The organism is Bradyrhizobium sp. (genome assembly GCF_004799445.1).
In the GTDB taxonomy this organism is placed as follows: Bacteria; Pseudomonadota; Alphaproteobacteria; order Rhizobiales; family Xanthobacteraceae; genus Bradyrhizobium.
Genome location: NZ_SSNA01000024.1, coordinates 1 through 42,170 on the forward strand (window position 1 = coordinate 1; position 42,170 = coordinate 42,170).

Below are 42,170 nucleotides of genomic sequence, written 5' to 3' on the forward strand. Positions count from 1 at the left end.
GGCAGGAGGCAGGAGGCAGGAGGCAGGAGGCAGGAGGCAGGAGGCAGGAGGCAGGAGGCAGGAGGGGGATCAACGCGATGGCCCGGCCAGGTCGGCAATTACCTGTGAAATAATTCAGCCGGACATGTCGGTGTGGCAAACCCCCGATCGTCTTTTCTGGGAGCGGCGGCTCGTCCGGGGCCTGTCGACGGAACAAGGACGGAGAGTTTTCATGCGATTCATGATGTTGATGATTCCCAGGGGTTACGAGACCGCGGCACCTGGCGCGATGCCGCCCCCGGAGGCGGTCGCCGCGATGATGAAATACAACGAGGCCCTGAAGGTCGCCGGTGTGCTGATCACGCTGGATGGGCTGCACCCGCCCTCCACGGGCGCCCGGGTTTCGTTCGACGGCGGCAAGCCGGTCGTGACCGACGGTCCCTTCGCCGAGTCGAAGGAAGTGCTGGGCGGCTACTGGATGATCGATGTGAAGTCGCGGGACGAGGCGATCGCCTGGGCCAAGCGTTGCCCGGCCTCCAGCAACGAGATCATCGAAATCCGTCAGGTGCAGGAGATGTCGGAGTTCCCCGCCGACGTCCAGGAGGCCGCGGCCGGGTTTGCTGAGCTGCAGCGCGGCTCCGCGGCGCGCTGACTTAAAGCCTTTTTCCCAACCCAAGAACTGCAAACGATAGGAAATTCGATGAGCACGAATGACACCTTCCTCGCTGTCTTCCTTGGCGGCAAGAACAACCCCAAAATGGTTGAATGGAACGCACTTCCTGAAGCAGAGCGGAACGCCAGGCAGCAACAGGGCATCGCGGCCTGGAAGGCATGGGCCGAAAAGCACCACGCCGCAATTGTCGAAATGGGCGGGCCGCTCGGAAAGACCAAGAAAGTCGATCCGAAGGGCGTTGCCGATATCAGCAACCTGCTGTCCGCTTTTACGGTCGTTCGCGCCTCTTCGCATGAGGCCGCCGCGAAGATGTTCGAGGGCCATCCGCATTTTTCGATCTTTCCGGGCGAGGCCATCGAGATCATGCCGGTTCTTCCGATACCGGGCGGCTAGGGACCTGTTCGAGTTCTCGGTTCCCGCTTCGGACCATGAAAACCCACTAGTGACGCCGAAGCGGCGGCACTAGTTTTTTGTTTTGACGCGTTTTCTTTACGCGAACCGGGGTCCACTTCGCTGGAAAACGCTCTAGTGACCTTTGCGGCCGGCTCATGTAAAAGCCTTTCACATGAGCTGGCGCAAGGAACAGGGCCGCGCCGAGCGCGGCTACCACCACGGCAATCTGAAAGAGGCGCTGCTGCAGGCGGCCCTCGGATTGATTGCGGAAAAAGGCGCGGCCGGCTTCACCTTTGCCGATGCCGCGCGCATGGCCGGCGTCAGCCCGGCGGCACCCTATCGGCATTTTCGCGACCGCGACGAACTGCTCTCAAGCATTGCCCAGCGCGGCTTCGAGCAGTTCGAGGCGTTGCTGACGCAAGCCTGGGATGACGGCCGTCCAGACACCGTTACGGCGTTCGAGCGGGTCGGCAAGGCCTATCTGGCGTTCGCCCGTGCGGAGCCGGCGTACTATTCGGCGATGTTCGAATCGGGGCTTCCCGTCGATCTTAATCCCAATTTGCTGGCGGCGAGCGAACGCGCCTTCGCCGTGATCAGGGCGGCGGCGGAGCGGCTCGCCGCACTGGCGCCGCCGGGCACGCCGCGGCCGCCGGCCCTGATGATGGCGTTGCATATCTGGTCGATGTCGCATGGCGTGGCGTCGCTGTTCGCGCGCGGCGACGCGGCGCGCCGCAAGCTGCCGATGTCGGCGGAGGATCTGCTGGAAGCGGAAGTGCTGATTTATCTGCGCGGGCTCGGCTTCCCGACCGAGCGCAGGGCTTCCGGCCAGGACGCGGCGGATAAAAAGCCGGCGGGCGCGCCATCCGGCCAGCCGTCAGGGCCCTGGGGCACCCCAAAATAAATTCACGGGCGCGGCTTGCGCCCGGCTTGACAAAATTCCGGGATGGTTTACGTATGTAAATGTTATTTACATTCACAACGGCGCGACGCCGTCATGGAGAGGGAAATGGCCTACACCGCAGATGTCAATCGATGGCGCGGCCCCGCTGAAGAGCCCTACCGCCCGCATATGCTGCATTCACCATGGCACCCCGGCTGGATCGCCGTCACCGTGCTTGGTTTCATCATCTGGTGGCCGATCGGCCTTGCCCTTCTCTTTTTCACACTCGGGAGCAGAAAAATGGGTTGCTGGAGTCATCAAGACCGCTGGTCGAACAAGATGGAGCGGATGCAGTACAAGATGGAGCGGATGCGCAGCCGCATGGAGAGCCGCGGGTTTCCTTTCGGTTCGCCGTCGAGCGGCAACCGCGCGTTCGACGAGTACCGCATGGAGACCTTGCGGCGTCTTGAAGAGGAGCAGACCGAATTTCGGGATTTCCTGGATCGCCTGCGCCACGCCAAGGACAAGGAAGAGTTCGACCAGTTCATGGCGCAGCATCGCACCCGTCCGACCCCGCCGCCCTCGGATGGCCAGCCCCAGGCCTGATGCGTCTGGCTTAGCCTCAGGGCGCAGCGCCCCTACGACCTGACGGCGATAGAACCGCCCGTTTGCGAAAGCAGACGGGCGGTTTTCTCGTTTCCGGCCCTGCCTTGGCCTATTCCGGGCGGCTTTCCCCTTCCTCGGCCGGCATTTCCGACAGCCAGAATCCCCTTTGGTAACCAGACGTTAACCATGATTAGCGTCTGGTTAGTGGGGTAAGGACGCGCGGATAGCCCTCGTTTTGACACGTTGGCAGGGGATGCAAGCCTCGGCTTTGGACGGGCCTCCCATGCGACATGATACGGCTCTCGCGCAGGCGCTTACCGCCGCGCTTTTCGTGCGGCCATGGAACCGGCAGCCATAGCTCCTTAGGCATTTGGCTCCCGGAGGATTTGGGATAATTGCGTTGAGAGGACACCGCTTATGAATCCGGCCGACGTGGCGCAGTCCGCCTTGCCGCTCCCATCCGCTGACGTTTCGCTGATCGCCTTGTTTCTGCAGGCTCACTGGATCGTGAAGTCGGTCATGCTGGGGTTGCTCTCCTGCTCGGTCTGGGTCTGGGCGATCGCGATCGACAAGATTTTCCTCTATTCGCGCACCAAGCGCGCCATGGATCGCTTCGAGCAGGCATTCTGGTCCGGTCAATCGATCGAGGAACTTTATCGCGCACTCTCGGCCAAGCCGACACAATCGATGGCGGCCTGTTTCGTCGCCGCGATGCGCGAGTGGAAGCGCTCGTTCGAAAGCCAGGCGCGATCCTTCGCAGGCCTTCAGATGCGGATCGAAAAGGTCATGAACGTCTCCATCGCCCGCGAGATCGAGCGGCTGGAGCGCCGGCTCCTGGTGCTGGCGACCGTCGGCTCGGCGGGCCCGTTTGTCGGCCTGTTCGGCACGGTCTGGGGCATCATGTCGAGCTTTCAGTCGATCGCCGCTTCCAAGAATACCTCGCTGGCGGTGGTGGCCCCCGGCATCGCGGAGGCGCTATTTGCCACAGCAATCGGCCTTATCGCCGCCATTCCGGCGACTATCTTCTATAATAAGTTTACTTCCGAGGTGAACCGGCAGGCCCAGCGGCTGGAGGGGTTCGCGGACGAGTTTTCAGCGATCCTGTCACGCCAGATCGACGAGCGTGCGTGAGGGCCGTTATCGAGATAGTGTGAGCGCATTGTGAGCACCAGAACATGGCGATGAACATGGCAGGCTCGCCGGGCGGCGGACGCCGCGGCCGGCGACGCGCCGTGATGGCGGAGATCAACGTCACGCCGATGGTGGACGTGATGCTGGTGCTGCTGATCATTTTCATGGTGGCGGCGCCCTTGATGACCTCGACGATCGATATCGACCTGCCTGTCGCCAATGGCGGCAAGTCGCTGTCTTCGAACGCGCCTCCGCTGACGCTCTCGGTCAAGCGGACCGGGGGAGGCTGCAATTCCAACGTCGAACTCTATCTTGGGGACACCCTGATTTCCGCCGCCGACTTGCTGCCCAAAATCAAGGCTATTCGGGAAACACGGTCGGAAGCCGAAAGCGTGGTGTATCTGCGCGGCGACAAGGACGTCTGCTACACCGATATGATGAAACTATTGGGGAATATTCGGACCGCAGGCTTCAAGGCGAATATCGTCATCCTTCCCGAGCAAGGCTCGTGAGCGAAGGAGCGGCGAGCGATGTCTGACGGCGGAGCGGGAAAGCTGAAGTGAAGGTCAAGTTCGACAAGACACTGGCCGCCTCGATTACCCTGCACGTCCTCGTGCTGGGATGGGGGATCGTGTCGTTCTCGACCAAGGCGTTGGAAATGCCGCCGGAGGAATCCGTCCCCGTCGATGTCATTTCCGCCGACCAACTCGCCCATGTCATGGCCGGCATGAAGTCCGGCAAGAAGGAAAATCCGAAGCCGCTGGTGGAGAAGGTTGCCGACGCCAAGCCCGTCGAGGACGCCGTCGGCAAGATCACCGAGAAGGCACCGGTGGTGACCGATACGGCACCGCCACCTCCGCCGAAGGTCGAGGAAAAGCCGATCGAGAAAAAACCCGATCCGCCCAAACCGGTCGCCGAAGCCAAGCCGAAGGAAGAGCCGAAACCGATCGAGAAAAAGCCGGATCCGCCCAAGGTCGATCCGATCGCGGAAGCCCTGAAAAAGGAAGAGAAGAAGCCGCCGCCGAAGCCACAAGTCCAGGCCGCGACGCCCCCGCCGCAAAAGCCGAAGGAGCGCACCTTCGATCAATCGAAGATCGCGGCCCTGCTCGACAAGCGCGATCCGTCCCGGCAGGCGGTGGCGGGCGAAACACTGAATTCCAATGCCGCGCTCGGCCTGTCCAAGGGCAAGGCCGCGGACAATTCGGCGACCTGGGGCTCCATGTTCCAGTCTCAGGTCGAGCGCTGCTGGAAGAAACCTTATGGCGGCATCGAGAGTCAGAATCCCGAAGCCGCGTTCACGATCAGGCTAAAACGCGACGGTACGCTTGAAGGGATGCCGGCTCCTGAAGGTACGCCGGCCACGCCTTATCTTCGCGTCTACCAGGAGAGCGCGCTACGCGCCATCATCGAATGCCAGCCGTATAATCTGCCCGCCGCCTTTTTCGACGAGTGGAAATATTTTGCGCCGGTGTTTACCGAACGAAAGACCTGAGGGCGGTCGCCCCAGACGATCGCGCACATGAAATGAAGCCGCTGCAAATGACCGAAAAAGATCGAACGCCCGTGATGCCATTCCGCCTGAGCCGCCGGCAGCTACTCTCCGGCATGGCCTCGCTCGGCGTAATAACGGGCGGTCCTGCCTTCGGACAGAAACGTTTGATCATCCCCGAAGGCGATTTCGCACCGTTGCCGATCGCCATACCCAATTTCGTCGCCGGCACGCCATCGGACGGTGAAGTTGCCGTTGGCGTCACCCAGGTCATCACCAACAATCTCAAGCGCAGCGGATTGTTCGCCCCGATCGATCAGGCCGCCTATATCGAAAAGGTTGTCAACATCGACGCGGCGCCGCAATTTGCCAACTGGAAGACCATCAGCGCGCAGGCGCTGGTGACCGGCCGCATGACCCGTCAGCCTGATGGACGCCTGAAGGCCGAATTCCGTCTCTGGGACGTAGCCACCGGCCAGCAACTGACCGGCCAGCAATATTTCACCTCGCCGGAATACTGGCGGCGGATCGCGCATATCATTTCCGACCAGATCTACGAGCGTCTGACCGGCGAGAAAGGTTATTTCGACAGCCGCGTGGTCTTCGTCGACGAAACCGGAGCCAAGGAGCGGCGCGTCAAGAAGCTGGCGCTGATGGATCAGGACGGCGCCAATGTCCGCTACCTGACGCGCGGCACCGATCTGGTGCTGACGCCGCGGTTTTCGCCCTCGACCCAGGAAATTACCTATATGGAATTCGGCCAGGGCGACCCGCGTGTCTATTTGTACAATATCGAAACCGGGCAGCGCGAGATCGTCGGCAATTTTCCCGGCATGTCGTTCTCGCCACGCTTTTCGCCCGACGGCCAGCGCATCATCATGAGCCTGCAGCAGGGCGGCAATTCCAACCTGTTCGTGATGGATCTGCGCTCGAAATCGACCACCCGCCTCACCGATACCCCGGCGATCGATACCTCGCCGTCCTATGCGCCCGATGGCACGCGCCTGTGCTTCGAATCCGATCGCGGCGGAAAGCCCCAGATTTACGTGATGCCGGCGACGGGCGGATCCGCGCAGCGAATCTCTTTCGGTGACGGCACCTATTCGACGCCGGTGTGGTCGCCGCGCGGCGATTACATCGCGTTTACCAAACAGGGTGGCGGACAATTCTCGATTGGCATCATCAAGCCCGACGGCTCGGGCGAACGGATTCTCACGTCCGGGTTCCACAACGAAGGACCGACGTTTGCGCCCAACGGGCGGGTCCTGATGTTCTTCCGCGATCCCGGCGGCAGCGGCGGGCCCTCGTTGTTTACCGTGGATATTTCCGGCCGCAACGAACAGCGGGTTCCTACCCCCGGCTTCGCCTCCGATCCGGCCTGGTCACCGCTGCTGTCGTAAATTCGGCATCGCCGAATGGCCGTGTTGCCATGACGGCCGGCAAACCTTGCCTAGCTTGCTGATTTAGCAGGCAGATTTCGATTCCCCCTGGCAAGAAGCAACCTCGCGGTAACGATGTTCCCTCAGAAAGACTTCATCTGCGACAGGTAAAACTTGCGCCGTAACAGGACGTGCGCGCGCCCGATGCAGTTGACGAACCATCCAACAGAAACCGATCCGGAGATATCGCCGTCGTCGACTCGGGCAGCCTCGATCGATTCGCTGTTCGAAGCCCCCGGTCCGCTGTTTGCGGGGATCGTCTTCGTAGCCATCGCGGCAGCCATCACCGCGCTGAAGACGGAACAATATCTAACCTGGGCATGTGTCGCGCTTGTCATCATGGCCGGAGCTCTCCGGGTATTCGACTTGCAGCGTTTCCTGCCCCGCAAATCGATGCTGACTGCCGAAGAAGCTGCGCAGTGGCAGAAGCGCTATCAGATCGGGGCGCTGATCCAGGCCGCTGCGATCGGGATATGGTGCTCCGTCACTCTGTTGAGCAGTGACGACGCCGTAGTCCACATGATCTGTCTATCCGTCACCACCGGGATCGTGGCGGGAGGTGCGGCGAGGGCCTACGGACGGCCATCGCTATATCATCTGCAGACGGTGCTGATGTTCGGTCCGGCCGTGATCGCGTTGGGGTTGCGTGGCACACCCTATTACATAGCGATGTCAGTCGTGAGCGCCGCATTTATTCTGGCAATCATGCAACTCTCGGCTAACTTGCACAGAATATTCATGCGGGCGGTTGTGGCACGCGAACGCGAAGCGGCGCTTGCGGGCCAGTTCGATACGGCGTTGAACAACATGCCACATGGCCTGTGCATGTTCCGCGCCGATGGGCAGCTCGCGGTGATGAATCATCGGTTCAGCGAAATGATGGAGTTGCCCGACGATTTCGTCGAGCGCGGGCTCTCCGCCTCCGATATCGTCGATGCCTGCGTGCAGGCCGGGTCGATCTCGGCGGCGAGCGGCAAGATCATTCTCTCCGAGATCGAGGATTCACGGGCGCGCGACGTCATTACCACCGACCCGGATCAGACCCGCGGCCGCCAGCTGTCGTGGACATTCCAGCCGATGGCCAGCGGCGGCGCCGTCGTGCTGCTCGAGGACATCACCGAGCGGCGCAACGCGGAAGCCAGAATTACGCATCTGGCGCGTTTTGACGAACTGACCGGGCTTCCCAACCGGGTCAATTTCCGCGACGAAATAGAGCGTCTGCTGGCGGTCCCGCATGCCGCCGAGCAACTGTCGGCCTTGCTGTTTGTCGACCTCGATCAGTTCAAGCAGGTCAACGACACTCTGGGCCATCCCTGCGGCGACCAACTGTTGTGCGCCGTCGCCGACCGGTTGCGCGCCATGCTGCGCCCGGAGGATTTCGTCGCGCGGTTCGGCGGCGACGAATTCGTGGTGTTTCAGCAGAACATCAAATCGACCGATGATGCGGCCGGTCTCGCCCGCCGTGTCGTCGATCACCTGAGCGAGCGTTACAAGATCGACAATCACCTGGTCGAGATAGGCGCCAGCATCGGGATCGCGGTCACGTCGCCCGAGGGCGTCAGCGCCGACACGCTTTTGAAGAACGCGGACATGGCGCTCTATCGCGCCAAGGCGGATGGCCGCGGCACCTTCTGCTTCTTCCGCGAAGAGATGGCGCAAACCGTTGAGGCGCGCCGCATCCTGGAACTCGACCTGCGCAAGGCGCTGGCCAATGAGGAATTCGAGCTGTTCTATCAGCCGCTCGTCAATCTCAAGTCTGGACGAATATCGACTTGCGAAGCGTTGCTGCGCTGGAATCACCCGATACGGGGCACGGTTTCGCCGATCGACATCATTCCGGTCGCCGAGGACATGGGGCTGATCGTCGACCTCGGCCGCTGGATCCTGCGCAAGGCGTGCATGGAGTGCATGCAATGGCCGGAAGCCGTCAGTGTCGCGGTCAATTTTTCGCCGCAGCAATTCCACCAGCGCGACGTGATGAACGAGATTCGCTACGCCCTCGAGGTTTCCGGATTGCCTGCCAATCGCCTCGAAATCGAGATCACCGAATCCTCGCTGTTGCGCAATACACAGCTGACCCATGATGTGCTGTCGCAATTGCACGCGCTCGGCGTGCGAATATCGCTGGACGATTTTGGCACCGGCTATTCGAGCCTCAGCTATCTGCACAATTTCCCGATGCAGAAAGTGAAGATCGATCGCTCGTTCCTGGAAGGAATCGATACCGATCGTCCGCTGACGCTGTTGCGCGGCGTGGCGCGGCTCAGTGCGGATCTCGGAATGTCGGTCGTGGTCGAGGGCATCGAGACCAATGAGCAACTGGAGCTGATCAATGCCGATGGCACCATCAGCGAGGCGCAGGGTTACCTGTTCAGCCGGCCGGTGCCGGCGGTGCGGATACGCCAGTTGCTGAACGCGTCTCACGGCACCCGGTCTGACGACATGTATCTCGCGGGTCCCTCGCGATCGATCGCCTGATTTCACTCGATTAGTTCCGTCGCAGCTGTCGACTCCCCGGGTTTTTGCGGGGCCGAAGGGTTAACCCTAACGTTTCGAATGCTTTGCAATTTTGTTAAGGAGCTATTAATCTTTTCCCACGCGCGGAAGTTGTTGGGAAGTGTAAGGGGTATCAGATGCAGTCGGGAGCCGAACCGCGCACGTTGCCCGTTCTGCGGGGATCCGGGCTATATGACCGCGTCGACTACCGGCTCATCGAAACTCCCGAGCAAAAAGATTCAATCTACTTGATGCGTTACAAGGCCTATCTGCATGGCGGATTGATCTTGCCGTCAGAGTCTCGGCGCATCATCGATTCTTATGATGATGCGCCCAACGCCTGGATCTTCGGGATATATCTTGACGGAGAACTCTGTAGTTCTATCCGCCTTCACGTCCTGACGTCAGAATGTCGGATGTCCTATACAACCGAATTGTTCGGCGATGTTCTCCATGGTCGCCTCGATCGAGGCGAAGTTTTCATCGATCCGGCTCGTTTTGCTGCAGACCCCGAAAAAGCCAAGCGGTTTCCCGAACTTCCCTATGTGACGCTGCGGCTGGCCTATTTGGCTTGCGATCATTTCAATGCCGACACCGGGCTCGCGATGGTGCGGACCGACCACCAGGCGTTTTATCGCCGCGTCTTTCTGCACGAGACCATCACCGAACCGCGTGCGTTTCCGGGCTGGCATTCGAAGAAGGTGACCTTGATGGCGTCCGATTTCCGGACGCTCCGGGAAAAGGTCCTGACGCGTTTTCCCATTTTGCGTTCAAGCGCGTTCGAGCGGCGGATGCTGTTCGAGCGCAGTAGCGCGCAATTGCCGGTTATCGACTTGCCGGAGTTCGCCTTCGAGCGCGCGACGATGGTCCCGCGCTCCTGACGACACGGCGCCGGCTGCCACCAGGTGGCGTGCGGTCTGCGGGGAACCATCGTACGGGTCCCGGGCGTTGCGAAATGCGTGTCTAGTTGCGTCGGAAACGTGCAAATTCCGCCCCTTTCGCGCTTGCCTTCACCCTCGTGCCACATTTACAACCCATTAACTATCACGGTTGCTTTTCAGCGCTTGCTGGCATTTGATCGGGTTTGGCAACATCCCATCAAGGTTGACGGAACGTTCGCTTAACCATCGCCCTGTAGACCGGATAACAGTCGAAAACGTGAGCGCGGAGGCTCCGGAATGAAATACCAGATGCGTATCCTCCAGGGATTGAAGCTGGCCGCGGTGCTCGCAGTGGCGCTGTCGATGGGCGCCTGCGCCAAGAACCCGCTCGCCGACGGCGCGATGGCCAGTGCCGCCACGCCGGGCAGCCAGCAGGATTTCGTGGTCAACGTCGGCGACCGCGTGTTCTTCGAAAGCGACCAGACCGAATTGTCGCCGCAGGCGATCGCGACCCTGGAAAAGCAGGCGCAGTGGCTGCAGAGCTACAATCGCTATTCCTTCACCATTGAAGGCCATGCCGATGAGCGCGGCACCCGTGAATACAATATCGCGCTTGGTGCGCGGCGCGCGCAGTCGGTGCGAACCTTCCTTGCCTCGCGCGGCATCGATCCCTCGAGGATGCGGACGATCTCCTATGGCAAGGAACGCCCGGTCGCGGTCTGTAACGATATCTCCTGCTGGTCGCAGAACCGCCGCGCGGTCACGGTGTTGAACGCCAGCTCCTGAGGCGTTCACTTTCGACAGTTTTTGGCCGGCGCCCCTCGGGCGCCGGCTTTGTTTTGGGGCTTCGCACGAGGTCTTGGGCTTGAAGTCCCGGGCCCGCTCGATGTGTTTGTCTCAGTCACATTTTTGGCGTACTCCCTCTCTCAAGGTGATCCGTTTTCGATCTCACGCCGATTTCGTCCGTCAGGCCACAATGTCATCCAGGTTTCATAAAGTTACGCGCGCCGCGGCGTTGTCCGCGATGCTGGCGCTGTGCTCGCAGGCCTTCGCGCAATCCGATGATGTCGATCCGGAGGTCCGGATTCAGCAGCTTGAAAGCCAGCTGCGGCAACTCACCGGGCAGAACGAGGAGCTGCAATACCGTAACCGGCAGCTCGAGGAGCGCCTGAGGCTGCTTCAGGGAGGCGCGCAAGCGGCTCCCGGCGGCCAGCCTCCTGCGCCGAATACTGCCGCGATCCCCCCGGTGCAGCCGAATCGGCCGGCCCAGGCGCCAGCCGGCTATGAGCCGCAGATCGCCGCTCCGGCGCCGATCGTCCAGGAACCTGCGGGAGTGCCCCAGGGGGCGCCGCAGCCCCAAGGCCGCCGCCGTGGCGACGCCTTCGATCCCAGCCAGAACCCGAGTGCCCCCGGTGCGCCGCGCGCGCTCGGCGGCGGTCAGCTGCCGATACCGGCCGAAGCGCCGATCGGCGCTCCCGGCGGGCGAGGCGCGGGGGAGCCGCTCGATCTTGCCAACACCGGCGGGGCCGGCAACCCGGCGGGAGCCCTGCCGGCGCCGCCGCCGCGCAACACCAACGGCACCGGGGCGCTGACCACGCTGCCGCCGTCGGCAACGCCGAAGGACGAGTTTGATCTCGGCGTCGGCTACATCCAGCGCAAGGACTATGCGCTGGCCGAAGAAACCATGCGCAACTTCGCAAAGAAATACCCAAGCGATCCGCTGCTTGCGGATGCGCAATATTGGCTGGGCGAGAGCTTTTTCCAGCGCCAGCTCTACCGTGACGCGGCCGAATCCTTCCTCAGCGTGACGACCAAATTCGATAGATCGGCGAAAGCCCCGGACGCCTTGCTGCGGCTCGGTCAATCGCTGGCGGCCCTGAAGGAAAGGGAGGCCGCCTGCGCGGCGTTCGGCGAGGTGACGCGGAAATATCCGCATGCCTCGGCTGGCATCAAAGCGGCTGTCGACCGTGAGCAAAAGCGGGTTAAGTGCTAGGGCAGGCTCTCGGGCAGCGGAGCGTCTTCGCGCTGCATGATTCGGGGGTATCCCGGGCGTCCTTTTAAGGCTTCAGAGCGCGATTTCGGGGCAAACCAGGACGTTTGTCCGCAGGATCCGCATCCAGCCTTACTGGCAGCGTTGTTGTGTTGCGCGAGTTCATGAGCAAGCCTCGACATCAGCCGGCGGCATCATGCCTGACGATGACAACTCCCCGATCTCGGCGCAGCATGCGAAACGTCTGTTCGCGGACTGGAAAGGCGCGCCTGCGATCATTCTCGCCGTTTCCGGTGGTCCGGATTCAATTGCGTTGATGTGGCTCGCGGCCCGCTGGCGCCGCGCCCTGGTCCGCGGACCGCGTCTGATCGCCGTCACGGTCGATCACGGCTTGCGCGCGGAGGCGGCGGCCGAGGCGCGCGACGTCAAGCGCCTGGCGCGCACGCTGGATCTGCCGCATCGTTCGATGCGCTGGACCGGCGCCAAGCCGAAATCCGGTGTGCCCGCCGCCGCACGGGCCGCGCGCTACGGCCTGCTGGCAAAGGCTGCGCGGGACCACGGCGCCACGCATATCTTCACCGCCCATACCCGTGACGACCAGGCCGAGACGGTGTTGATGCGCTTGCTTCGCGGCAGCGGCGTCGCTGGTCTGGCGGCGATGGCGCCGGTTACCGAGCGAGAGGGCCTGCTTCTGGTCCGTCCGTTTCTGAATGTTTCGAAATCGCAGCTCATCGCGACACTCAAGAAGGCGAAGGTCGCCTTCGCCGACGATCCGACCAACCGCGATGTGAAGTTTACCCGGCCGCGCATCCGCGCGGTGATGCCTGTTCTCGCCGCCGAGGGCGGCGATGCGCGCAATCTGGCGCGGCTGGCATCGCGGCTGGCCCGGGCCAACGCGGCGATAGAAATCATGGTCGACGGCGCGGAGCGCTATCTGGCGCTGGGGGATCGCCGCGGAGCGCCGCCGTCAGGGAGCGACGCCAAGACCTTTGGCGCCAAGACCTTCGATGCCAGTACCTTCGATGCCAGTACCTTCGATGCCAGTACCTTCGACGCCAAGGCTTTTGCAGCGATGCCGGGGGAAATCCGGCTTCGGCTGCTGTTGCGTGCGATCGATCGGTTCGGTCGTGAGGGACCGGCGGAACTTGGCAAGGTTGAAGCTTTGCTTTCGGTTTTGGACCGCGCGCTGGCGAAAGCAGAGCGCCGGCCAGCGCTGAAACAAACCCTTGCGGGCGCGCTGGTCAGCCTGATCGATGATCGGATCAACGTCGCCCCAGCGCCGCCCCGCCGCCGCCGGGCGGATTGAGGCGGAAGCGTCCGTCCTGATCTGCCTTGCGGTCTTAACCACCCCGGAAAACACGGCTGCCAGCGCCATGATTTGAACGGGAATCGCGCTAAGATAGGCTAAATAGTCCCATGTGGTTCCCTTGGCAGCGACCGCCGCGGCACCTAGATTGTAACGCAGTCGGCTTGAGGGGATTCTTTGGGGATTCCCTCGCGCCCAGCCAAGGAAATAAGGCCGCGATCCGCGCGACCACGAAGGAAGATCGATGAACGCCAATCTGCGCAATTTCGCCCTCTGGGTCATTATTGTTCTGCTGTTGTTGGCCTTGTTCACGCTTTTCCAGAATCCTGGCCAGCGCGCCTCCTCGCAGGATATCTCCTTCTCGCAGCTTCTGACCGAGGTCGATCAGAACCACGTTCGCGACGTCGTCATCCAGGGGCCGGAGATCCACGGCACCTTCACAAATGGCTCGAGCTTCCAGACCTATGCGCCGAACGACCCGACACTGGTCTCGCGCCTGTATAACGGCAAGGTCTCGATCACCGCGAAGCCGCCCGGCGACAACGTGCCGTGGTTCGTGTCGCTTCTCGTTTCATGGCTGCCGTTCATCGCCCTGATCGGGGTGTGGATCTTCCTGTCGCGGCAAATGCAGGGCGGCGCCGGCAAGGCGATGGGCTTCGGCAAGTCGCGCGCCAAGATGCTGACCGAGGCGCACGGCCGCGTGACGTTTGAGGACGTCGCCGGCGTCGATGAGGCCAAGCAGGATTTGCAGGAGATCGTCGAATTCCTCCGCGACCCCGGAAAGTACCAGCGGCTTGGCGGGCGGATTCCGCGCGGCGTGCTGCTGGTCGGCCCTCCCGGCACCGGCAAGACGCTGATCGCGCGCGCGGTCGCCGGCGAAGCCAACGTTCCCTTCTTCACGATCTCGGGCTCGGACTTCGTCGAAATGTTCGTCGGCGTCGGCGCCTCGCGTGTCCGCGACATGTTCGAACAGGCCAAGAAGAATGCGCCCTGCATCATCTTCATCGACGAAATCGACGCGGTCGGCCGGCATCGTGGCGCCGGCCTCGGCGGCGGCAATGACGAGCGCGAGCAGACGCTGAACCAGTTGCTGGTCGAGATGGACGGCTTCGAGGCCAATGAAGGCGTGATCCTGATCGCGGCGACCAACCGGCCTGACGTGCTCGACCCGGCGTTACTGCGCCCGGGCCGTTTCGACCGCCAGGTGGTGGTGCCCAATCCGGATGTCGTCGGCCGCGAACAGATCCTCAAGGTTCACGTTCGCAAGGTGCCGCTGGCGCCGGATATCAACCTCAAGACCATCGCCCGCGGTACGCCCGGTTTCTCCGGCGCCGACCTGATGAACCTCGTCAACGAGGCCGCCCTGACCGCCGCGCGCCGCAACAAGCGCATGGTGACCCAGGCCGAGTTCGAGGAAGCCAAAGACAAGGTGATGATGGGCGCCGAGCGCAAGTCGCTGGTGATGACCGAGGAAGAGAAGATGCTGACCGCCTATCACGAGGGCGGCCATGCCATTGTCGGCCTCAACGTGATCGCGACCGATCCGATCCACAAGGCGACCATCATTCCGCGCGGCCGCGCGCTCGGCATGGTGATGCAGCTGCCCGAACGCGACAAGCTGTCGATGTCGCTGGAGCAGATGACCTCGCGCCTCGCCATCATGATGGGCGGCCGCGTCGCCGAAGAACTCGTGTTCGGCCGCGAGAAGGTGACCTCCGGAGCCTCGTCCGACATCGAGCAGGCGACCCGGCTGGCGCGCATGATGGTGACCCGCTGGGGTCTCTCCGAAGCGCTCGGCACCGTGTCCTATGGCGAGAACCAGGACGAGGTGTTCCTGGGCATGTCGGTGTCGCGCACCCAGAACGCCTCCGAGGCCACCGTGCAGAAGATCGACACCGAGATCCGGCGCTTCGTGGAAGAGGGCTACAATCAGGCGACCAAGATCCTGACCGAGAAGCGGGCCGACCTTGAGGCGCTGGCCAAGGGCCTGCTTGAATTCGAAACCCTGAGCGGCGACGAGATTCAGGATCTGCTCAAGGGCAAGAAGCCGAACCGTGAGTCGGTGCTGGAACCCTCGACGCCCCGCACCTCGGCGGTGCCGCCGGCCGGCAAGCCGCGCCCGCGTCCGGATCCGGATCCCGGGCTGGAGCCGCAGCCGCAGGCCTGATGCTTGCTGCATCGATGGCTGGTTATTCCGGCAAACCGTTAACCCAAAAGCTCGGCATCCAGCCGGGCTTTTGCATTTTTGTGGACGGCGCGCCGGCGGCGTATGGCGACATCGTCGGCAAGCTGCCGGCCGGGGTGACGGTGGCGGCCCGGCTGAAAGCGCCGCTCGACATGGTGCATGTATTCGCAACCGAAGCGGCAGGGCTTGCCGGCAGGCTGCGTCGCTACCGTGCCGCGATCGCGCCGGACGGCATGATCTGGGTGTCGTGGCCGAAGAAATCTTCCGGCGTTGCGACCGACCTCACCGATGTCGTCGTGCGCGATACCGCGCTGCCGCTTGGCCTTGTCGATATCAAGGTCTGCGCGGTCGACGAGATCTGGTCCGGATTGAAATTCGTGATTCCGAAGGCGCAACGAAAAAGCCAGCCGCGGAAAAGCGACCAGCCGGATAAAGCCGATCGGCGGGTCAAGCGATCGAGATGACCCATCGCCCCGGAAAGACTGCGTTGGCGCGGGACTTGCTTGAAAAAACCTGCCAATCTCCGCTTGTCCAAGCGCAGGAGCCGCCGATGTCAGGTCACTCGAATGCGTCGCCCGCCGTTGCCATCCCCGGAGCCGATCCACGGCTCTACAACCACGATCTGGCGCCGGTGGCGCCTGAGGGGCGGACCTGGGGCGTCTTCAGCATCTTCGCGATGTGGATGTCGGACGTGCATTCGGTCGGCGGCTATACCTTCGCCGCGAGCCTGTTCTTTCTTGGACTGACGGGATGGGAGGTGTTGCTGGCGATGGTGGCCGGCATCACCGCCGTCTATTTCCTGATGAACCTGATCGGGCGTCCCTCGCTGAAGTATGGCACGCCGTTTCCGGTCGTGGCGCGGATGTCGTTCGGCGTGATGGGAGCCAACATCGCGGCGGGCCTGCGCGGCATCGTCGGGATCGTGTGGTACGGCGTCCAGACCTATTTCGCGTCCAAGGCCGTGCAGGCTCTGGTGCTGGCGTTTTATCCGGCTGCGGAAGCTTTCACGCATTCGAGCTTTCTCAGCCTGTCGGCGCTGGGCTGGTTTTCCTTCCTGTTCATGTGGCTGTTTCAGCTTCTGATCTTCCTCAACGGCATGGAGACGATCCGCAAGTTCATCGATTTCTGCGGACCCGTCGTCTACATCGTGATGTTCGCGTTGGCGATCTGGATTTTGTCGCAGACCGGCACTTCCAGCCTGTCGCTGCAGCTGAGCCCGCGTGTCGAAGGCTCGGCCATCGGTCACATGGCGAATGCGGCGATGCTGATCGTCGCCTATTTCGCGGCACTGTTGCTCAATTTCGGCGACTTCTCCCGTTTCGCGCGGGACGAGAAGGCGATGAAGGTCGGCAATTTCTTAGGTCTGCCGGTCAATTTCATCGTCTTTGCCATCATCACCGTCATCGTCACCGCCGGCACCGTCAAGGTATTCGGCGAGGCCATCATGGACCCCGTCGCCATCGTCGAACGCATCGGCAATCCCTGGGTGGTGGCGCTCGGCTCCATCACCTTTATCGTTGCCACCATGGGCATCAACATCGTCGCCAACTTTGTTTCGCCGGCCTACGACATTTCCAACCTCTATCCGGAGAAGATCGACTTCCGCCTCGGCGGGCTGATCACCTCGATCCTGTCGGTGATGGTGTGCCCGTGGATTTTCGTCTCGAGCCCGCAGGCGATCACGATTTTTGTCAGCATCTTCGGCGCGGCGCTCGGCCCGATGTTCGGGATCATGGTGGCCGACTATTATGTGGTGAAGCGCCAGCAGATCGTCCTCGAAGACCTCTATACGATGTCGCCGGACCGCTCGCTCTATTTCGAGAGCGGCTGGAACCGGATGGCGCTGATCGCGCTCGCGGGTTCCGGCTCGATTTCGATCGGGCTGTCGCTGCTCGGCGCCTACGGGGTCATCACCAATATCGGGGATTGGGGATGGCTGATCGGCGCCTCCCTCGGGGCTGTGCTGTACACGGCGCTGATGCGCCGCCGCGAAGCGCCGTCGCTGTCGCGGCCCGGCGTCGTCGCCTGACGGCGCAGGGTTGACGAGATTTGTTTAGCCGAGCTTGCCGACCTCGGCCTCGACCAGCGACCAGCATTTGGTGCCGAGCTTTTCTTTCCAGATCGCATAGATGCCCGGCAGCTTGGCGCGGAACGCGGCCTGCTTGACCTCGTTGAACACCAGCCCACGCCTGACGAAATCCTCGCGCAGGGCGGCATTGAACGCGGCCTGGTCCTGGCGCTGCAGGCGGACATATTTGGTGAAATTGCGCTCGATCACCTCCCTGATGTCGGCAGGCAGCGCGTTCCAGGTGGCGCGGTGCGCCATCGCGTTGAAACCTGACCACATGTGATTGGTCATGCTGACATACTTCACCAGTTCGTAGAGCTTGAACCCTTCCAGGATCGCCAGCGGGTTTTCCTGCGCCTCGACCTTGCCGAGTTTCAGCGCGTCGTAGATCTGGTTGGCCGAGGTGGTCACCGGCTCCGCGCCGAATGCGCTGAAGGTGTCGATCATCATCTGTCCCGGCGGCACGCGGATTTTCATGCCGGCAAAATCCTGCGGCTCGGCGACCGGGCGCGAGATCGAGGCAACCTGCCGCATGCCATTGTCGAAACCCGCCACCGGAAACAGGTGCATGCCCTTGGCGGCCATCTCCTCGCCGATATATTTTCCGAGCGGGCCGTCGATCGCCTTGTGCGCTTCGGCGGCGGAAGCGAACGCGAACGGCAATTGCTGGGCTTCGGCCACCGGCACCACGGTGCCGATGATGCCGCCCATCAGGGTGAAGAACGCGATCTCTCCCGCGATCAGCATTTTCAGCGCATCGCGGTCGCCGCCCGGCAGCTTGTTGTTCTCGGCGTACACCGTGGTCTCGACCCGGCCGTTGGTCTCGGTGCGCACGGCCTGCCACATCGCGGTGAGGTTCTTGTGCAGCGGGCCGGAAGCCGCCTGATTGTGGTACTGTGAGAATTGATATTCGGCGGCGAGGGTTGGCCTGACGATCAGGGTCGATCCCATCGCCGCTGCCCCGGTCAATACCGACCGTCGTGTCCAGTTCATGTCGCAATCTCCTTCTTGTCCCGCCTGTGATGCCGGGCGGCGTGCTCTTTGGCCGGAGGACTGTCGTCGATATCAGGTGATTTCGCCACGAAAATCCCGCCTGACGAGCCTTGGGTTTTAAGATTTCCTCAAGCCTGTCCGGCCTATTGCTGGAGGGCGCGCGCATCGCAAAGGCGCGAAAGGACCTCGCATGGCTACGCCCACGTTTGTCCCGACGGTTGCCCCGGAGCGCGGTGCGATTCCTCCGGCGCTGTTGATCGTGTGCTTCGTGCTGTGCGTCATCAATGCATCGCTGCTTCAGCGGGGCTTCGTGGCCCATTGGTGGATCTTCGACGAGAACGGCCTGGGCATCCCGACCGATTTCGTCAATGTCTGGTCGGCCGGCCGCCTCGTGCTCGATGGCCACCCCGCACTGGCCTATGACTGGGACATCCAGAAGCAGGTTCAGGTCGCCGTTCTCGGCCAGGGCTATGACGGCAACTTCGCCTGGCATTATCCGCCGCCGTTTTTGTTCGTCGCGGCCGCGCTGGCGCATTTTCCCTATGCCGTGGCCTATGTCGGCTGGGCCGCGGTCAGCCTCGTGCCCTATCTCGCCGTGATGCGCGCGATCGTCGGCCGCAACTTCGGCATCTTGCTGGCGTTGGCGTTTCCGGTGGTGTTCACCAATGCGCTGGTCGGGCAGAATGGTTTCCTCACCGCGTCGCTGATCGGCGGCGCGCTCTATCTGATGCCGGCGCGGCCGGTGCTGTCCGGCATTTGTTTGGGGCTGTTGAGTTACAAGCCGCAATACGGACTGCTGTTTCCGATCGCGCTGATCGCCGCCGCGCAGTGGAAGGTGTTTTTTACCGCCGGCACGGTTGCGATCCTGATGGCATCGCTGTCGTGGCTCGCTTTCGGCACCGAAAGCTGGCAGGCCTTCTTTCACTGGATGCCGATGTTCAGCCAGGCGTTTCTCACCGAGGGGCGCGCGCCCTGGGGCAAGATGCAAAGCATCTTCGCGCTGGTGCGCTATCTCGGCGGCACCGAGCAACTCGCCTGGGTGTTGCAGTGGATCATGAGCGGGACGGTGGCGCTGCTGCTGGCGCTGATGTGGCGCAGCCGCCGCGTGCTCTATCCGTTGAAGGCCGCCAGCCTTGCGGCCGGCGCGCTATTGATCACGCCCTATCTTTTTCTCTACGACCTGATGGTGCTGGCGATCGCGGTGGCGTTCCTGGTCCGGCTCGGATTGGACCAGGGCTTTGCGCACTATGAACTGCCGGCGCTCGGGTTGGTGGCAGCACTTCTAATGATCTTTCCGCTCGTGGGCGCGCCAACCGGCTTCGCCGCAACCCTGATCGTGACCACCCTGATCGCGCGCCGCGTGGGGCCGTGGTGGCGGCGCGAACAGGCGCCGTCCCTGGCGGCGGCCGCAGGCTAGCGCCCCTTCAAGTCATCCCTTTTATCTCTTGTCAGCAAGCCTGAATTATTGTTCAGTTCTTGGCAGCGGTTTGTTTCAAATCGCCCAAAAAACTGAACAGGCGCCTCAACGAGCCCCTCTGGCCCGAGCGCGCTGGGGATGAGAAGCGCGCCATGGTCTATCGGCGAACCCATCAAGTCGTAAGGCGCCTCGCGGCGCGCCGCAGCGCGATTCTGGCGGCGGCGCGGGATGCCGCCGCCGAGGGCGGCATGGCCGCGGTGCAGATCGCGCCGGTCGCGGTCCGCGCCAATGTCGCCGCCGGCACCGTCTACCGCTATTTCCCCTCCAAGGCGGATCTGATTTCCGAGTTGATCGCCGAAGTCTCGCGCGACGAGCTGACCGCGATCCGCCGCGCCGCGGATGCCGCCCCCGGGCCGTCGTCGGCGCTGGCGGCCGCCGTCACCACGGTCGCGGTGCATGTGTTGTCGCAGCGCAAGCTCGCCTGGGGCATCCTGGCCGAACCGGTCGATGTCGACGTCACGGCGTCGCGGCTGGCGAGCCGCCGCGAGATCGCCGGCGAGATCGCCAGCCGGATCGATGCCGCGGTCCGTGCCGGCCATCTGCCCGCCCAGGACACGGCCTTGGCCGCGACCGCGCTTCTCGGCGCGCTGCATGAATCGCTGGTCGGGCCACTCGCGCCGGACAATACGGACGATCAGGGCAAGCTGCGCGACGCCGTTCAAACGGTGACGCTGCTGGCGCTGCGCGCCGTTGGCGTGATGGACGCCCGCGCCCGTGGCCTCGTGGTGCAGGCGGTGCTGCCGGCGAAGGCGCTGGTCGGAGCATAAGCCATTTCAGCGTATCCGGTTTTTGCGGAACTACGCGCGCTTACGGCGCCGTCAGCATGTATTCGATGCAGTCCATGACGAGGTCGACCTCGATGGGCTGATCGCGCCAGCCGGTCCAGATCAGGTGATAGGCATGGCGGGAGGTCGTGGTGGATTTCTCGCGCGTTCCGACGTTTCCCTTCTGCGTCGAAATCGTCTTCGATGATTTTTCGGTCAGCACGATTTTTTGATCGGGATAGGCGCCGCGGGCGAATTGCATCACCGGCCGGAAACCGGAATTATTGTCGTCGGCGTCGAAGGAGAAGATTTCGCCTTTGATGAGCCCGGCGATGTCGCCCTCGGCCATCGCCTTGGGCATGATTAGAAAGTTGCCCCGGTCGAACACGTAGGCACTGGCGCCGAGGCTGCCTTTGCAGCCGTAATTCCAGTAACCGGCCGAAGCCGGCGTCGCGGCGGCCAGTACTCCGTAAGCGGTCGTGACCGCGATAATCAGCCGGCGCATCAGGTCCTCGTGAATTGACATATTCCGCCGCATTGGTCGCTTAAGAGGCGACCATTGTTCAAACCAAATGAAACTTGAGGAGCCTCGCATGACCACGACATCCGGATCGGCCAAATGGCAGGGCGGCATCAAGGACGGCAAGGGCGCGATCTCGACCAAAAGCGGCGCGCTGAAAGACTACCCTTACGGCTTCGCCAGCCGCTTCGAGGGCAAGCCCGGCTCCAACCCGGAAGAACTGATCGGCGCGGCGCACGCCGCCTGTTTCACCATGGCGCTGTCCTTGATCCTCGGCGAGGCCAAGCTGACCGCCGAGCAGATGGAAACCAGGGCCGACGTCACGCTGGAAAAGCAGGGCGACGGCTTTGCCATCACCTCGGTGCATCTGACGCTGAGCGCGAAAATTCCCGGCGCGGACAAGGCGAAGTTCGAGGAGCTCGCAGGCATGGCCAAGGCCGGCTGCCCGGTGTCGAAGCTGCTCAATACCAAGATCACGCTGGAGGCGACGCTGCTCTGAAGTGAGCGGCGCTGCCGTTGTGCGGGCCTCGCGAAATTTGCATTACGCGCAAGAACTTTGCGCGTAATGCAACGTGTAACTGCTTGGCAACATGAGACTTATCTCAGGCACCGCTGATTGAGTTTTGCCGTTGGGCCCCCGATAATGACCGTGGGGCCGGCGGCATTTTACTTGGATCTTTGGCGGATCAATAATCGCTACGCAACGGCCCCATGAAGATCGAGCGGGGACTTGCGATGTCGAAGGGTTGGGGGAAGCGGCGCGCGACCGGCGTGCTGGCCGGCACGATTCTCATCGTCTCGGCATGCGCCTTGCTGACGCCGCGCGACGCCGCGGCGCAATTCGTCTGCGCGGACACCGCCGCTTCCGGCCAGGGCGCGAGCGCGACCGGCAGTGCCGGTAATTTTGCCTGCGGACCGGCAGCAATTGCTTCCTCGGGAGCGAATGCGGGCAACACCGCCGTCGGCAGCAACGCAAACGCATCGAGTGGGGGTGGCGCTGCCAATACCGCCCTTGGCAGCGGCACGAATGCATCCGGGTCCGCCAGTGAAAATGTCGCCATCGGAAATGGCGCACAGGCGTCCGGTCCTGTGTTTTCAGAAAACATCGCGATTGGCGGTGGCGCACTGCTCGCCGGAACAGGCTTTGGGGGATCACCGAATGCCAGCGGTGCTAACGCCGGGAACATAGCAATCGGCAACGGCGCCTTCGCCGCGGGGCAGGGCCTTAGTGGCACGATGGCCTTCAACCTCGCGATAGGAGAGAGCGCCAACGCCGGCGGCTCTGCCAGCAGCAATTTCGCCAGCGGCAATTCGGCGAACGCCAGCGGAGACTTTGGCCACAACACCGCAACAGGGGCTGGCGCCAATGCCGGCGGCGCCGGCGGTCTGAACGTCGCGATGGGTTTCAACGCCAACGCCAGTGGCGCCAACACGGCCAACACCGCGATCGGTTCGAACTCCGTGGCCACCGGGGTCAACTCTTCGGCCTTCGGCACCGGCGCGCAGGCGCTTGGCAGCCAGAGCGCGGCTTTCGGATTCGGCAGCGTCGCCAATGGCAGCAGCAGCATCGCCGCCGGGGTCGACAACATCGTGACCGGCAACAACAGCGGCGCGTTCGGCGTCAGCCAGACGGTCAGAGGTAACGGCAGCTTCGGCATCGGCGATCCGAACACGCTCAACGGCAACAACAGTTTTGTGTTTGGCGACGGCAACACCGTCAACGGCGGCAACACCGCGGGCTTTGGCGACAACATCCAGGTGACCGGATCCAACAACACTATCGCGAGTACCGCGAGCGCGGCCGGTTCCTCGGTGTTCGGCTCCGGCAACACCGTGAACGCCACCAATGCCGTGGTGATGGGCAACGTCAACACGGTGAGCGGCGCCAACGGCATCGCCATCGGCAACAATGTTTCGGTCACGGGAGCCAACGCGGTCGCCGTCGGGACCGGCAGCAGCGCGAATTTTTCGAACTCCTCAGCCTTCGGCAATGGGGCGACGGCGACACGCGCCAACCAGCAGGTGTTCGGCACCGCCAGCAACACCTACACCATGGGCGGCATCACCTCGTCGGCGAGCAAGGCGGCGCAGAGCGGACCGGTGCAGGTCGTCACTTCGGACAGCGGCGGCAATCTCGCCACCAGCACGCTCGCGGGCCTCGGGCTGGCGTCGAGCGCCGACGTCGGCGCGATCAATTCCCAGCTCTCCGCCATCAACGCGCATTTGAGCGAGCTCGATATGCGGACCAGCCGGGCCTACACCGGCGTCGCGATGGCCTTTGCGATGGCGGGCGTGCCGACGCTGTTGCCGAGCGAGAAATTCGCCGCCAGCATGAACCTGGGCACCTTCCTCGGCGGCAACGGCGTGGCGATCAACGGCGCATTCCGCATCAGCAACAGCATGCAGCTCAACGGCGGCGTCGCCTACGGGCTGGATGGCAGCGTCGCGGGCGGCCGCGTCGGCCTGCGGGTCGGGTGGTAGCCCCGGCCGACTTCACCGGGCGACGCCGCCTGACGCTGCGCAGGCGGATCGTCGCGGTAGCGCTGACCGCTGCGATCGCGTCAATTGTTCTGGGGGCGACCGCAACGGCGCAATCGCAGCCGCCGTTTGGCGATCGCTGGAAGAACGTTCCGGCAAAACCGACGGCGCCGCCGGCCGAGAAGCTGCCGGTCAGCGTCGAGCAGGCGTTCTATCTGATCCGCTCGACGCTGCTCACGCTCAACGACGCCAACCGTTCCGGCAATTACACCGTGCTGCGCGATCTGGCGGCGCCGGATTTCCAGGCCAAGAACAGCGCCGCCGATCTCGCCGACGGCTTTGCCGACCTGCGCCGCCGAAAATTCGATCTGTTTGCCGCAGCACTTGTGGCGCCCGAACTCACCGCGGCACCTGCGCTGGACGGCAAGGGCATGCTGCGGCTGACCGGCCACTTCCCGACTCGCCCGCAGCAGATCGATTTTGATCTGTTGTTTCAGAATGTCAGCACGCAATGGCGGCTGTTCGGCATCGCGGTCGCAACGCCGCCGGCCGCTGCCGCGCAGGCTACGCCGGCCGCGCAAGCTAAAGCGCCGACCGCGGCGCATTGATCGGTCATCCGCGGGGAGCGGCGGCGTTGGCGCTCACATATCGGCGTCGTCGTCCGGGCCAACGGAGGCGATGCGCAGCATGTTGGTGGTGCCGGGACTGCCGAGCGGCACGCCGGCAACGATGATGACGCGCCGGCCGGCCCGCGCAAAGCCGTCGCGGAAGGCAATGGAGCCGGCGCGGCTGACCATGTCGTCCAGATCCTGGGCGTCTTCCGCGACCACGCAGTGCACGCCCCAGACGGCGGACAGCTTGCGCCCGGTGGCGAGATTGGGCGTGATCGCCACGATCGGCGGCTTCGGCCGCTCGCGGGCGACCCGCAGCGCGGTCGATCCCGAACTGGTCCAGCAGATGATCGCGCTCAGATCGAGGGTTTCGGCGATCTGCCGCGCGGCATCGGCGATGGCATCGCCGACGGTCGGCTCCGGTTCGGCGCGCTGCGCGTTGAGCACGCCGCGATAATTCGGATCGCGCTCGACTTCCTCGCCGATGCGATTCATGGTCGAGACCGCTTCGACCGGAAACTTGCCGGCCGCCGATTCCGCCGACAGCATGATGGCGTCGGCGCCTTCGTAGACCGCGGTGGCGACGTCGGAGACCTCGGCGCGGGTCGGCACCGGCGACTGGATCATCGATTCCAGCATCTGGGTTGCGACCACCACCGGCTTGCCGGCGCGCCGCGCCAGCCGCGTCATCTGCTTTTGCAGGCTCGGCACCCGCTCCAGCGGCAGCTCGACGCCGAGATCGCCGCGCGCCACCATCAAGGCGTCGGAGGCCTCGAGGATTTCCGGGAGCCGGTCGATCGCCTGCGGCTTTTCGATCTTGGACATCACGGCGGCGCGGCCGCGGATCAGTTTCTTGGCCTCGAGGACATCCTCGGCGCGCTGCACGAACGACAGCGCGATCCAGTCGACCCCGGTCACCAGGGCGGCTTCAAGATCGGCGCGGTCCTTCGGTGTCATCGCCGATACCGGCAGATCGGTGTCGGGCAGGCTGACGCCCTTGCGATCCGACATCTTGCCGCCGATCACGACCCGGGTGACGGCGCGCTCGGGAGAGGTCTCCTCCGCGATCAGCCGCACCTTGCCGTCGTCGAGCAGCAGCGCATGGCCTGGCCGCAGTGCGGCAAGAATTTCCGGATGCGGAAGCTGGACGCGGCTGTTGTCGCCCGGTGCCTTGTCGGAATCCAGCACGAAGCTCTGGCCGTTATTGAGCTGCACCGCGCCTTCGGCGAACGCGCCCAGACGCAGCTTGGGTCCCTGCAAATCGACCAGAATGCCGATCGGTCGGCCATAGCTGCCCTCGACATTGCGAATGGTCTTGACCAGCTCGCGCATCTTGTCGTGCGAGGTGTGGCTCATATTGATGCGGAAGACGTCGGCGCCCGCCTCGAACAGGCGCCTGATCATCGCGCTGTCGGATGATGCCGGGCCGAGCGTGGCCAGGATCTTGATACGCCGCAGCCGCCTCATGGCTTGCTTCCGGGCGCCGCGGCGGGCGGCAGGCCTGGCCCGGGGGCTATTCCACCCGGCGAATTGGACAGGCCCGGAATGTTCCCGGCTCCGCCCGGGCCGATCGTGCCCGGAATACCCGGCACCCGCTGCGCGGGCTGTTCGTTGGACTCGGTGAGCTGCACGGTCCAGGCGCGCTGCTCGCCGGTGTCGACTTCGAAGAAGCCGGTCCGGTCGAACCCGCGCGCCAGGCAATTATCGGCGCCCTTGATGGTGAATTCCTTGTCGCGCGAGCACATGAAGGCCTGTCCCGACCATTCGCCACCACGGTCGTAATCAAGGGCATAGATATAGTAGAACCGTGCGACCAGCGTGCCGCGCAGCAGGGTTTCGCAGCTTCGCGACGACACGTTCCACCAGCCTTCGGTGGTCCAGCCCTCGGCGTCCTTGTAGCCGAGCGCAATGCCGACCCGGCTCGAGGTGTTGTTGCAGAGACGAAAGTCCGCCGCCGCCGAACTGTTCCACAGGCACGTCACTGCGAGCGCCAGCGCCGGGATCAATCCGGCGGGCCTACGCCCGGAGAATCGGTTGGGATGATGAGAATCTTCTGGGTTCATTCCGCGAAGCTATATCAATTCATTGGCGATTTCGCGTGAGCGCACCGGGGCTGTCAACGCCCAAAGGGGCATTTCAGGCCATGAGGCTGGCCCGAATCCTGCCCGCAAAGGTTATGTTTGGGGCGCGATATGGAATAATCTGTGACGGTTCCCCACTTAATGCCGGCATTCCGCGCCAAATAGCGAGATCAGGTCATGACGATTGACGACAAAACCAGAACGGAACTTGAAGCCGCCGTGTTTCGGCGCCTTGTCGAACATCTGCGCTCCCGGACCGACGTCCAGAACATCGATCTGATGAATCTCGCGGGCTTCTGCCGCAACTGCCTGTCCAACTGGCTCAAGGAGGAGGCCGATGCCAAGGGTGCGGCCATGAGCAAGGATGAGAGCCGTGAGGCCGTCTATGGCATGCCCTACGAGACCTGGAAGTCGACCTATCAGGGAACGGCCAGCCCGGAACAGCTCGCGGCCATGAAAAAGGTCCATCCGGGGCACTGACACCGTCATTGCGAGCCAACGGGTCGCGCGGATGCGCGCCCGATGAGGCCCGCGAGGCGATTCATGGTGCTGAAGAATGGATTGCTTCGCAGCTTTGCTGCTCGCAATGACGACGGGGGAACCAGGCAGGCTTTCTCCTGTGGGTGCGCTGTGGATGAGCGCGATGCTGCCTTGACGCAAGGCGCCGCACTCTTGAGGGTCTTTTTCAAGGATGCGGTGCGTGATGAAGCGTGCGGCGCTTCCTCCGCCTCAACCCTTCAAGTTCATTCAGGAGTACCCGATGGCCACCACTGCCGCCGCCGTCAAGGAAGAACCCGCGACGAAATTTGCCAAAGACCAGCTCAAGGCCATCATCGAGCGCATCGAGCGGCTGGAAGAAGAAAAGAAGACCATCGCCGACGATATCCGCGACGTCTACGCCGAGGCCAAGGGCAACGGCTTCGACGTCAAGGCGCTGCGTACCATCGTGCGGATGCGCAAGCAGGACGCCAACGAGCGGGCGGAGGAGGAGACGATCCTCGAAACCTATATGCAGGCGCTGGGAATGCTGTAAGGCCGCCCCGTCGTCCCCGCGAAAGCAGGGACCCATTCATCGCTGTTAGCCATGATGGTGCGCGGAACGAGCCCCCGGCTTCATGGAGAGGCCTGGGGTTATGGGTCCTCGCGTTCGCGAGGACGACATTGAAATTGTGGAAATGAGAATTGCGGAGACGGTTGCGTGACCGCGGATCGCCTAGCGCAGCGATGCCGTCCGCAGCACGAAGGATTGGGTCGCCAGCGTGGCGGTGGCCGATCCGGTAAACCGGTCGCAGGTCAGGCCCATCTGCGGATCGTCCGAGAATCCCATCGCGATCACAGCCTGCGGCTTGACGAAATGCGCGCTGAGCAGGCTCATATCGGCATCGCCGAGCACGGTCGCGGACATCGACGTGCTGGCGCTTGGCGCCAGCATCATGACCCGCATCCAGGCATCGCTGGCCGGGGAGGCGGCGAGCCGCGTCGAGGTTGACACCGCGCCAGTCTGGCCCTGCGCGCCCTTGGCGACGACCAGATCGACGGCGGTATTGGCGGTTGAATTGCGGACTGGCCGGGCGCTGTGGGGAATCGGCGCGCTGGCCGCGACGATATTCGGTCGGTCAACCGGCGAGGTGGGGGCCGGCGCATAGGCCATCGCCTGGAGCGCGGAAACACTGGCAGTCGATTGTGGATCGGCCGTGGCGAGGGCCTGGCGGGCGTTGAGGGCGGCGACCTGCGCCGGCGTGGCCTGATTCGGTGTCGCCGGCGTATCACCCCAGAAGCCGCGGGCGTTGATGATGTCGGCCGGGGTTTGCGGTTTCGCCTCGGCCTTTTCGGCCGCGGCCGTCGGTTTCGGTTTTCCGGGCTGCACGACCTGCATGTCGGCGGAGGCGAGCTGGAAGGTCGAGGCCGCCGGCTTTGCGCGCGGCATCGGCACGGGGTCGGCGGCTTTGGCGGCCGCGATGACCGGATCAGGCGCCGCTTTTTCCCGGGCAACGGGCGCGGCGGAGCCTTCATCCTCTTCGTCGTTCGATTTGCGCCCGAACAACCGTGCGAACAGGTTCGACTTGCTCACGGTCGCAGCATCATCGCCGTTGCCGCGCTTTTCGATATCGGCGCGGGCCAGTTCATATCCCTTCAGCGGATTGCCATCGGCGGGGATATGCACGGTGCGTCCCTCCGGGAATACCCGGGCCAGCTGATCGTGGGTCATGCGCGGCCAGTGACGGATGCTGCCGGTATCGAGATGGACGAAAGGCGATCCCGAGGTCGGATAGAAACCGACGCCGCCGCGCTGCAGCCGAAGGCCTGCGAAACGAATCTGCTCGAGCGGAACGTCCGGAACGAAGAAGTCCATGGCGTGGCCGAGCATATGCTGGCTGAAGCGTGCCACCCCCGACGAACGGCGGCGAAGCATGGCGTTGGTGGCGGGGGAACGGTAGGACGAGATGATCTGGATCGGCTTCTTGCCGTCGACGTCGCGATAGACTTCCCAGAGGATGTCGAACAGGTGACGATCCATCGTGGTCTGTTCCTGGCTGCGCCAGTCGCGGAGGAAATGGTTGAGCTGCTTCAGCGCCTCTTCGTCATAACGGCCGTCACGCTTGAAGGTGACGGTGAGGTCTTCGTCGGAATGGGTGTGGTGGAACGAAAGGGTGCGGGTTTCGTTGAGCGCGGTCGCGTCGTGCACCGAGCCGGCTCCGGCGAGGAGCAACAAGGATGTCAGTCCGAATTGATATCCGGCCTTGGGCAGATGCAAAAGATTGAATTGGCGTGCGAAACCAGCCAGCACGTATGAGCCCACCCAAAGACGACCGATCGAAGAACCCTTTCGCTACCCCGTGTGGCGAAAGAGGGTAAATGCAGTCTTAACGCGGAAGGGTTAATCGAGATTTACGCCCTTCCCCCAAGTCGAACCTGCAGCTAACCCGTCGAGTGTGGCGAAAAGTAGCCCACTGGTTAAATCCAAGTGGAGAATGGTTAACGTCGAAGGCCCCGTCCGGGCGGACGAGGCCTTTGATTTTCCTCAAGAATCTAAACGCCTGCCGCGGCGGCCAGCTAACGGTCAAAGATCCGGCGCTGCTGCGGCCGGCGGCCCGGGGCTGCCGGGGGCGGAGTCGGCGCGCCAAACAGCCGCTCGAAGAACGAGGGGCCGCCTGACGACCACGAATTGTCGCTGGCAATCCGGACGCCGTCGGGCACCGGATGAACGTAGTTCGGCTGGGAATGCGCGATCACATTCTCCAGGTCCCTGTTCCTGCCGGCGCGAAGCAGCGACAGCATGGTGGCGTCGCGGCCATAGACATCCTTGCGGAATTGCAGCGTGCCGGCGTCATCCACAAACGCGGTCTGATAGGTGATGTTAACCGGTATCGGCGTCGGGAATTTGAGATCGATCTCGCTTTGCCCGTACATGCTGCGGATCTTCTCCGGCGTGTAATGCCCGTTCGGATCGGTGATGTTGAGCAGGATCGTGGCATATTGATCCGGATTCTGCACCCGCATGCAGCCGTGGCTGAACGGGCGCTCTTCCCGGGCGAACAAGTTCTTGTCCGGCGTGTCGTGCTGATACACCAGGAATTTGTTCGGGAAATTGAAGCGGATGCGGCCGAGTGCGTTTCGTTCGCCGGGCGGCTGCGAAATATGGATGCTGCCGTCGCGGGCGCGGTCGAGCTTCAATCCCATGCGCTCCAGCACGGTCGGGTCCTGCTGCAGCGCCGGCAGATATTCGTTGTAGATGATCGACGGCGGCACGTTCCAGGTCGGATTGACCGTGATGAACTTCATCGTTTCCGTCAAAAGCGGCGTTGCATGGACGCCGGGCTGTCCGGTCACCACCTTCGTGGTCCAGACCTGCGCGCCATGCTGCATCACCTTGAGGGTATAATCGGGGATGTTGAGAATGACATAGGCGTCGCCGATGGCGGGCGCGCCGAGGTCGCGCGGCAGCCAGCGCCACCGCTCCATGTTGACGATCACGGTATCGATCTGGCGGTCGCGCTTCGGACTGTTGATCGCCTTGATGGTGCGGTCATCCAGCACGCCGGTCGGCTTGAGTTCGGCGCCGGCCTGGAACTTGCGCACGGCTTCGGCAACCTTGGCGTCATAACGGGTGTTGTCGGCGTTTTCGGTGATGCCGAGCTTGGCGCGCAGTTGCGGGACGCGGTCATCTTCCATCTCGACCGCGGGCTGCTTGGTGCCGCGCGCCGGCGTGAATTTAAGCACCGGCCCGTCCGCGATCTGAACCACCGGCCCATCGCCGAGGCCGCGCAGTTCGGCAAGCTTCGCCTTCAATTCGCGATAGAGCTTCTGCGGCGGGTTGTAGCTGTCGAGCGCCGCGGAGGCATCCTTGGCGGTCGTGACATTGGTGAGCACCTCGGTCGGATCGGTCGGATGCTCGGGATATTGAATGTCCGCCGAGACCTGCGACCAGTGCATCCGGCCGCTTTGCGCCTGGCGCGCGTAATCGAGCATGCTGGCGGTCAACTTCATGTCGGCTTCAGCAAGCGCATCCGGCGTGGTCGCGAGCGCGAAATCCGGCACCGCATAATCCGATGCATTCAGGCCCTCGGAGGCTGCGTCCTTCAGGCGCGCGATGACGCCCTTGCCGCTGTCGCTCAATTTGCCGGCCTGCGTCCACAGCGGCGCATATTCGCGCGCGGTGTAGAATTTCTCCACCGCCGCCCGCTCGGCCTTGCGATCGAAATAGCGCAGCGATTTTGCGCCCAGCATGTCACGCAGCTTGTCGGCAACCGGCTGATCCGCCGGCGCAACATTGCTCGCCGCCTTGACCGGATCGGGGGCCGTTGCGGCAGCCGCAGCCGGCGGCTGCGCGGGTGCGACGGTCGCGGCGTCGGCTTTGCTGGTATCGGTTTTGGTGGGCTCGGGGGCCGGAACGACGGCGACATCGGCCGGCTTTGTCTCCGGCGCGGCCTTCTCCGTCACCTTCGCCGCGTCGGGCGCCGGCGTGTCCAGCTTGAAGTCGTTGGCGGTTGGAGGCGGGACATTGGCGGGCTCGGGGCGGGGGACCGCCGCATCGATCGCGAGCTCGGCGGCGCTGTTGCGGACCTGGTCGCCCTGCGCCAGTGCCGAAGTCGCCGACACCGTGAGGAATGTCGCCGCGACGGCCATCAAGACGCGGTCATATCCGGCACGGTTCTTCCAACAGTCACGCATCATCACACCCCTCGGGTGAACTGCCCCAGCCAGGAGCAGCCTATGGTTAGTCCGTTATAGTTCTCGCGAAAGCGCCGGCCTGATCGGTTCTGAAGCGCATTCAAGAATGTGCCCCAAATCTCCAAGTTTGGCACGCCTGCCGCAACGATTCATACGCAGACGATACACGCGCACCCCACATGCAGCCAGCGCCACGGGGGGAAACTCACGACAAACTGACCTCACTGCGTCTTTTTGCATCGAGCCTGCCGCTTTTGCCACGCGCGCCTGCCTTTGTCTGTCACCTCCGGGCAACGGTTCAAATCTTCCGGATCGGCCTTTTCCGGCCACATTCGCGATGCGGCGGCGGGGTGCCGAGACCTTGTACTAATCTTCAGTTCGCCTCATCCGTTCCACCGGCGGACGAGTTGTCGGCAGCCTCGTCGAGCTTGCGATAAAGTGTCGAGCGGCCAATCTTCAACCGGCGCGCCACTTCCGACATCTGCCCGCGGTAGTGTGAGATCGCGAAGCGGATGATCTCGCTCTCCAGTTCTTCGAGCGGCCGCATTTCTCCGGCATTGGTCAGCATCGCCAGCGTTCCCGCCGATGGTAGCGGCGCGATCGGTATTTCATTACCCGAAACCATGGCCGGCACGGTCGAATGAAAGGCTGGTCCGACAATCAGCGGTTCGCCATGCGCTTCCGACACGGGCGGCGCTGACAGGCTGGCGGTCTGCGGGAAATCCGACAGCCCGAGCTGGTCGCCTTCGCTCATGACCACGGCGCGATAGACCGCATTCTCGAGCTGCCGGATATTGCCCGGCCATTCAAGTTGCGACAGATGGGCCATCGCCTCGCCGCTGATGCCGGTGATGTGGCGGTTTTCCTCGGCGCAGAACCGCGCCAGAAAATGCCGCAACAGATGCGGAATATCCTCGCGGCGCATCCGCAACGGCGGCACCGTCAGCGGCAGCACGTGCAAGCGGTAGAACAGGTCTTCGCGGAAATGCCCGCTTTTGACGTGGTCGAGCAACTTGCGGTTGGTCGCGGAAATGATCCGGACGTCGACTTTCACCGGCTTGCGCCCGCCGACCGCTTCGACGGTGCCTTCCTGCAGCGCGCGAAGCAGCTTTACCTGCGCTGCCAGCGGCAATTCGCCGACTTCGTCGAGGAACAGCGTGCCGCCGGAAGCTTCGACGAATTTGCCCAGGTGGCGTTCGGTGGCACCGGTAAAGGCGCCCTTCTCGTGGCCGAACAGGATCGACTCGACGAGATTGTCGGGGATCGCGCCGCAATTGACGGCAACGAACGGCTTCGATTTCCGTTCGCCGCTGCCATGGATGGCGCGCGCGAACAATTCCTTGCCGACGCCGGACTCGCCCTCGACCAAAACAGGAATCGTCGAGGCGGCGGCCTTCCGCGCGGTGTGCAGCACGCCGGCCATGGCCTCGCTGCGGGTGATGATATCGGCAAAGGTCAATCGGCCTTCGCGGCTGTGCTTGATCCGCTGCAACTCGCCTTTCAGCGCGCTGGCATTGAGCGCATTGCGCAAGCTGACCTGCAGCCGCTCGATGCCGACCGGCTTCACGACAAAATCCTGCGCGCCGGCGCGCATCGCCGACACCACATTGTCGATGCCGCCATGGGCGGTCTGCACGACCACGGGAATCGAAAGACCGGCTTCGCGGATTTTGGCCAGCACGCCCATGCCGTCGAGGCCGGGCATCACGAGGTCGAGCACCATGGCATCGAAGGCAGGCGCATCGGACGCGGTCAGAAGCGCGATGGCGGCGTCGCCGGAATCGACCACGGTTGTCTCATAGCCGCATTTCTGCACCATGTTTTCGACCAGGCGGCGTTGCACCGCGTCATCGTCGGCGATCAAAATGCTGGCAGCCATGGCGTTCCCCACTCGTTACAACTATCTGTCTCGAATCGGGGCACTCTCGCCGATGCCGATTAACGCCCGCTTAAGCGTTGATGTCCCGCCATCGCCTCGCCGTCGCAGCCGTTCCGGTTGAAAACGCACACTCCATAGGCTCGAACCAGATGACATCGCGCTCCTCGTCCGCTCTCCGCAAATCGACAGCCCAACGCAAGGCGAATCCGAAGAAATCCGCCACCAGGCCGAAGGCGGGCAAGCTGCCGGAATGGAACCTTTCCGACCTCTATTCCGGGATCGACGCGCCAGAAGTCACAACCGATCTGCAAAAGATGAACGCCGAATGCGTCGCGTTTGAGACGGACTACAAGGGCAAGCTCGCGGAGCGGACGGCGGCCGAGGGCGGCGGCCAATGGCTCGCCGAGGCGGTCAGGCGCTATGAGGCGATCGATGATCTCGCCGGGCGGCTCGGGTCGTTTGCGGGTCTCGTTCATGCCGGCGACAGTGTCGATCCCGCGATCTCCAAATTCTATGGCGACGTCTCCGAGCGGCTGACGAATGCCTCGGTGCACCTGTTGTTCTTTGCGCTCGAGCTCAACCGCATCGACGATGCCGTCATCGACCGCGCGATGCAGGCGCCTGAACTGGCGCATTATCGCCCCTGGATCGAGGACCTGCGCAAGGACAAGCCGTATCAGCTCGAGGACCGCGTCGAGCAGCTGTTCCACGAAAAATCGCAGAGCGGTTACGCCGCCTGGAACCGGCTGTTCGACCAGACGATCTCGGCCCTGCGCTTCAAGCTCGGGACCAAGGAGCTCGCCATCGAGCCGGCGCTGAACCTGCTGCAGGATCGCGCGGGGGAAAAGCGAAAAGCCGCGGGGCAGGCGCTGGCGAAGACGTTCAAGGCCAACGAGCGAACTTTTGCGCTGATCACCAATACGCTTGCCAAGGACAAGGAGATTTCCGATCGCTGGCGCGGCTTTGCCGATGTCGCGGATTCCCGCCATTTGAACAACCGCGTCGAGCGCGAAGTCGTCGACGCACTGGTCGGCTCGGTCCGCGCGGCCTATCCAAGACTGTCGCATCGCTATTACGCCCTGAAGGCCGCCTGGTTCAGGAAGAAAAAGCTCGCGCATTGGGATCGCAACGCGCCGCTGCCGTTTGCGGCGACCGGCACGATCGCCTGGCCCGAGGCCAAGAACATGGTGCTGACGGCCTATCGTGGATTTTCGCCGGAAATGGCCAGCATTGCCGAGCGGTTTTTCAGCGATCGCTGGATCGACGCGCCGGTGCGGCCGGGCAAGGCGCCCGGCGCCTTCTCGCACCCGACCACGCCGTCGGCGCACCCTTATGTGCTGATGAACTATCAGGGCAAGCCGCGCGACGTGATGACGCTCGCCCATGAACTCGGCCACGGCGTGCATCAGGTGCTGGCGGCGAAGAACGGCGCGCTCATGGCGCCGACGCCGCTGACATTGGCCGAAACCGCCAGCGTGTTCGGCGAGATGCTGACCTTCCGGCGGCTATTGGCGCAGACCAAGAGCCTCAAACAGCGTCAGGCGCTGCTGGCCGGCAAGGTCGAGGACATGATCAACACGGTGGTGCGCCAGATCGCGTTCTACACCTTCGAGCGCGCCATCCATACCGAGCGCAAGAAAGGCGAATTGACCGCCCAGCGCATCGGCGAGATCTGGCTTTCCGTGCAGGGCGAGAGCCTGGGACCGGCGATCGATATCCGGCCCGGCTATGAGAATTTCTGGATGTACATTCCGCACTTCATCCATTCGCCGTTCTACGTCTACGCCTATGCGTTCGGCGATTGCCTGGTGAACTCGCTCTATGCGGTCTACGAAAACGCGCAAGAAGGCTTTGCCGAACGCTATCTGGCGATGCTTTCGGCCGGCGGCACCAAGCATTATTCCGAATTGCTCAAGCCGTTCGGGCTCGACGCCAAGGATCCCAAATTCTGGGAGGGCGGGCTGTCGGTGATCGCCGGCATGATCGACGAACTGGAGGCGATGGGCTGAGGTGGGCAGGGCGTAAAACATTTGTTGAACGCCGCACACCCTTCTGTTATACAGTCTGTATAACGGAGATTAAGCCATGAATGAGATTCCACGAACCACCGCTGAGGGGGAATTCGTCCAGATCAAGAAGATCGGCAATTCGCTGGGCCTCATATTATCGAAGGACATCCTTTCCCGGCTCAAGCTGAAGGAAGGCGACAAGCTCCATATCGTCGAGCAGACCGAGCGGGGCATCAAGCTTTCGCCCTACAACCCGAAGCATGCCAAGGCGATGGAAATCGCGCGGCGTTCGTTCAGTACCTATGCGGACACCTATAAGGCTCTCGCAAAATGAACGAGCCGATCTGGCTGGATGTGGAGATCATGGCGGATCTCCACGCCGAACAGCTCGCCTTGTTCGGAGGGCCGGACGGCATTCGTGACCAAGGTATGCTGGAATCTGCGCTCGGCCGTCCCATCAACAAATTCACCTATGGTGAAACGGACCTTGCTGCGCTTGCGGCAGCGTATGCGTTCGGCATTGCCCGGAACCATCCATTTATCGATGGCAACAAGCGCGCAGCTTTCGGCGCGATCATCGTATTCCTGGGTCTCAACGACATCGATTTTCTGGTGCCGCCGGAAAGCGCCACCGCCATGATCCTTGCTCTCGCAGCAGGTGAGGTGAACGAAGATGGCCTCACCCGCTGGATCAGGGACAATTGGCCTTCCGAATGACCCGATAAGCGGCGCAAAGCCGCCCATCCGCCGTTGCCCTCCTGTTGGGATTGCGGTAATTCCACGGCGAGACGCGAACACTCACCGGGGAGACCGATGGCAGAACATAACGAAGTGGCCTATACGACCGCTGACGGCAACGACTATCCGGCCCATGAGCAGACCTATGAGGGGTTCATCAAGCTCGTGAAGTATGGCTCCGCCGCCGTGATCTTCATCGTCGCCATGATGGCGATTTTTCTGACCTGATGCATCGACGTCCGCGCCGCCGACCGGCGGCGCGATCCTGAGAGACCCACCGCGTTCCGGTCGCAAGACCGGTTCCATCCTTGCGAAATCAAGCGCTAGTTTGCGCGCGCGAGCTTCCCGCGCCGCCGGAGGCCCCATGAAGATTGCCGTCGCCAAGGAAATCGATCCGTCCGAGCCGCGGGTCGCCGCTTCGCCCGATACGGTGAAAAAATATCGGGCGCTGGGCGTCGATATTGCCGTGGAGCCGGGCGCGGGCATCAAGTCGGGCTTGCCGGATTCGGAATTCACCGCGGCCGGCGCCACCGTCAGCGCGGATGCCGTCAAGGACGCCGACATCGTCATCAAGGTGAAGCGGCCGGAGGCTTCCGAGCTTGGCCACTACAAGCGTGGCGCGCTGGTCATCGCCATCATGGATCCCTACGGCAACGATGCCGCGCTCAAGGCGATGGCGGACGCCGGCATCTCGGCGTTCGCGATGGAATTGATGCCGCGCATTACCCGCGCCCAGGTGATGGATGTGCTGTCGAGCCAGGCCAATCTCGCCGGCTACCGCGCCGTGATCGAGGCCGCCGAGGCCTTTGGCCGCGCCTTTCCGATGATGATGACGGCGGCGGGCACGATCCCGGCGGCGAAGGTGTTCGTGATGGGGGTCGGCGTCGCCGGCCTGCAGGCGATAGCGACCGCGCGGCGGCTGGGTGCCGTGGTCACCGCCACCGACGTGCGGCCGGCGGTGAAAGAGCAGGTCGAAAGCCTGGGAGCCAAATTCCTCGCGGTCGAGGACGAGGAGTTCAAGCAGGCCGAAACCGCCGGCGGCTACGCCAAGGAAATGTCGAAAGAGTATCAGGCCAAGCAGGCGGCGCTGACCGCCGAGCACATCAAGAAGCAGGACATCATCATCACCACCGCGCTGATCCCGGGCCGGCCCGCGCCGCGCCTTGTCTCCGCCGAGATGGTGAAATCGATGAAGCCGGGCTCGGTGCTGGTCGATCTCGCGGTCGAGCGCGGCGGCAATGTCGAGGGCGCGAGGCCCGGCGAGGTCGCCGATGTCGGCGGCATCAAGATCGTCGGCTTCACCAATGTCGCCGGCCGCGTCGCGGCCTCGGCCTCAAGCCTCTATGCGCGCAATCTGTATTCCTTCATCGAGACGCTGGTGGACAAATCGACCAAGGCGCTCGCGGTGAAGTGGGACGACGAACTGGTCAAGGCCACGGCCCTGACCAGGGATGGCGCCGTCATTCATCCGAACTTCCAGCCGAAGACTTAAGGAGAGCCGCCATGGATCATATCGCGCAGGCCGTCGATCCCTTCGTGTTCCGGCTATCGATTTTCGTGCTCGCCGTGTTCGTCGGTTATTTCGTGGTGTGGTCAGTGACGCCGGCGCTGCATACGCCGCTGATGTCGGTGACCAACGCGATCTCCTCGGTGATCGTGGTCGGTGCGCTGCTCGCGGTCGGGGTGGCGATGGTCGGCAGCGGCGGGGTATGGGCGCGCGGCTTCGGCTTCGTCGCGCTGATTTTTGCATCGGTGAATATCTTCGGCGGCTTCCTGGTCACCCAGCGCATGCTCGCGATGTACAAGAAGAAGATCAAGTGAACGGCGTGCACCTCGTGGTGACGAAGACAATGGGGACCCTGAGATGAACGCCAATCTTGCCGCAGTCCTGTACCTCGTTGCCGGAGTGCTGTTCATTATGTCGCTGCGCGGCCTGTCGAGCCCGGCATCGTCGCGTCAGGGCAACTTCTTCGGCATGATCGGCATGGCGATCGCGGTGGCGACCACGCTGGCCGCCCATCCGCCGGCGGACGGCATCGGCTGGGCGCTGGTGATCCTCGGCGTCGCCATCGGCGGTGGAATCGGCGCGGTGATCGCGCGCCGGGTGCCGATGACGTCGATGCCGGAACTGGTCGCGGCGTTCCATTCGCTGGTCGGCATGGCCGCGGTGCTGGTGGCGGCAGGCGCGTTCTACGCGCCGGAGGCCTTCGACATCGGCACGCCCGGCAACATCCATCCGCAGAGCCTGGTCGAAATGTCGCTCGGCGTTGCCATCGGCGCGCTGACCTTCACCGGCTCGGTGATCGCGTTTGCAAAACTGTCCGGCCGCATGAGCGGCGCGCCGATCATCCTGCCGGCGCGGCATCTCATCAATATCGGCCTCGGCGTGGCGCTGGTGGTGTTCATCGTCAGGCTCGTGATGTTCGGCGGCGCGGTGGATTTCTGGCTGATCACCGTCATCGCCCTGGCGCTCGGCGCGCTGCTGATCGTCCCGATCGGCGGCGCCGACATGCCGGTCGTGATCTCGATGCTCAACTCCTATTCCGGCTGGGCCGCCGCCGGGATCGGTTTCACGCTCGGCAATTCGGCGCTGATCATCACCGGCGCGCTGGTCGGCTCATCCGGCGCGATCCTGTCCTACATCATGTGCCACGCGATGAACCGCTCCTTCATCTCGGTCATCCTCGGCGGGTTCGGCGGCGAGACGGCGGCCGCCGGCGCAGGCGCGGGGGGCGAAGTGCGGCCGGTGAAACTCGGCTCAGCGGACGATGCGGCCTTCATCATGAAGAACGCGCAGAAGGTGATCATCGTGCCCGGCTACGGCATGGCGGTGGCGCAGGCGCAGCACGCGCTGCGCGAACTGGCCGACCAGCTGAAGAAGGAAGGCGTCGAGGTCAAATACGCGATTCACCCGGTCGCGGGCCGCATGCCCGGCCACATGAACGTGCTGCTCGCCGAAGCCAATGTGCCCTATGACGAGGTGTTCGAACTCGAGGACATCAATTCGGAATTCGCGCAGGCCGACGTCGCCTTCGTGATCGGCGCCAACGACGTCACCAACCCGGCCGCCGAGGACGATCCGAAATCGCCGATCTACGGCATGCCGGTGCTGCAGGTGTGGAAGGCCGGGACCGTGATGTTCATCAAGCGCTCGCTGGCGTCGGGCTATGCCGGCATCGACAATCCCCTGTTCTACCGCGACAACACCATGATGCTGCTCGGCGACGCCAAGAAAATGACCGAGAACATCGTCAAGGCGCTGTGAGGCCATTTACGGGAAATCATGACCGTCCTGAAATGGCTGGTCGTTGTCGCAGCGTGCGGCTATCTCATCGGTCTTGCCGTACTGTTCCTCGCACAGCGGTCGTTCCTCTTTCCGATTCCGCAGACCGTCCGCACCGCGCCCGATGCCGCCGGTCTTGGCGCGGCTGAAGAACACCTCCTGACCACGGCGGATGGCGAGACGGTGGTTGTGTGGCACGTGCCGGCAAAGCCGGGCCATGCGGTCGTGATTTATTTTCACGGCAACGGGGATTTCCTCGCCGGTCTGGTCGGCCGCTTCCGCGACATCACCTCGGATGGGACCGGGCTCGTCGCGTTGTCGTATCGGGGCTATGCCGGCTCGAGCGGCCGGCCGAGCGAGCAGGGGCTTCTTTGGGATGCCGCAGCAGCCTATGCGTTCGCATCGGCGCGATATGGCGTGGATCGGATGGTCGTCTGGGGCTTTTCGCTCGGAAGCGGCGTTGCCGTCGCGCTGGCGGCGGAACAGCGGATCGGAAAGCTCGTCCTTGAAGCTCCCTACACCTCGATCACGGAGGTTGCAGGCGCGGCGTTTCCATTTCTGCCGGTACGGTGGCTGGTCAGGGACCAATTTCGCTCCGACCAGCGCATGGCGCGGGTGACGGTTCCCCTCCTGATCATGCATGGCGCCCGCGATTCCACCATTTCAATAGGTCTCGGCGAACGGTTATTCGCGCTCGCCCATGAGCCGAAACAATTCGTGCGGTTTCCAAACGGCGGCCATAACGATCTGGATGATTATGGTGCCGTCGCAACGGCGCGGGACTTCATTTACGGGAACTTGAAATAGTTGACGGGCTGCCGTCGTATGATGCGCCGCCCGTCGCCATGGCTTAGGGGTTAGGATACATGAGTACGCACGGACCGATGCCGCGATCGGCGTGGATTTTCCCCGCACTTTCCGTCCTGCTGTTCGCGGGCGCCACCGCGCTCGGCTATAGCTTCGCGCCATCGGCGGCAGGGTTGGCGTTTGCGGCGGTGCTGCTGGTGATCCTGTTCGGCACGGTGTTCGCAGCCGTTCATCATGCCGAGGTGATCGCCGAGCGGATCGGCGAGCCCTATGGCACGCTGCTGTTGACGCTGGCCGTTACCATCATCGAGGTGGCATTGATCGCCACTATCATGCTGGGCGAGAAAGCGGTGACGACGCTGGCGCGCGATACCGTCTTTGCGGTGGTGATGATCGTCTGCAACGGGCTGGTCGGCATCTGTATCCTGGCCGGCGGTCTGCGTTACCGCGAGCAGGATGTTCAGGTGACCGGATCCAATCTGTATCTCAGCGTTCTGGTGGTGCTGGCGACGATCACGCTGATCATGCCCAATTATACGCTGACGACGCCCGGGCCGGTCTATTCGGCGAGCCAGCTCGGCTTCGTCAGCACCGTTACCATCCTGCTCTATGGTGTGTTTCTCTATATCCAGACTGTCCGGCACCGGAATTATTTCGTCAGCGAGGCCGCCGGCGCCGTGGATGACGGGACGCATCGTTCGAACCGGATGATGTGGCTCAGCGCCGGCTTGTTGCTGGTTTCGCTGTTGGCCGTGGTGCTGCTGGCGAAGAAATTCTCGCAGGTGGTTGATGTGGGGGCTGCCCTGATCGGCGCGCCGCCGGCCTTTGCCGGAATTCTGGTGGCGCTGCTGATTCTGCTGCCCGAGAGTGTCGCGGCGGTCGCCGCCGCGCGTAAGAACGACCTGCAGAAGAGCATCAATCTCGCGCTCGGCTCGTCGCTCGCAACCATCGGCCTGACGATCCCGGCGGTCGCGGTCGCCGCCTATGCGCTGGACAAGCAGTTGGTACTCGGCCTTCCCGCCCATGATATGGTGCTGCTGGGGTTGACGTTCATCGTCGCTATGCTGACGCTGGGCACCGGCCGCACCAACATCCTTTTCGGGCTGGTCCACCTCGTGGTATTTGCGGTATTTCTATTCCTGGTGTTCGTGCCCTGACCGGGCGGGAGAAAATCGGCCATGATCAGCGCCAAATCCGACGTTCAGGTCGATACGCCGGAGGTCCGCGTCACCGAATGGCGGCTGGCGCCGGGCAGCGCCACCGGACATCACATTCACGAGATGGATTACGTCATCGTTCCCGTGACCGCAGGCGAGATGACCATCGTGGCGTCGGGCGGGGAGCGTTCCAAGGCACAGCTCGGGCCCGGTAAATCCTATTTCCGGAAAGCCGGGGTGGAACACGACGTGCTCAACGAAAGCACGAGCGAAATCGTCTTTCTGGAAGTGGAGTTGAAGCCATAACCCCGCCATTTACCGAATTGCCACCGATCTGCCTCAAAGCTCCGGCATCAAAAACCCCGCGGGAGTGGTCGGCATGCTGAAATTGGTCTCCAAATTTGCGATGGACATCTTGCCGTCGGTGATCGCGACCATCGTCGGCGCCTATATCGTTAATCATTACATCAACGTCAGACCCGCTGCCGACGCCGCGGCGACCGCGGCTGCGGTATCGACCGCCGATCCGAAAAAGGCCCATTCCAGGGGTGATTCCAAGCCGGTGGAGAAATCAGCCGATCTCGGCAACATTCCCGAGCCCGGCGTCAGGGCCAAGGGCATTAAGGCACCGGCCGAGACCGATAAATCCGCCGCTGAAAAGCCCGTGGAGAAACCCGCCGACAAG

41 protein-coding genes and 1 pseudogene are annotated in these 42,170 nt (G+C 63.2%); 34 read left to right on the forward strand and 8 right to left on the reverse strand.

From position 1 onward, the window contains the following. Positions 1-211: 211 nt before the first annotated feature. From E8A46_RS01940 to E8A46_RS02015, 16 genes are all read left to right on the forward strand, one after another. Positions 212-631 (forward strand): YciI family protein, encoded by a 420-nt coding sequence (locus E8A46_RS01940; protein ID WP_291556661.1) that lies wholly within the window; start codon positions 212-214, stop codon positions 629-631. A 48-nt stretch (positions 632-679) separates the two neighbouring features. Next, the gene (locus tag E8A46_RS01945) at positions 680-1,045 is read left to right on the forward strand and encodes a hypothetical protein (RefSeq protein WP_291556663.1); all 366 of its coding nucleotides are present in this window, start codon (positions 680-682) and stop codon (positions 1,043-1,045) included. Between the two features lie 172 nt (positions 1,046-1,217). Beyond that, positions 1,218-1,946 carry a TetR/AcrR family transcriptional regulator gene (locus E8A46_RS01950; RefSeq protein WP_291556666.1) on the forward strand — a complete coding sequence of 243 codons (729 nt, stop codon included), beginning with the start codon at positions 1,218-1,220 and terminating at the stop codon, positions 1,944-1,946. 105 nt (positions 1,947-2,051) lie between these two features. Continuing rightward, a complete protein-coding gene (locus E8A46_RS01955) occupies positions 2,052-2,531 on the forward strand; it encodes a DUF2852 domain-containing protein (RefSeq protein WP_291556668.1) in 480 nt (159 codons plus the stop codon). Between the two features lie 417 nt (positions 2,532-2,948). After that, the gene (gene tolQ, locus E8A46_RS01960) at positions 2,949-3,662 is read left to right on the forward strand and encodes a protein TolQ (protein ID WP_291556671.1); all 714 of its coding nucleotides are present in this window, start codon (positions 2,949-2,951) and stop codon (positions 3,660-3,662) included. Positions 3,663-3,706: 44 nt separating this feature from the next. Then, entirely contained in the window at positions 3,707-4,174 is a 468-nt protein-coding gene (locus E8A46_RS01965; RefSeq protein ID WP_291556675.1) for a biopolymer transporter ExbD, read from the forward strand. 47 nt (positions 4,175-4,221) lie between these two features. Then, the gene (locus E8A46_RS01970) at positions 4,222-5,154 is read left to right on the forward strand and encodes a cell envelope integrity protein TolA (protein ID WP_291556677.1); all 933 of its coding nucleotides are present in this window, start codon (positions 4,222-4,224) and stop codon (positions 5,152-5,154) included. 74 nt (positions 5,155-5,228) lie between these two features. Beyond that, complete coding sequence (gene tolB / locus E8A46_RS01975) at positions 5,229-6,551, forward strand: Tol-Pal system beta propeller repeat protein TolB (RefSeq protein WP_291556680.1); 1,323 nt, start codon at positions 5,229-5,231, stop codon at positions 6,549-6,551. 183 nt (positions 6,552-6,734) lie between these two features. After that, positions 6,735-9,068 (forward strand): EAL domain-containing protein, encoded by a 2,334-nt coding sequence (locus E8A46_RS01980; RefSeq protein WP_291556683.1) that lies wholly within the window; start codon positions 6,735-6,737, stop codon positions 9,066-9,068. Between the two features lie 155 nt (positions 9,069-9,223). Further along, positions 9,224-9,967, forward strand: a complete 744-nt coding sequence (locus E8A46_RS01985) for a hypothetical protein (RefSeq protein WP_291556686.1) — start codon at positions 9,224-9,226, stop codon at positions 9,965-9,967. A 297-nt stretch (positions 9,968-10,264) separates the two neighbouring features. Further along, positions 10,265-10,753, forward strand: a complete 489-nt coding sequence (gene pal / locus E8A46_RS01990; protein WP_291556689.1) for a peptidoglycan-associated lipoprotein Pal — start codon at positions 10,265-10,267, stop codon at positions 10,751-10,753. A gap of 190 nt (positions 10,754-10,943) precedes the next feature. Next, on the forward strand, positions 10,944-11,960 hold the full coding sequence (gene ybgF / locus E8A46_RS01995; protein WP_291556692.1) for a tol-pal system protein YbgF: 1,017 nt from the start codon (positions 10,944-10,946) through the stop codon (positions 11,958-11,960). Between the two features lie 193 nt (positions 11,961-12,153). Further along, positions 12,154-13,263, forward strand: coding sequence for a tRNA lysidine(34) synthetase TilS (gene tilS / locus E8A46_RS02000; RefSeq protein WP_291556695.1), 1,110 nt, complete (start codon positions 12,154-12,156; stop codon positions 13,261-13,263). A 244-nt stretch (positions 13,264-13,507) separates the two neighbouring features. Beyond that, on the forward strand, positions 13,508-15,430 hold the full coding sequence (ftsH, locus tag E8A46_RS02005; protein WP_291556699.1) for an ATP-dependent zinc metalloprotease FtsH: 1,923 nt from the start codon (positions 13,508-13,510) through the stop codon (positions 15,428-15,430). Continuing rightward, the gene (locus E8A46_RS02010; protein WP_291556703.1) at positions 15,430-15,912 is read left to right on the forward strand and encodes a DUF3052 domain-containing protein; all 483 of its coding nucleotides are present in this window, start codon (positions 15,430-15,432) and stop codon (positions 15,910-15,912) included. Before ftsH ends, E8A46_RS02010 begins: the two co-directional genes overlap by 1 nt. Positions 15,913-15,998: 86 nt before the next feature. Continuing rightward, positions 15,999-17,477 carry an NCS1 family nucleobase:cation symporter-1 gene (locus E8A46_RS02015; protein WP_291556706.1) on the forward strand — a complete coding sequence of 493 codons (1,479 nt, stop codon included), beginning with the start codon at positions 15,999-16,001 and terminating at the stop codon, positions 17,475-17,477. Between the two features lie 24 nt (positions 17,478-17,501). Here the strand turns inward: E8A46_RS02015 and E8A46_RS02020 are convergent, their stop codons facing one another. After that, a complete protein-coding gene (locus E8A46_RS02020) occupies positions 17,502-18,509 on the reverse strand; it encodes a TRAP transporter substrate-binding protein (protein ID WP_291556709.1) in 1,008 nt (335 codons plus the stop codon). 190 nt (positions 18,510-18,699) lie between these two features. Here E8A46_RS02020 and E8A46_RS02025 point away from each other — a divergent pair, with 190 nt between their 5' ends. Together E8A46_RS02025 and E8A46_RS02030 are read left to right on the forward strand one after the other, a co-directional pair. Further along, complete coding sequence (locus tag E8A46_RS02025; protein ID WP_291556711.1) at positions 18,700-19,926, forward strand: glycosyltransferase family 87 protein; 1,227 nt, start codon at positions 18,700-18,702, stop codon at positions 19,924-19,926. A gap of 152 nt (positions 19,927-20,078) precedes the next feature. Continuing rightward, complete coding sequence (locus E8A46_RS02030) at positions 20,079-20,753, forward strand: TetR/AcrR family transcriptional regulator (protein ID WP_291556713.1); 675 nt, start codon at positions 20,079-20,081, stop codon at positions 20,751-20,753. A gap of 40 nt (positions 20,754-20,793) precedes the next feature. Here E8A46_RS02030 and E8A46_RS02035 read toward each other — a convergent pair whose 3' ends face one another. After that, the gene (locus E8A46_RS02035) at positions 20,794-21,255 is read right to left on the reverse strand and encodes a hypothetical protein (RefSeq protein WP_291556715.1); all 462 of its coding nucleotides are present in this window, start codon (positions 21,253-21,255) and stop codon (positions 20,794-20,796) included. 88 nt (positions 21,256-21,343) lie between these two features. Between E8A46_RS02035 and E8A46_RS02040 the strand changes: the two genes are divergently transcribed. Next, the gene (locus E8A46_RS02040) at positions 21,344-21,769 is read left to right on the forward strand and encodes an OsmC family protein (protein ID WP_291556718.1); all 426 of its coding nucleotides are present in this window, start codon (positions 21,344-21,346) and stop codon (positions 21,767-21,769) included. A 187-nt stretch (positions 21,770-21,956) separates the two neighbouring features. On the opposite strand, the gene E8A46_RS02045 is transcribed toward E8A46_RS02040, so the two are convergent. After that, complete coding sequence (locus tag E8A46_RS02045) at positions 21,957-22,376, reverse strand: hypothetical protein (protein ID WP_291556721.1); 420 nt, start codon at positions 22,374-22,376, stop codon at positions 21,957-21,959. Between the two features lie 130 nt (positions 22,377-22,506). Here E8A46_RS02045 and E8A46_RS02050 point away from each other — a divergent pair, with 130 nt between their 5' ends. Both E8A46_RS02050 and E8A46_RS02055 read left to right on the forward strand, forming a co-directional pair. Beyond that, positions 22,507-23,751 carry a hypothetical protein gene (locus E8A46_RS02050; RefSeq protein ID WP_291556723.1) on the forward strand — a complete coding sequence of 415 codons (1,245 nt, stop codon included), beginning with the start codon at positions 22,507-22,509 and terminating at the stop codon, positions 23,749-23,751. Further along, positions 23,745-24,356: a hypothetical protein gene (locus E8A46_RS02055; RefSeq protein WP_291556725.1), complete on the forward strand. Its 612-nt coding sequence runs from the start codon at positions 23,745-23,747 to the stop codon at positions 24,354-24,356. The genes E8A46_RS02050 and E8A46_RS02055 overlap by 7 nt, the downstream gene beginning before the upstream one ends. A 33-nt stretch (positions 24,357-24,389) precedes the next feature. Here the strand turns inward: E8A46_RS02055 and pyk are convergent, their stop codons facing one another. Together pyk and E8A46_RS02065 are read right to left on the reverse strand one after the other, a co-directional pair. Continuing rightward, entirely contained in the window at positions 24,390-25,826 is a 1,437-nt protein-coding gene (gene pyk, locus E8A46_RS02060) for a pyruvate kinase (protein WP_291556727.1), read from the reverse strand. Then, positions 25,823-26,422, reverse strand: coding sequence for a DUF1036 domain-containing protein (locus E8A46_RS02065; RefSeq protein ID WP_291556730.1), 600 nt, complete (start codon positions 26,420-26,422; stop codon positions 25,823-25,825). Before E8A46_RS02065 ends, pyk begins: the two co-directional genes overlap by 4 nt. A 195-nt stretch (positions 26,423-26,617) precedes the next feature. Between E8A46_RS02065 and E8A46_RS02070 the strand changes: the two genes are divergently transcribed. Next, positions 26,618-26,920, forward strand: a complete 303-nt coding sequence (locus E8A46_RS02070; RefSeq protein WP_291556733.1) for a DUF1244 domain-containing protein — start codon at positions 26,618-26,620, stop codon at positions 26,918-26,920. Positions 26,921-27,200: 280 nt separating this feature from the next. Then, positions 27,201-27,473, forward strand: coding sequence for a DUF2312 domain-containing protein (locus tag E8A46_RS02075; protein WP_291556736.1), 273 nt, complete (start codon positions 27,201-27,203; stop codon positions 27,471-27,473). A gap of 180 nt (positions 27,474-27,653) precedes the next feature. Here E8A46_RS02075 and E8A46_RS02080 read toward each other — a convergent pair whose 3' ends face one another. The 3 genes from E8A46_RS02080 to E8A46_RS02090 all read right to left on the reverse strand — a co-directional run bounded on the left by E8A46_RS02080 (position 27,654) and on the right by E8A46_RS02090 (position 33,491). Continuing rightward, complete coding sequence (locus E8A46_RS02080; protein WP_291556739.1) at positions 27,654-29,240, reverse strand: DUF882 domain-containing protein; 1,587 nt, start codon at positions 29,238-29,240, stop codon at positions 27,654-27,656. A gap of 254 nt (positions 29,241-29,494) precedes the next feature. Next, positions 29,495-31,612, reverse strand: a complete 2,118-nt coding sequence (locus tag E8A46_RS02085) for a L,D-transpeptidase family protein (RefSeq protein ID WP_291556777.1) — start codon at positions 31,610-31,612, stop codon at positions 29,495-29,497. A gap of 373 nt (positions 31,613-31,985) precedes the next feature. Beyond that, on the reverse strand, positions 31,986-33,491 hold the full coding sequence (locus E8A46_RS02090; protein WP_291556742.1) for a sigma-54 dependent transcriptional regulator: 1,506 nt from the start codon (positions 33,489-33,491) through the stop codon (positions 31,986-31,988). A gap of 149 nt (positions 33,492-33,640) precedes the next feature. Here E8A46_RS02090 and E8A46_RS02095 point away from each other — a divergent pair, with 149 nt between their 5' ends. From E8A46_RS02095 to E8A46_RS02145, 11 genes and pseudogenes are all read left to right on the forward strand, one after another. Further along, positions 33,641-35,500 (forward strand): M3 family oligoendopeptidase, encoded by a 1,860-nt coding sequence (locus tag E8A46_RS02095; RefSeq protein ID WP_291556746.1) that lies wholly within the window; start codon positions 33,641-33,643, stop codon positions 35,498-35,500. Positions 35,501-35,576: 76 nt separating this feature from the next. Next, a complete protein-coding gene (locus E8A46_RS02100; RefSeq protein WP_291556749.1) occupies positions 35,577-35,834 on the forward strand; it encodes an AbrB family transcriptional regulator in 258 nt (85 codons plus the stop codon). Beyond that, a complete protein-coding gene (locus tag E8A46_RS02105; protein ID WP_291556752.1) occupies positions 35,831-36,217 on the forward strand; it encodes a type II toxin-antitoxin system death-on-curing family toxin in 387 nt (128 codons plus the stop codon). The genes E8A46_RS02100 and E8A46_RS02105 overlap by 4 nt, the downstream gene beginning before the upstream one ends. A gap of 96 nt (positions 36,218-36,313) precedes the next feature. Continuing rightward, positions 36,314-36,466 carry an aa3-type cytochrome c oxidase subunit IV gene (locus tag E8A46_RS02110; protein WP_291556755.1) on the forward strand — a complete coding sequence of 51 codons (153 nt, stop codon included), beginning with the start codon at positions 36,314-36,316 and terminating at the stop codon, positions 36,464-36,466. Positions 36,467-36,602: 136 nt separating this feature from the next. Beyond that, positions 36,603-37,730 carry a Re/Si-specific NAD(P)(+) transhydrogenase subunit alpha gene (locus E8A46_RS02115; RefSeq protein ID WP_291556758.1) on the forward strand — a complete coding sequence of 376 codons (1,128 nt, stop codon included), beginning with the start codon at positions 36,603-36,605 and terminating at the stop codon, positions 37,728-37,730. Between the two features lie 11 nt (positions 37,731-37,741). After that, positions 37,742-38,059, forward strand: a complete 318-nt coding sequence (locus tag E8A46_RS02120; protein WP_291556761.1) for a proton-translocating transhydrogenase family protein — start codon at positions 37,742-37,744, stop codon at positions 38,057-38,059. 43 nt (positions 38,060-38,102) lie between these two features. Continuing rightward, entirely contained in the window at positions 38,103-39,503 is a 1,401-nt protein-coding gene (locus E8A46_RS02125) for an NAD(P)(+) transhydrogenase (Re/Si-specific) subunit beta (RefSeq protein ID WP_291556764.1), read from the forward strand. A gap of 18 nt (positions 39,504-39,521) precedes the next feature. Beyond that, the gene (locus tag E8A46_RS02130; RefSeq protein WP_291556769.1) at positions 39,522-40,328 is read left to right on the forward strand and encodes an alpha/beta hydrolase; all 807 of its coding nucleotides are present in this window, start codon (positions 39,522-39,524) and stop codon (positions 40,326-40,328) included. A 59-nt stretch (positions 40,329-40,387) separates the two neighbouring features. Continuing rightward, positions 40,388-41,485 (forward strand): ionic transporter y4hA, encoded by a 1,098-nt coding sequence (locus E8A46_RS02135; RefSeq protein ID WP_291556772.1) that lies wholly within the window; start codon positions 40,388-40,390, stop codon positions 41,483-41,485. Between the two features lie 21 nt (positions 41,486-41,506). Next, positions 41,507-41,791, forward strand: a complete 285-nt coding sequence (locus E8A46_RS02140; protein ID WP_291556774.1) for a cupin domain-containing protein — start codon at positions 41,507-41,509, stop codon at positions 41,789-41,791. A 73-nt stretch (positions 41,792-41,864) separates the two neighbouring features. Then, a pseudogene (locus E8A46_RS02145) lies at positions 41,865-42,170 on the forward strand (hypothetical protein); the annotation flags it as partial.

What these genes read in the sequence shown, in the direction of transcription:
- E8A46_RS01985 (WP_291556686.1), top strand. Translation starts at nt 9,224, where the DNA reads ATGCAGTCGGGAGCCGAACCGCGCACGTTGCCCGTTCTGCGGGGATCC.
- E8A46_RS02130 (WP_291556769.1), top strand. Translation starts at nt 39,522, where the DNA reads ATGACCGTCCTGAAATGGCTGGTCGTTGTCGCAGCGTGCGGCTATCTC.
- E8A46_RS02050 (WP_291556723.1), top strand. Translation starts at nt 22,507, where the DNA reads ATGGCCTTCAACCTCGCGATAGGAGAGAGCGCCAACGCCGGCGGCTCT.
- E8A46_RS02065 (WP_291556730.1), bottom strand. Translation starts at nt 26,422, where the DNA reads ATGAACCCAGAAGATTCTCATCATCCCAACCGATTCTCCGGGCGTAGG.
- E8A46_RS02095 (WP_291556746.1), top strand. Translation starts at nt 33,641, where the DNA reads ATGACATCGCGCTCCTCGTCCGCTCTCCGCAAATCGACAGCCCAACGC.
- E8A46_RS01980 (WP_291556683.1), top strand. Translation starts at nt 6,735, where the DNA reads ATGCAGTTGACGAACCATCCAACAGAAACCGATCCGGAGATATCGCCG.
- pal (WP_291556689.1), top strand. Translation starts at nt 10,265, where the DNA reads ATGAAATACCAGATGCGTATCCTCCAGGGATTGAAGCTGGCCGCGGTG.
- E8A46_RS02085 (WP_291556777.1), bottom strand. Translation starts at nt 31,612, where the DNA reads ATGCGTGACTGTTGGAAGAACCGTGCCGGATATGACCGCGTCTTGATG.
- E8A46_RS02045 (WP_291556721.1), bottom strand. Translation starts at nt 22,376, where the DNA reads ATGTTTTCTGAAAACACAGGACCGGACGCCTGTGCGCCATTTCCGATG.
- E8A46_RS02110 (WP_291556755.1), top strand. Translation starts at nt 36,314, where the DNA reads ATGGCAGAACATAACGAAGTGGCCTATACGACCGCTGACGGCAACGAC.
- E8A46_RS01965 (WP_291556675.1), top strand. Translation starts at nt 3,707, where the DNA reads ATGGCGATGAACATGGCAGGCTCGCCGGGCGGCGGACGCCGCGGCCGG.
- E8A46_RS02100 (WP_291556749.1), top strand. Translation starts at nt 35,577, where the DNA reads ATGAATGAGATTCCACGAACCACCGCTGAGGGGGAATTCGTCCAGATC.
- E8A46_RS01940 (WP_291556661.1), top strand. Translation starts at nt 212, where the DNA reads ATGCGATTCATGATGTTGATGATTCCCAGGGGTTACGAGACCGCGGCA.
- E8A46_RS02125 (WP_291556764.1), top strand. Translation starts at nt 38,103, where the DNA reads ATGAACGCCAATCTTGCCGCAGTCCTGTACCTCGTTGCCGGAGTGCTG.
- tilS (WP_291556695.1), top strand. Translation starts at nt 12,154, where the DNA reads ATGCCTGACGATGACAACTCCCCGATCTCGGCGCAGCATGCGAAACGT.
- E8A46_RS02020 (WP_291556709.1), bottom strand. Translation starts at nt 18,509, where the DNA reads ATGAACTGGACACGACGGTCGGTATTGACCGGGGCAGCGGCGATGGGA.
- E8A46_RS02090 (WP_291556742.1), bottom strand. Translation starts at nt 33,491, where the DNA reads ATGGCTGCCAGCATTTTGATCGCCGACGATGACGCGGTGCAACGCCGC.
- E8A46_RS02040 (WP_291556718.1), top strand. Translation starts at nt 21,344, where the DNA reads ATGACCACGACATCCGGATCGGCCAAATGGCAGGGCGGCATCAAGGAC.
- tolB (WP_291556680.1), top strand. Translation starts at nt 5,229, where the DNA reads ATGCCATTCCGCCTGAGCCGCCGGCAGCTACTCTCCGGCATGGCCTCG.
- E8A46_RS02135 (WP_291556772.1), top strand. Translation starts at nt 40,388, where the DNA reads ATGAGTACGCACGGACCGATGCCGCGATCGGCGTGGATTTTCCCCGCA.
- E8A46_RS02140 (WP_291556774.1), top strand. Translation starts at nt 41,507, where the DNA reads ATGATCAGCGCCAAATCCGACGTTCAGGTCGATACGCCGGAGGTCCGC.
- E8A46_RS02010 (WP_291556703.1), top strand. Translation starts at nt 15,430, where the DNA reads ATGCTTGCTGCATCGATGGCTGGTTATTCCGGCAAACCGTTAACCCAA.
- tolQ (WP_291556671.1), top strand. Translation starts at nt 2,949, where the DNA reads ATGAATCCGGCCGACGTGGCGCAGTCCGCCTTGCCGCTCCCATCCGCT.
- E8A46_RS02030 (WP_291556713.1), top strand. Translation starts at nt 20,079, where the DNA reads ATGGTCTATCGGCGAACCCATCAAGTCGTAAGGCGCCTCGCGGCGCGC.
- E8A46_RS02120 (WP_291556761.1), top strand. Translation starts at nt 37,742, where the DNA reads ATGGATCATATCGCGCAGGCCGTCGATCCCTTCGTGTTCCGGCTATCG.
- E8A46_RS02035 (WP_291556715.1), bottom strand. Translation starts at nt 21,255, where the DNA reads ATGCGCCGGCTGATTATCGCGGTCACGACCGCTTACGGAGTACTGGCC.
- E8A46_RS02115 (WP_291556758.1), top strand. Translation starts at nt 36,603, where the DNA reads ATGAAGATTGCCGTCGCCAAGGAAATCGATCCGTCCGAGCCGCGGGTC.
- E8A46_RS01955 (WP_291556668.1), top strand. Translation starts at nt 2,052, where the DNA reads ATGGCCTACACCGCAGATGTCAATCGATGGCGCGGCCCCGCTGAAGAG.
- E8A46_RS01950 (WP_291556666.1), top strand. Translation starts at nt 1,218, where the DNA reads ATGAGCTGGCGCAAGGAACAGGGCCGCGCCGAGCGCGGCTACCACCAC.
- E8A46_RS02075 (WP_291556736.1), top strand. Translation starts at nt 27,201, where the DNA reads ATGGCCACCACTGCCGCCGCCGTCAAGGAAGAACCCGCGACGAAATTT.
- pyk (WP_291556727.1), bottom strand. Translation starts at nt 25,826, where the DNA reads ATGAGGCGGCTGCGGCGTATCAAGATCCTGGCCACGCTCGGCCCGGCA.
- E8A46_RS01945 (WP_291556663.1), top strand. Translation starts at nt 680, where the DNA reads ATGAGCACGAATGACACCTTCCTCGCTGTCTTCCTTGGCGGCAAGAAC.
- E8A46_RS02025 (WP_291556711.1), top strand. Translation starts at nt 18,700, where the DNA reads ATGGCTACGCCCACGTTTGTCCCGACGGTTGCCCCGGAGCGCGGTGCG.
- E8A46_RS02070 (WP_291556733.1), top strand. Translation starts at nt 26,618, where the DNA reads ATGACGATTGACGACAAAACCAGAACGGAACTTGAAGCCGCCGTGTTT.
- E8A46_RS02105 (WP_291556752.1), top strand. Translation starts at nt 35,831, where the DNA reads ATGAACGAGCCGATCTGGCTGGATGTGGAGATCATGGCGGATCTCCAC.
- ybgF (WP_291556692.1), top strand. Translation starts at nt 10,944, where the DNA reads ATGTCATCCAGGTTTCATAAAGTTACGCGCGCCGCGGCGTTGTCCGCG.
- ftsH (WP_291556699.1), top strand. Translation starts at nt 13,508, where the DNA reads ATGAACGCCAATCTGCGCAATTTCGCCCTCTGGGTCATTATTGTTCTG.
- E8A46_RS02015 (WP_291556706.1), top strand. Translation starts at nt 15,999, where the DNA reads ATGTCAGGTCACTCGAATGCGTCGCCCGCCGTTGCCATCCCCGGAGCC.